The sequence below is a fragment of the Microbulbifer pacificus genome (assembly GCF_033723955.1).
Lineage (GTDB): Bacteria > Pseudomonadota > Gammaproteobacteria > Pseudomonadales > Cellvibrionaceae > Microbulbifer > Microbulbifer pacificus.
Window position 1 is genome coordinate 3,599,458 of the sequence record NZ_CP137555.1, and the last position, 57,671, is coordinate 3,657,128.

Below are 57,671 nucleotides of genomic sequence, written 5' to 3' on the forward strand. Positions count from 1 at the left end.
GCTCGCCTTCACTCAGGCGCTTGCCGATGCGGCCGGCAATATCCGTATCGGTAAACAGGTGACCGCTATTGCTGTTGCCCGTTTGGGCGGTGTCGAACTCGAAATTGCCCGGCAGCAAGTCGGTGACATAACCGAGCTTTTGCGGGTTGTACTCGCGATGACCGACACCGAACCGGACGGGACGTGCTTCCAGTGGCGATAGCAGGTCGTAAATACTGGGCACCGAGCCGTTGTGCAGGAATGGCGGTGTTGCCCAGACACCGTGCAGTGGACGTGCCTTGTACGCCGGTTTGTTGACGATACGGAAGGGGACATTGAGTCCGTCGTAATCGGCAATGCCATTGCCGTCACTGGAAATACCGCGGCTTTTATATAGCACCGGTACCAGCTCGTTCAGCAGCAGCTGCAAACCGTTGCCAGCGTTGACCAATCTGCTATCCGCGTCGCCTTCGCTAACTTGGGGCAACAGCGGACCCGCATCGTAGGTGTGATCCATATAATTGCGTGCCGCAGTGGGGTCCGTGCCGATCACCGCGATATCAATCCACGGAACGGACCACATCGATTCGCGCCAGTCTTCGCGCACCGGGCGATTTTCTTCATCGTAGGAAACCTGCCCGGCCATATCCCACTGCCAGTTGGTACTGCGTTGGTTTGATGGATTGTCTTCCGGGCCGCTGGCGAGTGGCCAGACATAGGGTTTCGATATATGCGGGCCGTGGCAGTGGGCACACTGGTCTGCAAACAGCCCCTTGCCCTGGCGGGCGCGGGCGATGTCGATTTCGCCCAATATGTCTTCCGGCCACTTCGGTGGCTTCAGTTTGCGCAACGTTGTTTCTATACATTGCATGCCTTCCACATCGATGGTGGATTGGCCGAATTCTCCCTCTGGCAGTAGCTGGCCATCGTCGTCCACAAGCTTTACCGGGGCCATCACACCGAGGCTCTCGCCGACATTTCGAGCCATGGCCTGATTGGTAAAGCCGGTGTACTGCACCCAGTCGAAACGCCAGATATCCCACAAAAATGGATAACTGACCGGTGCATTGGCAACCTTGTAGTTTTCCTCGATATTCAGGTTGTAGCCGAACACCACATTGCCAATGCGGCCGACGGCATCGGTGCGGCCACGGCCCTCGGTAGTTGGAAAGAGTTTCGGTTGACCGGGACCCTGGGAGAAATCCCACACTTCGCCCACATAACGTGTGAGGTCCTGCCGCAGCTGATTGCGCGCAGCGGCGTTATCCCCGGCGATGCGGTCGGCGAAGCGCGCCCATTTTTTCGGGTTGACCAGGGTTTCAATCGCAGCGGCATTCAGGGTGACGATAAATTCCCCCGGCCCACTGGTGGATATGCCCTGAATGGCCTGGCCACCGTCCACCCGCAGCGCGGTGCCTTTGTAGTGCAGTTCGCCGGTGTGACAGAGGGCGCAACCGAGGTCGAGACGCTCGCTGTTGTCCTCCGTATTGACGTGCTTGCCCATGCCCACCGGATGCAGCCCCGTACTGTTTTCCCGGGAAAGGTTTTCTCCGTCCACGATAAACCCCCAGCCGCGCAGGTTTTCCGCACTGGCCAGTGTCTCTTCGGAAAACGGCAGTTCCAGTGCGGACAACCACTGGTAGTGAAGGCCCTGAAGTTCGGTGCCCTGGGGCGTGGAATAGAAAAGTTCGCGATCTTCCCGGGTCCAGCCCTGGTCGAGATAGCGCACCTCGGTGATGTGTTCGCTGGTGATGTTAGGGGCGAAATATTGCCGGGCGATGGAACAGCCGGTAAGCACGGCGCCGGTGGTGATGGCGAGCACCGCAACCCCACGGCGAATGCGGCGAACAGCAAAATTTCGCCGCAAAGACTTTTGAAAATCCATTTTGAGTCTTTCGTCGGTTAGCTAGTTTGTGGCGGGATTGTAAATGGCGGGGGCGAAAAAACAAAAGCCGGGCATGGTTGGCTATTATGCGTTTCCATGCCCGGCCTGTGATCGTAATCAGGGAATGTCCGGAAAATCAGTTACCGCTTTTGGTTTCCTCGATCCATTCATTCACCAGTTCTTCCAGCACGTCCAGCGGTACAGCCCCGTTCGCCAGTACCACATCGTGGAATTGGCGAATGTCGAACTTGTCCCCCAGTTCTTTTTTCGCATGTTCACGCAGCTCGACGATTTTCATCATGCCGATCTTGTAGGCGGTTGCTTGGCCGGGCATGACGATATAGCGCTCAATGGCCTTCTGCACATCGCCGGGCGGGTTCGGAGTGTTTTCCGCCAACCACTCGATGGCTTGCTCGCGGGTCCACTTCTTGCTGTGAATACCGGTGTCCACCACCAGGCGCCCCGCGCGCCACAGTTCCATGGCCAGGCGGCCAAAGTCGGAATAGGGATCTTGATAGAAACCGATTTCCTTCGGAACCAGCTCGCTATAGAGGCCCCAGCCTTCGGTGTAGGCGGTGTAGCCGCCGAATTTGCGGAAGTTCGGAACATTTTCCAGCTCCTGCATGATCGAGAGCTGCATATGGTGCCCCGGAATGCCCTCGTGGTAAGCGAGCGCTTCCATCTGGTAGGTGGGCATACTGCTCATCTTGTACAGGTTGGCGTAGTAGATACCGGGGCGCGAGCCGTCCGGAGCAGGGCGCTGGTAAAACGCCTTGCCGGCCGATTTTTCGCGGAATGGCTCTACCGCCTTCACGGTCAGGTCCGCTTTGGGCTTGGTGATAAACAATTCGTCCAGGCGACCCTTCATGGTATCGATGATCGCGGTGGCTTCTTTCAGGTAGCGCTGTTTACCCTCTTCGGTTTCCGGGTAGTAAAACTGCGGGTCGGTGCGCATGAATTCGAAGAATTCCTGCAGGCTGCCTTCAAACTTCACCTTTTTCATGATCTCGCGCATTTCTTCGTGAATGCGCGCTACTTCTTCGAGTCCTTTCTGATGGATCTCGTCGGCAGTCATGTCGGTGGTGGTATAGACGTTCAGGCGGTGCTGATAGAACTTGTCGCCCTCTGGCAGCTTCCAGGCACCATCATCGCTGGTGGCTTTTTTCTCCAGCTCGGCCAGATAGGCGTTGAGGGTTTCGTATGCCGGTTTCACATTTTCCAGCATGGCGGTTTTGGCTTTTTCAATCAGCGCGGCCTTTTCCTCGTCGCTGATATTGAGTTTTTCCACCTTGCCCTTGAAATCGGCGTACAGCGTACTGTCTTTGCCAACGTCATAGGGGGCGCCGGTGATCAGGTTTTTGCCGTCGCTGATCACGTAGGGGAATACAAACTTGGGCACGATAACGCCGGCGTCCGCGCGTTCCTTCAGGTTTGCAGCCAGCTGCTTGAAGTGCTCCGGCAGTGCGTTCAGGCGAGAGATATAAGCCTCGGCATCGGAGGCGTCGTCGATGCGGTGCTGGTTGATGAGCAGCGAGGCGGCACTGGTGTGGGTGGCGTACATCTGGTTGACCGGGTAGGTGTGCAGCCGCCAATGGTAGCCCTCGATATCCTGTTCCAGATTGCGGATGGCCAGTTCCAGTGACAGGCGGGTGGCATCGTCCAGCTGGTTCGGGTCAATTTTTTTCAGCTCTGCCAGCTGGCGTTTGTGGATCTCATAGGTTTCCTGTTCGAACGCCGGTGAGAGGTCGTCCCACTTGTCATAGCCGTCCTTCATGCCGAGGAAGGTCTTGAACTCCGGGCTGCGCTTCAGGTGCGTCTGGAACTGATCTTCGAAGAGCTGATTGGTGCTGGCGATGACTTCCGGGTTGCCGCCCTGGCCGTTCTCGCTGGATTCCACAGCATCTGTCGCTGCTATCTCAGCACCCGCTTGCGCAGCGGTAACCTGTGATTGTTGCTCGTCGGTATTGCGGGGGTCCCGGTCGCAACCTGCCAAGGTCATTGTGCTTATGGCGGCGGCCAGCAGGGTAGTCTTCAGCTTCATGTACTTTTCTCGGCTTGGATGAATGGATCGCTATAAGCGCGATAGCAAATGGGCATTACAGGGTAAAACGTAGAAAGGCGATTATGCTAATGCAGGAAATGGATGGGGACAAATCGGGCAGATAACGCGGGGCGGGTTGCTGTTATGGTGGTGGCCAATTGGCTACTACTAGAGGCAGATCGCCAGTTGCCTGCGACCTGCCTGTCAATCCCAGGTAAAAATCAAACCATTACAGTAGTAAATGCCGGAGAATTAGCTGAAATACCTGCGGCTGGGTGATAACACCATTCAGCGCGTTGCCGGGCTGTTGGTTCATCAATAGTGGGACCTGTGTACCCGAGTGCTCTTCGATCAGTGCATCGTTGGTGGCGTAATTGACTCCGAGCAGGCTGCCTTCGGGAGTCTCGATAGCGGCTAGGCGGCCGATACTGTGAGCACCGGGGAAACCCTCAAACATACTTGGATAAGGCACCAACTGTGCGGCCTGGCCGTGATCAGCGGTGACCAAGATTAAGGTGCCCGGGTGTTTGGCGGCAAACTCAAGGGAGGCCTGTAGAGCTTCTTCTAGCTGCTGGACTTCACCGATGCTACCGCAGGGGCGACGCTCATGGGATTCCTTGTCTATGGAGGCGGACTCGACCATCAGGAAAAAGCCCTTGTCGCTTCTCGCTCGCAAATGTCCGAGGGCGGCTTCGGTCATGCTTTTCAGCGAGGGGGCCTGTGTGGAGCTCGGATTTACTACACAGGTCACTGGTTGCGGCTCTGCAGTTTCGCCTTCAGCCACAGTGAGAAACGCCGCTGGCTGTTGGTTGCTGCTGTGCAGGCGCACAGGCAAGTCCTTGGGGGCGAATAACCCCAAAACTTTGTTCTGATTGAACGGGCGTTGCAACGCGCTCGGGCTGTCAATGATCTGAAATCCGTTGGCCGCCGCTTCCGCGAGAGGGTGGGTGTCGCCCTGATTTGATTTGGCGAAATATTGCCCGCCGCCACCGAGAACGATATTGACGTTGCCTCCTGCGATCTGCTCGGCAATGGAGCCGGGGCCGCCATTTGCCCGAATATCCCGCTCACAGCTTTTGAAAAAGCCGGCGTAGGGTCCTTGTGCAATCATTGTGTCCGGACTCTGGCAGCCGCGATTGCTGACATGGGCCAGAAAGGACGCGGGTGTAGCATCGGTTACGCTGGCCGTGGTGACAATTCCCGTCGCCAGCTGATTGGCCGCGGCGAGCTCGACGATGGTTTGCAGATCGCGATCGTCTTTGGCACTTGTGGCGATGCGACCGCGGCTGGTGGTCACCCCGGTGGCAATGGCGGTGGCGCTGTTGGCGGAATCAGCCACATACACCGGTCGCTCCGGTTGCTGCTCATCGATGGTCAAAACCTGTACCGCACTGCGAACCGGAAGATTGTCCATAGTCAATCTGCCGTTGGCTCCCTGAAGATAATTGCGTGCAATGGTGATCTGATGATCGTCCATGCCATCGCCGATCAGCAGGATGACGTTGCGTGTGGATTGCTCGGCCATACCGGAAAGCGGTGCCGCCGCGAGCAAAAGTAAGAGAAGTCCTTTCACAGCCTGTGAGCCGCGATTGCAGGACTTGAGATTACGAAACATAAAAATCTCCTAAAAAAAATCCGGCGATGGGCACGTGCCCATCGCCGGGTCCCGCGATCCAGCCGCAGCTGCTTACTAGCGGGAAAGTGCGATGACGAGACGAGAATCCGGAAATCAGGTTTCTACCAGTGATATTGGAAATTGACACCGTAGCTGCGTGGGAAGTTATAGCTATGTGCAATCTGGGTCAGGGTACTGCGGTAGTTGGTCGCAAAGCGTTCATCTGCCAGGTTGCGCCCCCACAACGCCGCAGACCAGGTCTCATCCGTGGAGGAAAGTTGCAGTCTCGCGCCGACCAGGTCGTAGTCATCGATCTGATAATCAGGATCATTCTCCAGTGTCAGGAAGGTCGTGTCGCTGTAGGTGTAATCGACAACCGCCGCCATGCTCAGGCCAGCGGAAAGATCCCATTCATAGCGGGCCAACACGTTGAACGACGTCTCCGGCGCATTGGGTACGGAATTGCCTACCATCATCGCGACTTCATCCGGATCGGGCGAGTTCCACTGCTCGATACTTCCATCCAGCATGGAAAGCCCGGTTTTGATGTCGAGGCCTTCCAGCGGCGCCCACACAAGCTCCAGCTCGCCACCGGTAATTTCCACCTTGCCGGCATTTGAGCGGATGGTTTCCGTCAGGCCGCCGGGCAGCTCGATCAGAATTTCCGCCTGCATATCATCAAAGTCGTAGTAATACAGAGCGCCGGTCAGTTGTAGAGTGCTTTCGACCAGGGTGGACTTAAATCCGGTCTCGTAGGACCACAGGATTTCCTCACTGAACGGCAGGGTTGCGATATCGTCCAGAATGGTTGAGCCATCGAAGCCACCGGATTTGAATCCTTTACTGATGGACGCGTAGATCAGGGTGCTGTCTGTCGGCATCCAATCAAGTGCGATTTTTCCAGAAATATCGTCCGCCTGGTAACTGCGATCATAGCGAATTGGTAGTGGGTCGGCGGCGACGGCCTGGGCCCGGCTGATGCCATAGGGGTCGTTGTCGCGGGTCTCGCCCTTAAGTCGTTTGTCTTCTTCGGTGTAACGCAGGCCAGCCGTCAATTTCACCGCATCGCTGACATGCCACTCCGCTTGCCCGAACACAGCCCAAGAGTCTCCAGTCTGAACATAATCAATGGTGGCAGTGGAAAGCAGCAGGTCTGTCAGATTCAGTGTCTTGTCGAAATCCACCTCTTCCGTCATCCAGAAAATACCGCCAATCCACTGAACCGCGCTGTCGTCTGCTGAAGTTAACCGAAGTTCCTGGGTCATCTGATGAAGGTCGTCATTGAAACTGACGTCGAGAATGCGCAGCGGACTGCCGTCGCTGTCCAGCATCTGACGGTCCAGGGATTCGTAACCGGTCAGTGAGGTCAGCGTCGTTCCGCCAAGATCCCAATCAACTTTGACAAAGCCACCGAGTTGATCCGCGTCGATGTTCGGTGTATCGCTCAGGAATATTTCATCTTCACTGCTGGACTGGAATCCCATCAGAGGTTCGCCATCAGGAATGGCGTAGCCCCACTGTTCTGATTTATCACGACTACCGTGGAGGTTCATCGATACGTCGACCGTATCTCCCGCCTGCCAGTCGACACTACCGCGCCAGGCCAGGACATCGCTGCCACCCCAATCGTCATCCGGTGCGATGGTTGCGTTGGGGGGGATCACGCCGGGAACGCGGGTGAAACCACTGGCTGCGCCGGTGCCCATATTCTTTTGGTGGCCGTCTGAGGTCATGCTTTTCACGGCAAACCGGCCGTTGATATTGTCGGCCATCGCACCACCGACCGCGGCTTCCATTTCCAGGGTATTGAAATTTCCGTAATCGATTTCAGCGTAGGCCTCGAAATCTGAGGTCGGCTTGTTGGTGATAAAGTTGACACTGCCAGCAGTGGTGTTGCGACCAAACAGGGTACCCTGCGGTCCTTTCAGCACCTCGACACGCTCCATATCAAACATCTGAAAGCTGAGGTAGCCGTTGGAGCCCAGGTACACTTCGTCGATGTGTACTGCGGCGGAAGGTGCGTTATTGGTGTGGTAATCATTCAACCCGATACCGCGGATCGCAATGACCGGGTTACTGTTGCCTACCGTGTTGCGGATTTCCAGGCCCGGGGTGTGTTGTGCCAGGTCAACGGCCTGTTCGATCCCCAGTTCTTCAAGCTGGTTACCGGTAAATGCGGTGACTGCAATACCGACATCCTGCAGATTCTGCTCGCGTTTCTGCGCGGTGACCGTGACCTCTTCCAGTAATAGATCTGCGCTAGCAGGCAGGGCAGCGCCTGCAGTCAGCAGGGCGATGGCAAGGGCGGTGCGTTGTGGGCGAAACGTGTGTGACGATTTCATTGGCTGCTCCGAGATTTATTATTTTATGAAGCGGGCTATATCCACCACGGTCGGTTGAGCAATTTTCTTGTTCATACCGGACGCAGGGTGGGGCCCAATCGACTCTCTCAACCTATTACAATGTAATAGGGTTGCTAATAGATCATAACGATAGGAGGGCGTCAATGGGTCGCATTGTGGCCGCAAGGTGGAGGGCTCCGGCCCCGTCAGGAGTGCTGGAACGATTGGTCAGTATGGTTGGCCGTTAGTGGCCTGAGGGCATGTGGGAAAGATCCACGTACCACCTCGGGTCCAGGCGGATTCCGTGGTAGATTATTTCGAAGTGCAGGTGTGGATCCGGGTTGATGGCAGAGCGGGATTTACCCAGCATGCCAATCGACGCACCCTGTCTAACAGACTGCCCAGCTTCGAGATCGGAGTCGGCAATTGGTGTATATGCACTTTTAAGTCCGTTGGCGTGGCGCAGTACGATATAACCACCGGATACTGTATTGATTCCATCAACACCGGCGATATTTACCGCATCGACGACACCATCCGCAACGGCGAATACCGGACTGCCGACAGGGGCCAGGATGTCCACTGCCGCATGCATTTCCTCACTGCTGGCAATGCCCAGATCTACGGGGCGTACACCGTAAACGTCGCCGATTGCGCCCGTTTTCAATGGCGATGAAAATAGCTCCTGTTGCCATGGGGCATGGTCGTAGCTGAGTGCCAACATATGGCGTCGCTCTGCCTCAAGACTTTCCCGAGTAGGCGCCATTGGTAGAACCACAGCAATTGCCAGGACGATAAATAGCAACTCAAGAGGCTGCCAAAATTTCGGCTTGGCGGGTGCCTCGATCAGGTGGCGGAAGCGAATGCTGTAGTACGTACGGGCACTGATAAATTCCGCCAGAGGCTGGGACAGCTGTGCTTGCTGCAATTTGAGTACCGCCAGCATCGCGCGGCCGTAGTTTTTGGGGTCGACATGGGTGCTGGTGAGCACCGAGCGATCGACCACCAGCTCGCGGAGGCGATTTATCTGTGTATTGCAGAGCCACACCGCCGGGACAAAAAAGAAAATTCTCTGTAGTAACTGCTGAACGTGAATCCAAATATCGTCAAAGCGACGGACATGACAGAGTTCATGCCCGATGATGGCATCCAGCTGTTCAAACGGAAGGGTTTCCTGTAACGAGCGAGGGATTACCACAACCGGGTGCAATGTCCCGATTGTGAAAGGCGATACCGGCATATCAATGGTGCGCAATTGCACCTGACGGCGGATGCCATAGTGCAACCGCCAACGTTCTACGCAGTCGAGCAGTGCGCGATACGATTGATACTTCGTTGCATCCATTTGCCGCCGCAGCAAATAACGCTGTAAGCAGAACTGCAGAAGCAAACCGGCGGCAATGGTCAGCCATAACAGCACAATGAGCGTGTTCCAGGTAAGCGTCACGGGAAACAGTGAAATGGCGGGGTCACTGCCGGCCCTGATCGAGTACTCGTGCAGTTCGCTGAAGTCTTCAAGACTTTTGCTGGCGGGTAACCAGAGGTCATGAAAGAACTCCCGTATACTGATCGGACTGGAAAAACCGGGAGGCAGAACCAACCTGAACAATACCAGCGTCCACATGCACAGCAACAGCAGCGGCGATCTGTGGCGAAGCGCATAAGTGATGACGAGTGTGGGAATAAACAGCAGTGTGAAGTAATAAGCCTGCTGTTGCAGCAGAGAGATAATCACCGAACACAGGCTGTTGAGATAGGAGGCGATCATCGCAAAATGGCGGGCTTTTCTGGGTTACCGTGGGTTGTTATCGCCTTCCACCAGCTTGCTCAACTCCTCAAGTTCCTTTTTGGATAGTGACTGGTTTTTGGCGAACATCGCGACCACGGAATCCGTATCCTGTTCAAGTACGCGGTTGGCAAAAAAACTCACCAGACGCGCCAGGCCAGCGGGACGGCTGATCAGTGGTCTGTAAACAAAAACCCCGTGAATGCTCTCCCGGCTGAGTAGCTCTTTTTTGACCATACGATCCATCACCGTCTTGGTGGTCGTATAAGCCCAGCCATTGCTCAGTTGGTCGTGCAGTTCCCTAACGCTCGCGGCCTTTGCTTTCCAAAGGACATGCAGAACTTCGTATTCGGCTTTGGAGAGATCGGGTAGTTGCTGAGTTGACATTGAGCGTCCGCGTGACAGTGTAAATTGTTGCGACAATGTAGCAGCGGTTTTATGGGAAATAAAGCCGGGAATGCTCAATTGCACAGAGGGAGGCTCATGTTAGACGCATCACCTGCGTGATCGCACCGCCAGAGCCCCCCCCAAAAAAAAGCGGGCCGAAGCCCGCTTTTGGTTGCGCTCGAAAGCGCGGATCTGCTGGCAGATCAGGCGAAGTTCTGGTTCGCAAAGTCCCAGTTCACCAGTGCCCAGAAAGCTTCCATGTACTTCGGACGCGCATTGCGGTAGTCGATGTAGTAGGCGTGCTCCCATACGTCGCAGGTCAGCAGCGGGGTAACACTGCTGTCGGTCAGCGGGGTTTCGGCGTTGGAGGTGTTGACGATGGCTACGGAGCCGTCGGCTTTCTTCACCAGCCAGGTCCAGCCGGAACCGAAGTTGTTCACTGCGCTGTTGGTGAACTCTTCCTTGAACTTGTCGAAAGAACCGAACGCAGCATTGATCGCGTCGGCAACCGCACCGGTGGCTGCGCCGCCGCCATTCGGGCTCAGGCAGTTCCAGTAGAAGGTGTGGTTCCAGATCTGGGCAGCGTTGTTGAACACGCCACCGGAAGAAGACTTGATCACGTCTTCCAGGGATTTGTCGGCGTCCGGGGTGCCATCCAGCAGGCCGTTCAGCTTGTCGACGTAGGTTTTGTGGTGCTTGCCGTAGTGGTACTCCAGGGTCTCCTGGGAGATGTGCGGCTGCAGCGCGTCCATAGCATAGGGGAGTTCGGGGAGAACGTGTGCCATGAGGTATTCCTTCCTTTGTCTGGGACCTGTACCGACCCAAGAACGGTAACAGGTCTGTTATTGGTGAAGCGCATTCTACACGCGCTTGGTTGCATAATTAAGCCGTTGGACAGGCCAAAAGCCGTTGCGGGATAAGTTGCACGTGAAGTTGTAGACCATCTGGGCAGTTTTGGGCGCTGACGCACTGGTCACGTGTCGTATGGTTTGTCAGTAGTGACCTATTCTGATAACTGTCCCGGTTACTTTTTCGTCAGTTTTTGGTATAACTGCCGCAGTTTTCAACCTCCTTTTTTACCAAAGTTCCCTGGCCCCAAGGCCGTCAGTCAACGCAGGACAACAGCATGCAACGCAGAGAGCCCACATTCGATGGCAGCAGCTCATCTTCTATGGACCCTCAGATCCCCAATGGCCCCATCGGTGGCCGGCGCTATGCCGCGCCTGAGCCTTCGGCACCGGAGCCTGTGCGCGAATCTACTTCTTCCGGTGGCGGCTCGTCCTTCCTCGCGGTACTGGCCCTGTTGCTGGCACTGGCGGGGCTGGGGGCGGCAGGCTTCCTTTACAACCAGTGGCAGGTGACCCGAGTGCAGCTGAACGACGCGGAAGCGCGTATTGTGCAGCTGGAGAAGCGCTTCGAGATGTCTGGCGAAGAATCCGCGGCATCCGTGGAAGTGCTGAACGCCAAGGTTAAGGAGAATGCCTCCGAGATCCGCAAGCTGTGGGGCGTATCCTACGACACCAACCGCAAGGACATCGCTGCCAACAAGGAAGCGAATGCCGCCCAGCAGAAGTCCATCGCGGCCCTGACCAGCAAGGTCAGCAGTGTTGAGTCCGGCCTGAAGAAGGTCGCGGCGCTGGAAAGCGAAATGGCGAAGCTGAAAGAGTCCACCGCCAGCGCGTCTAGCGAGACCAAGGACAAGGTGGCGAGCCTTGAGCGTCAGCTGTCATCCGTACGTGCAGACCTGACCGCGCGCGTCGGTGCCAACGAAGAAGCGGTGCAGTCCATCGACAGCTACCGTCGCAGTGTGAACAAGGATCTGGTACAGCTGCGCGACGCGATTCGCAGCCTGCAGTCCAGCTCCAGCACCGCGTCTGCTCCCTGATTTCGGACGGTAATTTCCGCTGAATCCGGTTAGCGGCGAAGTAATTCGCCGCTAACCATTCTCATTTTCATTTGTGCACCAAATTTTTTTCCTTTCCCGATACCCCGCCTTCGCGGAATCCAACACCCGCAAACAATTCGTGTAAAATCGCCGCCTTCGAGACGAGACCACACACGGAGCCGGTAATGACCATCATCCGCCAGGACGACCTGATCGACAGCGTGGCCGACGCGCTGCAGTTCATCTCTTACTACCATCCCCAGGACTTCATCAAGGCGCTGAACACCGCCTATGAGAAAGAGGCCAACCCGGCGGCGAAAGACGCCATGGCCCAGATCCTGATCAACTCCCGCATGTGCGCCCAGGGCCACCGACCCATCTGTCAGGACACCGGCATTGTGACCGTGAAACTGAAAGTGGGTATGAATGTGCAGTGGGACGCCGAGATGGGCGTCTCCGACATGGTCAACGAAGGTGTGCGCCGCGCCTACAACAACCCGGACAACGTGCTGCGTGCCTCCATCCTTGCGGACCCGGACGGTGCCCGCAAGAACACCGGTGACAACACCCCGGCGGTCATCCACTACGAAATCGTGCCCGGCGACACTGTAGAGGTGTACGTGGCGGCCAAGGGCGGCGGCAGTGAAGCCAAGAGCAAGTTCGCCATGCTGAACCCGTCCGACTCTGTGGTCGACTGGGTACTGGAAATGGTGCCGAAGATGGGTGCCGGCTGGTGTCCGCCCGGCATGCTGGGTATCGGCGTCGGCGGTACCGCCGAGAAAGCCATGCTGCTGGCAAAAGAATCTCTGCTTGACCCGATCGACATCCAGGAGTTGCAGGAGCGCGGTGCGTCCAATCGCGCCGAGGAACTGCGTCTGGAACTGTATGACAGGGTCAACAAGCTGGGCATCGGCGCCCAGGGCCTGGGCGGCCTCACCACTGTGCTGGATGTGAAGGTCAAGGACTACCCGACCCACGCCGCCAACAAGGCCGTAGCCATCATCCCCAACTGCGCTGCGACCCGTCACACCCACTTCACCCTCGACGGTACCGGCCCCGCGCGCCAGACCCCGCCGAAGCTGGAAGATTGGCCGGAGATCACCCGCGAAGCCGGTGCCAACACCCGTCGTGTGAACCTGGATGAAGTGACCCGTGAAGACGTGCTGAGCTGGCAGCCGGGTGAAACCCTGTTGCTGAATGGCAAGATGCTGACCGGCCGCGATGCGGCGCACAAGAAAATGGTCGACATCCTCGCCACTGGCGAGAAGCTGCCGGTAGACCTGACCGGTCGCTTTATCTACTACGTGGGCCCGGTTGATCCGGTGCGCGATGAAGTGGTTGGACCTGCTGGCCCCACCACCGCGACCCGTATGGACAAGTTCACCCGCACCATGCTGGAACAGACCGGCCTTCTGGGCATGATCGGCAAGGCCGAGCGCGGCCCCACCGCGATCGACGCGATCCGCGACAACAAAGCGGTTTACCTGATGGCCGTGGGCGGTGCCGCCTACCTGGTGGCGCAGGCGATCAAGGACGCCAAGGTCATCGCCTTCCCGGAGCTGGGTATGGAAGCCATCTACGAATTCGAGGTGGAAGACATGCCGGTAACCGTGGCGGTGGATAGCAACGGCGAATCCGTGCACAACACCGGTCCACTGATCTGGAAGCACAAGATCGAAGAGGGCGCGGTGTAAACCTGTCTGCTCGGTTTAAAGCGAAAAAAACGGCTGCCATTGGCAGCCGTTTTTTATTTACGACCTGTTCAGTTCTTCTTTTTGATGTCCGCCAGCATCAACTCACGGATTACCGGCACCGGTGCATTACCGTAGCTGAGGAATTGCTCGTGAAACTGCTTCAGGTTGAATTGGTCACCGAGTAGCTGCTTGATTTCCTCGCGCAGGGCCATGATGTCCATATAGCCCGCGAAATAGCTGGTGAGTTGAACCTGACTCAGTGTGGCGCGGCGCCACTTGCCCATGGCCTCCGCCTGCTGCTGGAAGCCCTGCTTCATCAGCAGCTCCAGAGCGGCGCTTTCCTCCATGCCTTTTACCTGAACCGAGTAATCCAGGATGGTATTGACCACGGTGCGCAGGTTCCACTTGTAGTACATCATCCAAAGTTCCGGTGAAAAATCACCGTAGCCTGCCTCCAGCATCATACGTTCCGCATAGACTGCCCAGCCTTCGATCATGGCGCCGTTGCCGAGAATATTCTTGATCAGGCTAGGGGACTGGTTCGCGTACACCAGCTGGGTGTAGTGCCCGGGAATGGCCTCGTGAATGTTGAGGATCTGCATGAGGTAGGTGTTGTACTCACGCAGAAAACTCTCCGCGCGATTGTCCGGCATCTCTGCTACCGGCATCACGTTGTAGTAGGTGTTGGCGCCCTTGTCGTAGGGGCCGGGGGCATTGATGGAGGCCACCGCAAAGCCCTGCATGTAAGGTGGGGTGGTGCGGACCACCAGCGGCTTTTCCTCGTCCAGCGACAACAGGTCTTTTTCCTTGACGAAGGCCACCAGCTGCGGAATCTGCTTTTCCACCTCGGCCTTGAAGCTCTCCTTGGTAGCGTGGTGTTCGGAAAGTTTCTCCAGCACCTTGGATATCTTGACCAGGACATCCTTTGGACGAGGTTCATCGGCGAAGTATTTTGGCCACAGCCTGTTCGCGAGTTCATCCATTTTCAGATGCAGGCGATCTTTTTCCCGCAGCGCCCGCCGGTATAGTTCCTCGCCGCTCATGCCAATCTGTATGTCGTAGTGGAACTTCTCTTCATAGCGTTTCTCGCCGATACGGAAATCGCTGAAACTGTCCGCATTGTCCATCTGCGCTTGCAGGGTCTGCAGCAGCACAATGTACTCTTCAATGGCCTTGCGACTGGCGTCCAGTCGAATATTAAACAATTCTTTTTCCTGGTCGGATAAGCCGCTGGCCGCCAGTTTTTGTTCCAGATCCTCACCGAATACCGACTTCGCACCTTCATTTTGCTGGATCGCAAGCACCAGCTGTGGTGCGGCGGGATTGCGCAGGGATTTTTCTGCAGCCACGTAGTAGGCCGGCACATTTTGCATACGGTTGCTGAAGGTGCGCAGGCGGTCATCCAGCGGTGCATAGTCCGTATTGAGGATCAGGGCAAAACCGTGGGAAACGTTGTATTGGCTCGGGTCCCATTCAAACGACTTGAATTGGGTGAGATTCCAGATCGTTTCGTCGAGGAAATTATTGATCAGAGCCAGGTCGGTGCGCTCATTGACGTCCAGCTCGTCCTGCTTGATACGGGAAAAATGGTTGCGATATTCGCGGGCAAATCCAAGCACCTGCTGGCGGTAGTGCTTGTCGGGAACCTCAAGCATTTCCGCGACCTTGTAATAACCGTTGCTGATGGCCCAGGACGGAAACAGGTGCCACATGCGCTCGATCATCTGGTTGCTGAGGGCCTGCAACGATTGATCGGCGTTGCTGTGGGGATGAACGTCCGCGGTGGTTTGCGAGGCTTCAGATGACAGCGTGCTGATATCGCTGCCGCCGTTTTCATCAATTGCGTCGTTCGTTTGCCCGCTTTTTTCGCCACAAGCGCAGAGCAGCGTGGCCAGGGTAAAGACAGTCATCAATTGTTTCATGGGCAGCTCGAACTTATGGCGGAATCTGCTCAAAAACTAGCACAGACGACTTATAGTTATCGCTTACTCCGGCAATTATTTTGTGTGAACCAGGTCGCCTTGTTTCACATTGGGGCGGCGGCTAAAGTGGCAATACTCGAAATTGTGGCCGAGTGCCGCGATTCACTTCGTTCATTTTTGTATTTTCACTGAGGAGTCAGGTATGACAGAACTCGCAGCACAGGCATGCGAAGCCTGCAGGGCGGATGCGCCGCTGGTATCCGATGAAGAACTGGCGCAGCTGATCCGGGAAATTCCCGACTGGACGCCGGTTGTGCGGGATGGCGTGATGCAGCTTGAGCGGGTATTCAAATTCCGCAATTTCAAACAGGCGTTGGCATTTACTAACCGTGTAGGTGCCATTGCCGAAGAGGTTGGCCATCATCCGGCGCTGCTGACAGAGTGGGGCAAGGTGACGGTAACCTGGTGGAGCCATGAAGCCGGCGGTCTGCACAAGAACGATTTCATCATGGCGGCCCGCACCGACAAGCAGCTTGACGCCGAGTAAGTACAGGAACGGATACCTTGCTTGCGCCGTATTCGTGCGGTTTACGAATGCGGTGCGCACTTCCGGAACTGGGCAGCGGTGCTCGGTTCAGCACGGAATATTCAGTAACACAGCAAGCAAGTGGTAGACAAAATGCTGAAGATGAAAGCCAGCTGCGAACGCTGCAGCATGAAATTGGGCCTTTCCGACCAAGCCTTTATCTGTTCTTACGAATGTACTTTCTGCCCCGACTGCAGTGAGACACTGCGACACGTCTGCCCCAATTGCCAGGGCAATCTGGTGATGCGCCCACTGCGTCGTACTTCCCCGACGGAAGTGCCGAGAACCAGATTCAAGGCCAAGCTGGAAACGATTCTTTCGTGAGTGACACGCCTCGCTCGCTTCCCCGATCCATCCCTACGGGTTTTTCTGCGCCCAGAGTAAGAATTCCCGGTTGCCATCACCGCCGGTAATAGGGCTGTCAATGTAGCTTTTTACTTCCAGCCCCAGGGAATTACACAGCGCACTGATCTTTTCCTGTACTCCCTGGTACAGCGCGGGATCGCGCACCAGACCACCCTTGCCAATGCCTTCGGGGCCCACTTCAAACTGGGGTTTCACCAGACTCAACAGGTGGCCGCCGGTTTTCATTAGTGGCGGCAGTTGCGGCAGGATCAGGGTCTGGGAAATAAACGAAACGTCCATCACCACCGCGTCAAAGCCCTCGTCGGCCAGCGGGGCCAGTTGCTCCGCCGTCAGGTAGCGTGCATTGATACCCTCGAACAGGTGCATACGCGGATTGTTGCGCAGGGATTCGGCCAGTTGGTCACGCCCTACATCCACGCCGACCACCAGTTCGGCACCGCGCTGCAGAAGGCAGTCGCTGAAACCACCGGTTGAGCAGCCCACGTCCAGCGCCCGCCAGCCCGCCGGGTCGAGACCGGTGTGATCGAGAATTCCCGCCAGTTTCAGCCCTGCACGGGATACATAGCGGTCTTCCGGCAGGGATTCCACCTTGATGCGGATATCCTCGCTCACGCTCTGGCTGGGCTTGGTGGCTGGGCGCCAGTTGGGGCCGTCGCCAAGCAGTACGCAACCGGCGTCAATCAGTTTGCGCGCATGCGTACGGGAGCTGGCGAGTTTTTGGTCCACCAATAACAGGTCGAGACGAATCATGAACGGCACTATAGTTTCGAAATTGGGCGGGGAGATGGCGGCAATGCTACCCTGTGGGCTATTTCCTGAGAAGTATTAGCAGTTAGCGAAAAGGCTTTCATTGCAGATCGGAATATTTAGATTGAGCCTGCCAGGGCAACAAGGAGTCAGCAGTCGATGGCGAAAAATGTGTTGAGCAAATTCACCGTACGCAAGGGCCGGGTATTCGAGGCCCCACTGGAAAATGCGTTCGGCCGACTCGTCACGCCATTCGAAGAGTTTATCCATCGCCAGAGCAGCAGTGGCCTGTTGTTGATGGCGTGCGCGGTGATCGCCCTGGTCATTGCCAATTCCCCGTGGCAGGAGGCCTACAAGCACCTGCTGCACCTGCCGGTCAGTTACAATTTTGGCGACTGGTCGCTGTCCATGAGCTTTCACCACTGGATCAACGATGGGCTGATGGCCATCTTCTTCCTGTTGGTGGGACTCGAGCTCAAGCGTGAATTTCTTGTCGGTGAATTGTCTGAACTGAAGCACGCGGTGTTGCCGGTATTGGCGGCGATTGGCGGCATGCTGGTGCCAGCACTGATTTTTTACGCCTTTAACGGCGGCACGCCCACCGAGCGTGGCTGGGGGATTCCCATGGCCACGGATATCGCGTTTGCGGTGGGCTGTATTGCGATACTCGGCAACCGGGTACCGCGGGCGGTGGTGACATTTCTGGTGGCGCTGGCCATCGTGGATGACCTCGGGGCCATTCTGGTCATCGCTGTCTGGTATACGGAGAGCGTGAATACCCATGCACTGATCGCCGCCTGTGTGCTGGTGGGAGTGCTGTGGTTGCTGCAGTTTGTCGGCGTGCGCCGCTCCGCTGGCTATATTTTTGTCGGCATATTGCTGTGGTATGCGCTTTACCGGACCGGTGTACATGCGACGCTGGCAGGGGTGATCACTGCCATGGCGATTCCAGCGGGCCCCAAATACGATCCGGTTGCCTTCAGTACCTTCGTCAAAGACATTATCCGCAGCTTCGACCGCTGTTTCCGCCCCGGTGACAAGATCATTGCCAATGATGCGCTGCGCGCGCGGGTTACCGCGCTGGATAATGGGATTCATCTGGTGCAGTCGCCGCTGCAGCGTATGGAAACACGCTTGCACACGCCGGTTGCCTTCATTGTGGTGCCGATTTTCGCCCTCGCCAACGCGGGCATTCCTATCGACAGTTTCACCAGCTACTCCGCGGTGTTTAACCCCCTGACCCTCGGCGTGATCTGTGGTCTTGTGTTCGGCAAGCTGATCGGCATCGTCGGCGCGACCTGGATCGGCTGGAAGCTCGGGTTGGGGGAGCTTCCCAAGTCGGCAACGTTCCATCACATCATCGGTGTGGCGCTGTTGGGCGGGATCGGTTTTACCATGTCGATCTTTATTTCCGAGCTGGCGTTTGCCGGGGAAGCCAAAATGCTGATCCAGGCCAAGGCCGGTGTGCTACTGGCTTCCGTCATCTCCGGGGTGGCCGGGTTCCTGGTGTTGCGGCAGGCGCCGATTGAAGAGTCCACGCAGAAGAGCGACGCGGAGCAACAGGGCGGTATCGAGGAAGGGGAGGGGCGAAAGCTCCCGTGAACTGGAGCAGGCTTTAACGTGTTTGCAGAAAAGCGCTCATCCGGGCCACGCGAGCCATCCGATAACCAGTAGCGAAGCCCACGCCACCAGCGCGCAACCGAGTTGCCAGTTGCGCGGCACGTTCTGGAGGATGCCCGATCCGAAGACCACGCCCGCGCACAGTCCCAGCAACAGCAGGCTTGTCGGTCCGGTCGCCGGCGCTTCACCATTCCTATACAAAAACATCGGCCAGAAGGTGATGGCGAGGCTCACCAGCAGGCAGGTGACGAAGGTGATAATCCGCAGTGCGTTCATCGGTGCCGCCGCATAGTCCCCACCGTGTTCCGCCGGGTTATTCGTCAAACTCGGTCTCATTGCGATCCATATTCTCGGTTACTTCCAGCCACAGCGCGTTGACGATGGCAAAAAAACAGGCCAGCAGCACGCCGAGAATCCAGGTGAAATACCACATAAAAGGCGTTCCTCAATAGCTGCTGTGGGAGTTGTCTTCAATATATTCCCTGGTCACGCGACCGTACATTTTGCGGTAGCACCACAGGGTGTAGAGCAGAATGATCGGCACAAAAATGACCGCAGCGGCGAACATCAAGCCCAGTGTCAACTCGCTGGACGTGGCATCCCACATGGTGAGGCTGATATCCGGATTGCGCGACGAGGGCATGACGAAGGGAAACAGGGCTACACCCGCGGTCAGGATGACGCAGGTCACTGCGAGGGCACTGGTGAGAAATACCAGCGCACTTTCGCCGCGGGAGAGCAGCCAGGTGGCGGCGGCCATCAGGATGCCCAAAAGCGGGATGGCCCATAACAGTGGATATGCCTGGTAGTTGGCCTGCCAGCCGCTGTTGCCATAAGCCACGGATTTCATCAGCGGGTTGATCTTGTCCCCCAGCGGTTTGATATCGACGATGCGCATGCCGTCAATGCCGATAAGCAGCCATATCCCGGCGAATACAAACAGTATGATCACCATGATGGCGGTAAGCTGCGTGACCTGTTGCGCGCGGGTGTGCAGTAACCCACGGGTTTTGAGTTGTAGCCAGGCGCCCCCGTGCATCGCCAGCATGGTGACCGAGAGCAGGCCGCAGACCAGTGCAAACGGGTGTAGCAATTGCCAGAAACTGCCGTGATAGCTGGGCCGCAGCAGGTCATCCAGTTCAAACGGCAGGCCCAGCATCAGGTTGCCGAACGCCACGCCGAAGATCAGGGGCGGAACCAGGCCGCCGATGGTCAGCCCCCAGTCCCACATATTGCGCCAGCGCGGGTGGTCGATCTTGGAGCGATAGTCGAAACCGACCGGGCGGAAGAACAGTGCGCACAGGGTAATGATCAGTGCGGTATAGAGCCCGGAAAAGGCCGCCGCATACACCATCGGCCAAGCTGCGAAAATGGCGCCACCGGCGGTGACAAACCACACCTGGTTGCCCTCCCAGTGCGGCCCCACGGTGTTGATCATTATCCGGCGATCCATATCGGTCCTGCCGATCACCCGCAGCAGCATGCCCACGCCCATATCGAAGCCGTCGGTGAGGGCAAAGCCGATCAGCAGTACCCCGATCAGTGCCCACCAGATCAGCTTTAGCGTTTCGTAATCCATAGCGCGTCTCCTGTTCCATCAGGTCTGTGAGGGCGATTTCACCGGTATCAGTTCGAAGTGATATCTGCCGGTGCCGAGGCTCGACGGCCCGAGTCGGGTGAAACGCAGCATCAGATAGATTTCCACCACGGCCAGCGCCGTGTAAAACGCGATGATTGCGCTGAGGCTGCCGATGACCTCGCCGCGGCTGATGGATGAGGCGGACATATAGGTGGGCAACACCTCGGCGATGGACCAGGGTTGGCGGCCATACTCCGCCACGATCCAGCCGCATTCTGCGGCAATCCACGGCAGCGGCAGGGACCAGAGACAGGCGTAGAGCACCGCGTGATTAGCGGCGCTGCGGTGGCGCGCGGACTGGATAAACGCCGCAATGAAAACCAGCAGCATCAAAAATCCAGCGCCCACCATAATGCGGAAACTCCAGAACATCGGCGCCACCCGGGGAATGGAATGCGCTGCCGCCTGTTTGATCTGTTCGTCGGTGGCGTCGGTGACATTTTCCGTATAACGCTTCAATAACAACCCATAGCCGAGATCGTGGCGCAGGTCGGAAAAGGCATTTCTGGTTTCCTGGCTGGTGTCGCCGCCGCGCAGTTGCTGCAGTAGCGAAAACGCCTGTATGCCCCGGCGGATACGCTGTTCGTTCTCCGGAATGATGCGATCAAATCCGATGACTTCCTCGTCAATGGAACGGGTGGCGATGATGCCGAGCGCCCAGGGTATTTTTACTTCAAAGTGGTTTTTCTTTTGTTCCTGATCCGGGATGGCAAACAGGGTGAAGCCCGCCGGTGGCTTCTGGGTTTCCCACTCCGCTTCTACCGCGGCGAGTTTTACTTTCTGCACATCGCCCACGGTGTAACCGCTTTCGTCGCCGAGCACGATGACCGAGAGAATCGAGGCCAGTCCGAAGCTCGCGGCAATGGCAAAGGAGCGGCGGGCAAAGGGGATATCGCGTCTTTTCAACAGGTAGTAGGAGGACACGCTCAGGACAAACATGGCGCCGGTGACATAGCCCGCGGCCACGGTGTGCACAAACTTGACCTGCGCCACCGGGTTGAACAGCACATCGCTGAAGCTCGCGAGCTCCATACGCATGGATTGGAAATTGAATTCAGCGCCGGTGGGATACTGCATCCAGCCGTTGGCGATCAGGATCCACAGTGCAGAGAGATTGGAACCGATGGCCACCAGCCAGGTGCACACCAGGTGCTGCACTTTGCTCAGGCGGTCCCAGCCGAAAAAGAACAGGCCGATAAACGTGGACTCAAGAAAAAATGCCATCAGTCCCTCGATGGCCAGCGGCACCCCGAAAATGTCCCCTACATAGTGGGAGTAGTAACTCCAATTCGTACCGAACTGGAATTCCATCGTCAGCCCGGTGGTCACACCGAGGGCAAAGTTGATTCCAAACAGCTTGCCCCAGAATTTCGTCATGTCCCGGTAGATCGTTTTACCGGTCAGGACATAGCAGGACTCCATGATTGCCAGCAGGAACGACAGGCCAAGGGTCAGCGGCACAAACAAAAAGTGGTACAGGGCCGTGAGGCCGAACTGCAGCCGGGACAGGTCGACAACGGTTTCATCGATCACTTAAGGCTCCTTGCCGATGATCTCTGTGGGTGAAGCGGGTTCGGTGGTACGGGCTTCCCGAGGGTTCTGCAGGAAATATTGGTCCACCGGTGCCTGTTCCACTTGCGGGCGGAAATACACGAACTTGATCAGCATGATGATGGCGACCTTGATGACCAGAACTGCACCCAGTTCGACCAGCAGGCGGCGGTCAGACAATGACATGGAGATTCCAGCCCGGCGGCACAGGGAGAACAGGCGGAAATTGGCCGCGTAATCAGGGTAGCAATCGCCGCTGCCAGTCAGGGACGCGGGGACCGAAACCGGCGCGGATTTCACGTTGCAGGCGCGGTCTGGCGCGAAGTTACTCCTGTGTTAGTATCGGAAACCATATTGTTTTGGTCAGTCCGGTTTATGCGCTGACCGAAAATTGGCTAGTCACTCAATAATCAAAATCAGGAGTGCGTGCAATGGTGACGATAACCCTGCAAAAACTGGAACAGTCGCTGCTGAACCTGCGCGAGGCGAACGACTGGCGCGGTGTCCTGTGCTGGAGCCTGCTACCGGTACTGGCACTGGTAACCGGTCTGGGGCTGGTGGTTGGCAAGGGCATACCCTCCGCAGATATCTCGCTGGACAATTCCTTCAATGTGGAATCGGCGTTTGCCAAAGAGCGCCAGAAGTATCCGGACATCAGCATTGCCCGGGTCGCACCTGTCGCGGGTGTGGCGGTGGAGCGGGGGCAGGTATACCGCCGTGTCGGCGCGCGCGCACTGCACCTGGACCTGTTCCGCCCCGACAGTGGCGGGCCGCGTCCCGCGGTGCTGCTGGTGCACGGCGGTGGCTGGAAGTCCGGCAATCGCACGCTGCAGGAGCCCATGGCCACCTACCTGGCCAACCGCGGCTTTGTCACCGCCACGGTAGAGCACCGTCTGTCTCCGGAAGCCCGCTACCCGGCGGCCGTGCAGGACATCAAGGCCGCGGTGTGCTGGCTGCACCAGAACGCCACGCGCCTGGGGGTGGACCGCAACCACATCGCGATTCTCGGCGCCTCTTCCGGCGCGCAACTGGCAACACTTGTTGGGGTGACCCCGGGATTGCCCGCGTTCCGTGAGGGGCGCGATGCAAGGTGTGAATCCGTGGCCGCCATCGTCAATCTGGACGGTATTGTGAGCTTCATTACCCCCATGGCGCTGGAGCACGAGAACGACCCGCGCAAGAATCCATCCGCAGCCGGTGCCTGGTTTGGCGGTCGCTATGAGGAAGTGCCGGATCTCTGGCGCGAGGCCTCGCCGCTGGAATACGCCGGTACGGGCTCGCCGCCCACCCTGTTCATCAATAGCAGTCGGCCGCGTTTTCACGCCGGGCGGGATGAATATATCGCCCGGCTGGCGGCGGCGAACGTTCACACCGAGGTGATGACCCACGGCGATACACCGCACCCCTTCTGGCTGTTCCAGCCGTGGTTTGACCCCACCGCACAGCGGGTGGGGGACTTTCTTCAGGACGTGTTGAAATAACAGTCGCATCCGTCGCTTTTGGCTGGCTATACTCGCGCCGATTGACCGGGTAATGGGGCAGTGAGGTCCGCGAAAATGCAACAGCCAGAACAATTTATCGACCTGCTCAAACTGCTGGTGCGCAGCCCCAGTATTGTCGGTGCGGAGCACTCGTTTTTCCGTGTACTGCAGCGCGAGCTGGAGGAGCGTGGCGCCCATGTCACCTGGTATGAGGGGCTGCTGGTGGCCCAGGGGCAGCGCCCCCACAGCGCCAAGTTTTCCGCGCACATAGACCGCCACGGGCTGATCTGCACCGGGCCCAACGAATTCCAGTACGCCGCCTTTGTCTCCGGCCGCCGTTCCGACCTGCTCGGCAACTCCGTGTCGGAAAAGCTGATGACGAAAATCGTCGATCGCTTCCAGGGGGTTGCGGTCACCGCCTACGAACCCTGGTCCGGTTCCTATTTTGGCTCCGGTGTCATCCGCCGGGCCTATGTGTGTGGTTACCGCAACAACCTGATTTTCGAGGTGGCGGGGCTCGAACATGTGGTGGCGGGTACCCCGGTGGCGTTCACCGACCGCCTCAAGGTCTGCGATGGCATTCTCAGTGCCCAGCTGGACAATGTGCTCACCGCGGCGCACCTGGTACACCTGTATTCCCTCGGCTTTCAGGGCACGGCATTTTTTACCGCCCAGGAGGAGTCCGGCAGTAGCTGGCGCTACCTGTTGGAGTGGTTCCGCCGCTTCAACGGCGGTACCGAAAGGCTGATCGTGGTGGATACCAGTCCCTACCCGGACCGCGCCAGCGCGGATGCCCAGCAGGTGGTCCTGCGGCGGAGGGACGCGAACGCGGAATTCCATCCCGGTACCACTGCGCGCCTGGCCGACCTGTGTGATGCCCAGGGAATCAGCTACAGCTACAAGGACACCTATATCGAGGCGCAGAACCAGAAGGCGATTGCCGAGGGGCTGGAGCCTCAGTCTCTGGGGAGTACCGAGCTGGGGCGTATCGTTTCCGCATCCTCCGGGTTTGTGCAGGGCACCACGCTGCAGATTCCCACCACCGGTTATCACACCATGCAGGAGTCCGCGTCCATCGAGGCCAACAGCGCCTTCAGCGACCTGCTGTGCGCAATCGCCGCAGACGGTTAACAGGTCTCAGCACTGGTCACTTTGTCGTTGTCGCGCTGTACATCAGGCTGTCTTCAATGGATTGGCGCGAGGCCTGTGATGACATTCACGTTCGTTGTGTGTGCAAAGCTGCAGCGCTTCAAAAAAGCCCATTTTGGTAATGATGGTGCCAGGTTACGCGTGAGATGATGCCTTGCCGGTCTCCGTCGGGCTGGATGCGGTCAAAATAAAAATAGACATTTGGTGACAATGGGCGCGGTCCGGGTTTTGAGCCATCCGGCGATGTAGCAAAGCCGGGTTGTGAGCGATTGTTGTCGAGTATAGTGGTCCAAACTTCGGTAAGCGGCATGTCGATAGTAACCTTGACCGATATTGTTTCCGATCCACATTCGCGGCGAGACAAAAAAGATGTTCGCCAAATGCATGCCGGACTGATGGAAATTGACAGCGATCTGGTGATTTCCAAAGTTCACGACAAATTTATCGGGACAATTTTCGGCGACCCCGATATCCAGGGCAAGAAACTGCATTCGGTCCTGCGACCCCACTTGTCGCAGGAGCAGTATCGCGAAGTTGTCTCGGTGCTGAAAACACTGGTCCTGAACCGGAATATTATCTCCAGCACCAGCCAGAAAAATCCTTTCGATTGCCTCAGGCTGAACATCGACAGTGCGCAGGGGCGCCGCGTTACCAAATACGTTCGCTGCGAATTCAGCAAGGGCAAGAATTTTGACCAGACCGGCCGCTGGCAGATCGTTGTCCTTGATATCTCCAAGTCGGTCAGAACTTCTCTTCAGGTCCGCCGGTCCAGTGAAAAGGCCGAAGTAAAAGTCAATACGATAATGAGTCTGCTGAGATTCGAACGCGATCTGGTCGATGAGTTTCTGGAAGCGACCACCTCCTCACTGCGCAATATTATTGAAAATATTTCCTCCAGATCCGATAAGGCGCAACCGGTCAGGCGCAGGATGGAAAAGGTTTACTGCATCGTTCATCAGATCAAAGGCGATGCGGCAATTCTCAATCTCAATGTCGTCAGCGACCAGGCACACAACCTGGAAAATTCCCTGTCGGACTTGAATCAGAAAAAAGAGCTTTTTCAGCAGGATCTGCTCGGGCTGATTCCCTCGGTCAGGGAAATGATCGCTTCGGTAAAGGAAATCAGGCAGATCTTCGAGGAAATTGTCGAGGGTGGCTGGGGGCGAGAGCAGCGGCAGAATGACGACAGCATGATGCGCCGCCTGAAGTATCTGGTCGACCGCCTGGCCAAGGACAACAATAAAAAAATTATTCTTGTGGACGACGGCTATGTGGATACATCGATACCGCTGCATTTGCGTCGTGTAGTCAATACCGTGGTGACACAGCTTGCGCGCAACGCCGTTGTGCACGGTATTGAGGACAGGGAAAAACGCCTTGCGCTGAACAAGACTCCATACGGATGTCTGCATGTGAGCGTGCAGCACGTTCGCGGCAAGATTTCCATCGGCGTGCGCGATGACGGGTGCGGCCTGAATCTCGGCGCCATCAAGCAGGCCGCGCTGAAAAGCCCGCTGTTTCGCGGGGCTGAAGTCGAGAAGTGGGGTGCCCTTCAGGTGCTGAATGCACTGTTCAAGCCCGGGTTTTCCACCGCGAAGCAATTGACCCAACACGCGGGTCGGGGCGTGGGGCTGGACGTGATCAAGTCCACGGTGGAAAAACACAAGGGTACTGTCACGGTAAAAAGTATTGCCGGTTCCTTTACGGAATTCACCATGGTATTCCCGAGCACCTGAACCGGTGCGATGGGCTGGCGCCGCCGTCTCTGGGTAGTACCAAGGGATGTACGCCGCGGGCAGTAACGAGGCTTAAAACTCCTCGCCCTGCTGATAGTTATTGCAGCGGTTGTTGCAGTAGGGCTTGTCCGAGCGAATCCTGCCGCTTTCGGGGTGTACGGTCAGCTGGCGCTTCTGCTTGCCGTGATAGGCAACCACCTGCCAGTAGCCGTGGCGAAACTGCATACTGGATACAGAGTGGAAACCCAGGCCGCGCAAGCGGGCGCGCACGGCCCCGGCGCTGAGGGCTATCTCCGAGGGGGTGTTGCCGTCCAGGTCCGGCCCATACAGCTGGGGAGGGATCTGGCTCTGGGGCGATGGGCTGGAAAACTGGAAGTCCTGCGCGGTGAACGGACCCGGCTGCTGGGCACTGGCAGCGGGGGGCAGTAACAGGCACACACCGACGATCACCCAGCAGGCCGTTTCACGATACCGTTGCGGGCGTTCACGGCGCAGGTGTTCACAGATGGCAAACTGCATGGTTTTCCCCCAAATCGCCTTTATCCGTGGATTGATAGGGTGATCCGGCCGCAACTCCAATGGATATCTGCTCTCCGCGGGCAGATGCGGTGAAGTGACTCGTTGGCAGGTTGGTTCCACCACAGATGAATTGCCGGTCACCACCGGCTGGCGAAAAGGCTGCTAGAATGGCGCGCTATTTATCATTCAATGTGAGAAATGGCGCCAAACATGACTCTCTCGACCGTATTCCGCCGCTTCGGCGCAGTTTTGCTGGGCTTTGCCGGCAGCACCGGGGCACTCGCCGCCGATCCTCTCAATGTTACCGGGGACAAGTTCCGTCAGCTGGAAGAGCTGCTGCCGACCCCGAACATCTACCGCGCCGCATCCGGTGCCCCTGGCCACGCCTACTGGCAGCAGCAGGCAGACTACGACATCAAGGTCTCGCTGGACGACGACCGCCAGCGCATCAGCGCGTCAGAAACCATTACCTACCAGAACAACTCCCCGGACACCCTGCGCTACCTGTGGCTGCAGTTGGACCAGAACCGCTTCAAGCCCGGTTCCGCGGGCAACCTGGCGGCGCCGGTGGATGTGGAGTCCATTGCGCCGGACACCATTCCCTTCGGCAGCTTCCGTCGCGCAGTGGTCTCCGCGGAATTCGACGGCGGCTACAAGATCACCAAGGTGGCGGATGCCAGTGGCCGCGACCTGCGCCATACCATCGTCGATACCGGCATGCGTATCGACCTGCCGCAACCGCTGAAACCCGGTGCCAAGGTCAGCTTCCGCGTGGACTGGGAATACAACGTCATTGAGCAGAAGGCGCTGGGTGGTCGCTCCGGCTACGAATACTTCGAGCGCGACGACAATTACCTGTACGAAATCGCCCAGTGGTTCCCGCGCATGGCCGCCTACAACGACGTCAGTGGCTGGCAGAACAAGCAGTTCCTCGGCAGCGGTGAGTTCGCGCTGGAGTTCGGTAACTACCGTGTGGCCATCGACGTACCGGCGGATCATGTGGTCGCCTCCACCGGTGTCCTGCAAAACGCCGACGATGTACTCAGCCGCGAGCAGCGCGCGCGCCTGAAACAGGCCCGCACCGCAGACAAGCCGGTGATGATCATCACCAAAGATGAAGCGCTGAAAAACGAAAAGAGCCGTGCGAAGAATCGCAAGACCTGGGTGTTTGCAGCGGAAAACGTACGCGACTTCTCCTGGGCGTCCTCGCGCAAGTTCCTGTGGGATGCACAGGGTTACAAGAAGGGCGGCACCGACACCATGGCCATGTCCTTCTACCCGGAAGAGGGCACACCGCTGTGGGACAAGTACTCCACCGCGTCGATCATCCACACCATGGATGTCTACAACCGCTACAGCTTTGACTATCCGTATCCGGTTTCCATTTCCGTCAACGGTCCCGTGGGCGGCATGGAATACCCGATGATTACCTTCAACGGCCCGCGCCCGGAAATTGACGAGGAGGATCGCAGCAAGCGTACCTACTCCCGTCGCACCAAGTACGGCCTGATCTCGGTCATCATTCACGAGGTGGGCCACAACTACTACCCGATGATCATCAACTCCGACGAGCGCCAGTGGACCTGGATGGACGAGGGTTTGAACACCTACGTGCAGTTCCTGGCTGAACAGGAGTGGGAAGAGAAATATCCCTCTCGCCGCGGCGATGCGCGCAAGATCATCGAGTACATGAAGAGCGAAAACCAGGTTCCGATCATGACCAACTCGGAATCCATCCTGCAGTTCGGCAACAACGCCTATGGCAAGCCGGCGACCGCACTGAACATCCTGCGTGAATCCATCATGGGCCGCGAGCTGTTCGACTTCGCCTTCCGCGAATACGCCGAGCGCTGGAAGTTCAAGCGCCCGATGCCGGCGGATTTCTTCCGCACCATAGAAGATGCGTCCGGCATGGATCTGGACTGGTTCTGGCGCGGCTGGTTCTACACCACCGACCACGTGGATATCAGTATCGATCAGGTGAAACACTACACCGTCGGTACCAAGAACCCGGAAATCGAGAATCCCTGGAAGCGTAAGAAATTCCAGGAGGAACCGGAGACCGTCACCGAGCGCCAGAATCGCGCAAACAAGATGACCCGCATCGTGGATGGCAAGCCGGAGCTCGTGGACTTCTACAACGAACACGACGAATTCGATGTGTCCAACGCGGACCGCAACAGCTATCGCGGCATGCTGGACGGCCTGGAAGACTGGGAAAAAGACCTGCTGAAAGTCGAAAGCAATGCCTACGTGCTGAGTTTCAGCAACGTTGGTGGCTTGGTAATGCCGCTGATCCTGCAGCTGGAATACACCGACGGCAGCAGCGAGGAAGTGCGTATCCCGGCGGAAATCTGGGCGCGCAACGCACAGAAGACCTCGAAGATGCTGGTGCGCGGCAAAGACAAGCTGCTGAAGTCCGTGGTGCTCGACCCGCACTGGGAAACCGCCGATACCGACGTGGAGAACAACTATTTCCCGCGCCGGATCATCAAATCCCGTCTTGAGCTGTTCAAGGACGAGGAGTCCCGCAACCTGATGAGAGACTGGGAAGTCGAGCTCAAGGAAGACTGATCGGTACTCTCAAGTACCAGAGTCTCTAATACCGGGGCGGCTGTTCTTGCCGCCCCGGTCCCGCCTTACACTCGACAAATTCACCGAGTATCCCCGCACATTGCTACCGAGGTTCACTGCAATGCATGTTGGCAAACTGCGTATTATTTCTTTCTTTGCCGCGGTAATGACTCTGCTGCTGGCATTCAACGCCGAGGCTCACCGCTACCATTTCGGTCTCACCGAGCTGGAAGTCAATCCCCGCACTCAGTCGCTGGAAATTACCCACCGCTTTTTCGTGGCGGATATCGAACGGGCACTGCAGCTGAGCGCCAGCAAGGAAATGAAGGACGCCCAGGGGCAAATGGCGTCCTACATCAACGAGCGCTTCCAGATCCGTGCGGCTGATGGAACGGTGATCGAGCCAAAATGGGTCGGCATGGAATCCGATGTGCACGATGTCTGGGTTTACCAGGAAATTCCCCTGAGCGAGGTCGAGGGTAAAAAGCTGCAGGTACAGCAGTCCATGCTGATGGAAGTCGAGCGGGACCAGGTCAACACCGTAAACCTGACCCGCGGTGGCAATACCGAAAGCTTTACCCTGAAGCCGGGGGCGAGCCGGGTAGAGATTCAGTTCTGAATTGGTACTGAGTCTGTTCAGCCGCAGGTGCAGCAACGGCGAGTTTTATCCGTCTTGCCGATACCGGGATTGAACGAGTTGGTGGGGTCCAGTCGCTCGAAAAATTTCAGCTGGGCCTCCGGCGCCTGATACAGGTGACCGACATTGTGCTCTGCTGGATAACAGGCCCCGCGCCGTTCGAGCAGTTCCAGCATCGCCTTTTTCACCTGCTTTACGTCCGCACCTTTTTTCAGGATGTAATCCTGATGAAAAACGTTGCACAGGAAATGGCCGTAATAAAGCCGGTATTCCAGCTGATCCGCTATTTCCGCAGGTAACTCTTCCTGCCATTCCTGATCGTTGCGCCGCAGGGCGATATCCAGAGGCAACAACTCTCCCACTTCTTTGTTGTGTACCGCCTGGTAACGCATGGCCGCGCCCGCGGACACGAAGCGGTGCAGCATGGCCTTGGATGCCTCTGTGGGTGTACAGGCAAAGAACTCGCCGTTGTTTTCCGATGCATTGAAAAATGCCGTGAGCCAACTGCGTGCTGGCTCAATGGCGTCGTCCGCCACTTTTACGATCAGGTGATGATCGTATTTTTTCCGGTAATCGAGCATGCGCTGCGGCAAATGTTGCGGGAGCAGTTTGCTGAACTGTTGCAGCAGGCGATCGCTCAGAAAACGGGGCAGAAAGCTTCGTTTTGCCAGCCACGCATCCACCCGGCCCTTGAGTGCAAAAAACTTCGGCATTCTGCGGGTGCCGAGCTTTTCAATGGTGTAAAAGCTGTCCCTGCCGTAATCCGCCGCCAGGTCGAACATGTCCCTGTGCAGGTATTCACCGAGTATCGGGATTTGTGGCAATTCGCTCAAAAGACCGCGGCGCAGTCGCGAGAATACCCGGGCATCGTTGCTGCCGATATAAAACGTCTGGGTGCGCTCGGGAACCGGGAAGGTATCGAGGCGTACCGCGAAAACCGCCACCTTGCCGGCACAGCCACTGGTTTCGAACAGTCGCCGCGGATCGGCATTGAAGCGCGCCGGTGTATCCGCATCAACATCGCGCAGGCGCGCCACATAGTCGCGGTCGGACGCCGTGCGGGGGCGGCGATCGTTGTCGGAATAGGGGAGTTGGCCCACGCGGATAAAGGTACCGTGTTCCAGGTTGGTGAGGATTTCCTCAGGGGATTCTCCCAGTTCGATACCGAGGTTATTGATCAGCTGTAGCTCGCCGCGCTCATTCACCCGCGCAAACAGTGCCAGCTCGGTATAGGCGGGGCCGCGCTGGCACAGCGCGCCGCCGGAGTTGTTGGCGATACCGCCGACAATCGATGCACCCAGGCAGGACGAGCCGATTTCGGAGTGCGGCGCGCGTCTTATGGGGGTGAGTAGCTTTTCCAGGCGATGCAGGGTGGCGCCCGGCAGCGCTACCACCTGTTTACCGCCTTCCAGCAAATGAATAGTTTCCATTTGCAGGGTGTTGATGATCACCAGCGGGCGGTCGTAATCGGAACCGCTGGGGGTGGAACCCTCGGTGAGGCCGGTATTGGCGGCCTGCAGGATGATGATGGCTCCGGCATCGACACAGGCCTGCAGTGCTCGCCACATATGCAGCAGATGCTGGGGAAATATCACCGCGAGGGCATCGCCCCCACCGGAGCGAAACCCTTTGCGGTAGTGCTCGTTGCGCTTGGGATCTGAAACGACCCTGTCTGCACCGAGCAACTGCTCAAGCTGTAGGAGCAGTTGCCGGCTGTCTTCGCTGTGTATCCTGTTCAGTCCCTGTTTTCCTTCATCAAATCCGTAATTCAGTCATTCTTGCCTAGGCGTTGCTGCATCATAAAACACCACTCGTCACTTCCGCCATCCGGACCGTGAGCGCCGTCGCCGCCGGTGAGCCTGTCCATCGCGTTGTACCACTCGTCACTGCCCACTTCGGGAAGGCCGTTGGGAAACTGCTCGGCGATGGCCTCGCCCTGGTCGTTCATTACCTGTTCGTTGACCCAGTTGAACCACTCCGGGGTACAGATCAGTTCGCCCTCTCCATTCGGGTTTTCCGTTGTGTCAGCGGTGGATGGTGGGGCGGAATCCTCTGTTGCACTGGAGCCCGCGGCAGAGCTGTCCGGCGCTGACGACTCTGGCATGGCAGTATCGCCACTGCCGCTGTCGTCAGGTTTGGTGACGATGATTTCCTCCATCACCTCGGTCTCTGTTTTAGGCACATTGTCAGGATCATGGGTTTCGGTCTTGCGGCTGCAGCCGTAGATGGTGAGGGAGGTGGCGAGAGTTGCGGCGACGGCAATGTAGAGTAACTTGCGGATCATGGTTTCTCCTCAGGGGTTCAATCGCTGGCGCGGTATGGGGCGACCATCTGAAGTAAGCATAAGCATAGGTGGAATTTCGTGCCTTGTACGGGGTGCCCTGAAACAAAACAGGCGGCCAATGGCCGCCTGTTTTGGATGATGCAGTTGTCCGCATTCAAAGTGCCGACTGTGCCGCGGCGGTCTCTGAAGGTGGTAGGTCAGCCAATGTTTCACCATTGTCATTGGCGGCGGCAGCGGCCAGGCGCTGTTCTTCGATACGGCTGGTCCAGGTCAGCAGCGTCTGGTAGTGACGGATGTTCTTAACGTAGGTGACCGGTTCCCAGCCGCGGGCATAGCCGTGTTTCAGGGTCGTGTAGTGCTGGCGCTTGGCCAGCAGCGGCAGGTGTTCGCGCACGTCGGACCAGCGGTCCGGGCTGCCGCCCATACGCTCGGTCAATACGCGGGCGTCTTCCAGGTGGCCGTAGCCGATGTTATAGGCAGCCAGCGCCATCCAGGTGCGATCCGGCTCGCGGATGCGCTCGGGAATCTTGTCGCGCACCTGCACAAAATAGCGCGCGCCACCCTCAATGCTCTCTGTCGGGTCCAGGCGGTTGACGCCCATCTCGCGCGCGGTGGCGCGGGTCAACATCATCAGTCCGCGCACCCCGGTGGGGGATTTAGCGCTGGGGTTCCAGTGGGATTCCTGATAGCTGAGTGCCGCCAGCAGCTCCCAGTCCAGGTTGTATTCCTTCGCCACCCGCTGCATCTCGCTGCGCCACTGGGGCAGGCGCTCGCGGGTGAGCTGGGCAAAGGTCTGAGCACCGCCGGCGTTCATCTTGCTGACGTGGCCGAAATACAGTTCGCGCAGCTCCGTTACCAGTCCGCTGGTGTTGGCTCGCAGCATGAAATTGCGCGCAGCCCGGTAAAGGGTGTCGTCATCGCCCCGTGGAAAGGCCCAGGAGACCGGCTGGAACTGGGTCAGGTTGAAGGCGATATGGGTGTTGGGGTAGAGGCCGCGGTGCACCGCATAGGCATTGGAGTCCACCACCGCATAGGAGTATTTGCCCTCGTTCACCATATCCACCAGCTCCATGGCGTCGACATCGGAGACTTCCTCCCAGGTCAGCTCGGGGTGGAGTTGGGCGAGCTTGCGCAGTTGCTCCGCGTGGGCACTGCCGGCAATCACGGCAATATTCTTGCCGGCGAGCTCCGCCACACTGCGTGGGCGGTTTTCACCCAGGCGGTAAATGACCTGCTGGCGGATTTCGAAATAGGAAGGGGCAAAGCGCACCTGCTCACGGCGTTCCGGGGTCACGGTGAGACCGGCGGCCGCCAGGTGGGCGTTGGAGTCCGGGTTATCCAGCTCGCGGAACAGGTGGCCCAGATCGTGTACATCGCGGATCTCGAGGGTGACACCCAGTTCGCGGGCAAACGCCTGCAGCATGCCGTATTCAAAACCGGTGTGATTGCCGTTGGCATCTTCGTAATAGGTAGTGGGCCCGTTCTGCGACAGGACCACCAGCTTGCCGGATGCCTTGACCTGCTCCAGCAGGCTCGGTGCCTTGCTGGCCACCAGCAGAGATGCGCAACAGGCCAACGCCGCACACTTCAACAGGCGGCGGCTGTATCGCAACAGTCGGCTTTTCATGATCATAGGTTGTTCCCTCGAGTCCGTTCTTTGCTTTATTTTCAGCGTGTCCGACTCGAGGAAAGCTGGGTCGGAGGCGCCATTTCCTGCGGGCGGCGGCTCCATTGCCACCCGCGCGTAAAGCCTGCTGTCTATAAATTGCACAGGCTTGGGTCAAAAGCGCGGCAATTCTACCCCAAACCCCATCGCGCTGACCAATCGGTTGATGGTCTCATCTGGACCTTTGTGACCGGTTGGCTTGTTTTGACGACTTAAGTGTAGTACTTGGCGCCGGCATAAAAGGCCCTGAAGCGACATCGGGGGGGAAATGCCGCCAGAGATTGCGCGTTTGCTTCTTCCAAGTGGTGTTGCCCACGCCCTTCATCTTTACTGCTCTAACACCTTGGCAGTTATGTGCCGGAGATGTGTCTACGGCAGTGTTGGAGCGGAGTAGCTTCGGGTACAATGCGCGCGCTCACGATACCCCTCGTTCCTGTGCGGCACTCTCTAAGCTGATCCCGTAGCCGATTGCTTATGTCCACAGGCGCTCAATTCCAGACAAGAGGCTAACTCCCGCGATGCTAGTTCTGCGTGGTGCTCCCGCACTGTCGAAATTTCGCCATCAAAAACTTCTGACCCAACTCCGCGCCCTGCAGCCCGCCATTGCGGATGTCTACGCCGAGTTTGTGCACTTTGCCGACAGCAAAAAGCTCGGCAAGAAAGAGCAGGCGCTGCTGGAGCGCCTGCTGCAGTACGGACCCACCGAAGAGAAGCATCAGCCCGAAGGCGAACTGCTGCTGGTAGTCCCGCGCCCGGGCACCATCTCGCCCTGGGCCTCCAAGGCCACCGATATTGCCCACAATGCGGGCCTGACCCAGATCCACCGCCTGGAGCGGGGAGTTGCCTACTACATTAGCGGGGTCAAATTAACCGAGGCTGAACGTCACGTGCTGGCGGCGGAATTGCACGACCGTATGGTCGAGTGCGTGTTCACCGAGCTGGCGCAGGCCGAGCAGTTGTTCCAGGTAGAAAAACCCCGCCCTATGGGCCGTGTCGACGTGCTGAACGGCGGCCGCGAGGCGCTGGAACAGGCCAACGTAAATCTGGGCCTGGCGCTGGCGGAAGACGAGATCGATTACCTGCTCACCAGCTTCGAAGAGCTGGAGCGCAACCCCACCGATGTAGAGCTGATGATGTTCGCGCAGGCGAACTCCGAGCACTGCCGCCACAAGATCTTCAACGCCAGCTGGACCATCGACGGCGAGGAGATGCCGAACTCCCTGTTTGGCATGATCAAGAACACCTACCGCCTGGGCGGTGAGGATGTGCTTTCTGCCTACGCGGACAACGCCGCGGTGGTGGTTGGCCACAACGCCGGCCGCTTCTACCCGGACCCCGAGACCAAGGAATACGGTTTCAGCCAAGAAGCCATCCATCTATTAATGAAGGTGGAAACCCACAACCACCCGACCGCGATCGCGCCGTTCTCCGGTGCCGGCACCGGCGCCGGTGGTGAGATCCGCGACGAGGGCGCCGTGGGCCGCGGCTCCAAGCCCAAGGTGGGCCTGACCGGTTTCACCGTGTCCAACCTGCAGATCCCGGGTCACCTGCAGCCGTGGGAAGCGAACTACGGCAAGCCCGAGCGCATCGTGACCGCGCTCGACATCATGATCGAAGGCCCCATCGGCGGCGCCGCGTTCAACAACGAATTCGGCCGCCCGAACATCTGCGGTTACTTCCGTACATTTGAAGAAGACTTCGACGGCGAGCGCCGCGGCTACCACAAGCCAATCATGCTGGCGGGTGGCTACGGCAACATCCGCGAAGAGCATATCGAGAAGCCGGAATTCCAGCCCGGGGCCAAACTGATCGTGCTCGGCGGCCCGGCGATGCTGATCGGTCTCGGCGGCGGTGCGGCCTCCAGTATGGCCAGCGGCACCAGCTCCGCGGACCTCGACTTCGCCTCCGTACAGCGCCAGAACCCGGAAATCGAGCGCCGCTGCCAGGAAGTCATCGACCAGTGCTGGCAGCTGGGCGACAAGAACCCGATCGCGTTTATCCACGACGTGGGTGCCGGCGGCCTGTCCAATGCCTTCCCGGAGCTGGTAAAAGACGGTGGTACCGGCGGCAAGTTCGAACTGCGCAATGTGCCGTCCGATGAGCCGGGCATGAGCCCGCTGGAAATCTGGTGTAACGAATCCCAGGAACGCTACGTGATGGCGGTGATGCCGCAGGACCTGGAGCGTTTCCAGAAGATCTGTGAGCGCGAGCGCGCGCCCTTCGCGGTGGTTGGCGAGGCCACCAGCGAGAAGCACCTGACCCTGAACGACACGCAGTTCGACGCCAAGCCGGTAGACCTGCCCATGTCCGTGCTGTTCGGCAAGCCGCCGAAGATGCACCGCGTAGCGGAGAAGCGCGAGGCCAACGCCACCGCGTTCGATACCAGCAACATTGACCTTGCTGAGGCCGCCGAGCGGGTACTGCGCCTGCCGACCGTCGCCAGCAAGAACTTCCTGATCACCATTGGCGACCGCACCGTAACTGGCCAGGTTTCCCGCGATCAGATGGTCGGCCCCTGGCAGGTGCCGGTGGCGGACTGTGGCGTGACCACCGTGGCTTACGACAGCTACGCCGGTGAAGCCATGTCCATGGGCGAGCGCACCCCGGTGGCACTGCTGGACGCGCCAGCTTCCGGACGCCTGGCCGTAGGTGAGGCCATCACCAACATCGCCTGTGCGCCGATCAAGCAGCTGTCCGACATCAAACTCTCTGCCAACTGGATGTGTGCCGCCGGCCACCCGGGCGAAGAGGAAAAGCTGTACCGCACCGTGGAAGCCATCGGCATGGACCTGTGCCCGGCGCTCGGCATCACTATCCCGGTGGGCAAGGACTCCATGTCCATGCGCACCGCCTGGAACGACGGCGGTGAAGACAAGGCGGTTACCGCGCCCCTGTCCCTGGTGATCTCCGCGTTCAGCCCGGTGACCGACGTGCGCAAAGTGGCAACCCCGCAACTGCGCCGCACCAAGAAAGGGGAAACCGAGTTGATGCTGGTAGACCTGGGTGCCGGCAAAAACCGTCTCGGCGGTTCCTGTCTGGCGCAGGTGTATAACCAGCTGGGCGACAAGCCCGCGGACCTGGACGACGCCAAGCGTCTCAAGGGCTTCTTCGAGGTGATGCAGGAACTGCTCGCCGAAGACAAAGTGATTGCCTACCACGACCGCGCCGATGGCGGCCTGTTCGCCACCCTGGCGGAAATGAGCTTTGCCGGTCGCGTCGGTATCGATGTGGAAATCTACGACCTGGGTGAAGATGCCATCTCCACGCTGTTCTCTGAAGAGCTCGGCGCGGTGCTGCAGGTTCCTGCCGCAGATGCGGACATGATTGCCATGCGTTTCGCCTCTGTCGGTGTTCCCGCCCACCAGATCGGTGGCCTGAACGACAAAGAGCTGCTGCGCATTACCCGCAATGGCGAGGAAATTTTCAATCGCAGCCGTGCCGATCTGCAGCAGATCTGGTCAGAGACCAGCTACCGCATCCAGGCGCTGCGCGACAACGCCGACTGCGCCAAGCAGGAGTTCGATGCGCTGACAAAAACCGCGCAGCAGGACCCGGGCCTGTCCGTGAAACTGAGCTACGACGTCAACGAAGACATCGCCGCGCCCTACATCAAGAAAGGTGTGCGTCCGAAAGTGGCGATCCTGCGCGAGCAGGGCGTCAACAGCCAGGTGGAAATGGCGCACTCCTTCCACCGCGCTGGCTTCAACGCGATCGACGTTCACATGAGTGACATCCTGGCCGGCCGCGTTGAACTGGATCAGTTCAAGGGCCTGGTGGGCTGTGGTGGCTTCTCCTACGGTGACGTACTCGGCGCCGGTGAGGGCTGGGCCAAGACCATCCTGTTCAATGACCGCGCCCGCGACCAGTTCGAGGCTTTCTTCAACCGCAAGGACACCTTCGGCCTGGGCGTGTGTAACGGTTGCCAGATGTTCTCCGTGATCAAGGAGCTGATCCCCGGTGCCAGCCACTGGCCGCGCTTTGTGCGCAACCTGTCCGAACAGTACGAAGCGCGCTTTGCGCTGGTGGGCGTGGAAGATTCCCCGTCCGTGCTGTTCAAGGGCATGGCCGGTTCCTACATGCCGGTGGCAGTGGCCCACGGTGAAGGTCGCGTTGAGTTTGCCAGCCAGCAAGCACTGGAAGCCTGTGAGCAATCTGGCACCATCGCCATGCGCTTCCTCAACAACAACCAGCAGATTACCGAGACTTACCCGGCCAACCCCAACGGCTCGGTCAACGGTATCACCTCGCTGTGTTCCGAAGACGGTCGCGTCACCATCATGATGCCGCACCCGGAGCGCGTCGCCCGTGCCGTCAGCAACAGCTGGCGCCCGGATGAGTGGAAAGAGGACTCCGGCTGGATGCGCCTGTTCCGCAATGCGCGCGTGTTTGTCGACTGATCTTGTTCCTGCTTTGTAGGAGCTTGCCTGCAGGCGACCCAGAAAGCCCCGGATTTTCCGGGGCTTTTTGCATTCTGGCATGTCGCAAAATTCGTCTAGACTGAAGTTAACCCGTGAAAAATGGCGGTAGCGTATACGTTCGTCTACCGACCTCACTGATTCTGCGGTACCACTCAGCGGACCTGAATATGTGCAACGAACCCGAACGTCAGCACCATCAATCCGATCCTGCCTGCTCGCGTCGCAATGATGACGACCGCAAGAAGTCTTTGGTACATCCGGGCTTGCGACAGGACTACAGCCGTCGCCAGGTAATCAAAAGCGCGCTTACCGCTGGAATTGCCGGCATGGCAGCAGGCGCGGGGTTGATGAGTTTTTCCGGTGTCAGCTTCGCCGCGGCACTGACGAAAGAGCAGCGGGATGCCCTGAGTCCGGATGACATCATCGCCATGATGGTGCAGGGCAACGAGCGCTTCCGCTCCGGCAAGATGCAGCAGCACGATTACCTGGCCCAGAAGCGTGCCAGTGCCAGCGGCCAGTTTCCCGCCGCAGCCATCCTGAGCTGTATCGATTCGCGCACCCCGGCGGAAATCCTGCTGGATATGGGGCTCGGCGAATCGTTCAATGCGCGGATTGCGGGGAATATCTGCAACGACCACATCCTCGGCAGCCTGGAATTTGCCTGCGCTGCGGCAGGAGCCAAGGTGATCCTGGTCATGGGGCACTCCGCCTGCGGCGCGGTAAAAGGCGCGATCGATGGCGTGAAACTAGGCAACCTGACCGGCCTGCTGGATGAAATAAAGCCCGCGGTGGCCGCGACCAGCTACGACGGCGATCGCACCAGTGAGAATGCCGAGTTTGTGGATCTGGTCGCGACCACCAACGTACGCCGGGCGATGGATGAAATTCGCGACAACAGCGAAGTTCTGGCGAATCTTGAGAAGGAAGGCAAAATCAAAATCGTCGGAGCCATGTATCACCTCAATGGCGGCCGCCTCGAACTGCTGGATTGATAATCCACTGCGTCGCACCCTCGAAAAAATGGTAACTCCCTGATTCCCGAGCATAGTGAGCGAATTCACGCGCTGCATCGGTTTACTGTTGCGGATTGCCCCGTCGCACTGCGCCTGTTTTCGCACAAAATGTGCTCATGGTAAGCTTCCCCTCACTGGCGACGTTAGCCGAATAATCGAGGGAATAATGTGTCACATTGGATCTATCTTTCTATAGCAATAGTCGCAGAAGTTGTGGGCACGTCTTTCCTGAAGAGCTCAGATGGGTTTTCCAAGCTAATTCCATCTGCAATAGTTGCCGTGTCGTATGCGGTCGCATTTTATTTTCTCTCCATTTCTTTGAAGTCTATTTCGGTTGGCATTGCATATGCGGTTTGGTCCGGAGTGGGTGTCGCTTTGATATCTCTGGTTGGATTTGCCTTCTTTGGGCAAAAACTCGATTTGGGAGCAATTCTTGGGATCGCTCTAATCGTTGCAGGGGTTGTGGTAATTAATCTGTTTTCCGCTAGTGCTGAGGGTTCCGGGGGCTAACAATCCAGCTACTCCTGACTCCGCTGGATAGTTTGCTTTGCCCAGTTTTTGCACTGATCACTGCGCTCCCGTTTTATTGCAGAACGGGCACTATAAAAACGACCCCGGTTGCGGGTGCTAGAAAGCAAAGGGAATACACTTCATGAAATTATTCGCTTCGAACTTGCCTGTAGCTTTTTTTCTTATTGCACTTGGTATAGCCATCGGTGGTATCGGGATTTATATTGGGGAGACCGATGATGCGCCGGGCGCAGCCGTAATCGGTATCATCCTGATGGTTGGCGCGATTTGGTTAGGTATAAAAAACGTCCGAAGGAATTCGCAGCCTTCGAGTAGGGATTAATGTGCATGCTGCCTGGAAATCGCGGGCAGTTCGTCGTGGGTTATCGGTCGCCTGCACAAAAATGGGCACAGGAACAATCACTCACCAACGGACAAGCCGGAGCATTCCGCCCCCCGAATGGGGCGAGCGCAATGACGGAAGTGTGGTTTGTATTGAATGGACGCACCTTGGATAGCCTGAGGAAGCTGCTCCTGGCATTGGGCGCAGTCGAACGTATTGAGACCGTCATGGCGCCAGTCAGCACATCTACGCATTGAGTTTTGCGTCGTGTTAACACTGTAAGTGATTTTTATGTCTAATTTAAACTGAGGATTGTTTGGTGAAAAAAGTACTTTGTTTGATTGCAGGCTCCGTTCTTTGTGTTTCGTGTGCCACGGTAAAGACTGTGAACCCGGCGGATAATCAAGTCGATATCAGTCATAGGGGATATAAAAGTAACTGTGAAAGCATCCCAAGAGTATATAGTGGTACTTCATACTCTTTCTGCTTGCTCAACAGTGAGCCAAGTGAAAATGTCAACAAGGGGGCTTCGGTTAACGGTGTCCCTCTGGTGGCTTTTGATGCGGTTTTCTCCGTGGCTGCCGACACCGTGGTTTTACCCTACACAATATATTCACAGGCCAAAAACGGTAATATCAAAGTAAATTGAACGAGCACAGAGAAAGAAATTGTTTCGTTATAGCTGACTAGCTTGGGATGCTAAGCACATGGCGCTCCTTGGTCGCTAGTGTGAAGAATTCCTAAAATTTACTTTGTGCGGATATGGAAAATTGATAATTATTGTTGTCAGGGGCCGCATCCAAAGGTGTCGCCAGATCTAGATGTATGACTTCGCCACTTGAGGATCGATTGTTCGATATCCGCAAGCCAACACCCAGAGATCGGTAAATCCCATTTTCCTGTTGCTCAAATTCTGTGCCGCCGGATACACGGGAAACATCCATAAATACTGCCGCGCCAAAATTAAACATGCCAAATAGCGTTAAATTTGAATAGTAGCGTTCCTCAAATGACAGGTTATGGATCCGATCGCCACTTAGGAAATTTCTTGGGTAGCCTCTAAGTCCATTGTCTTCATCTACAAGCAGTTGAGAGTAGTAGTTCCAGTTGTATGCCTCTAACCCAGTAAAACTCGAGTGAAACCTGAATGAGTTTGTCTGGTAGATGTCGAGTGTGGAATAGTACTTGAATGTCGAATCAGTGAAGGATCCCGTTTCAATACTGTAATATCCATCTAGCAAGAATCCGGATCTCAGAAATATTTTCCTGGATATTGCGTCATTTCGGTTAGCGAAGCCACTTATTCGCATGAAGTTCTCGCTGGATCCGAGCGCTGAACCTCCAGCTCCAATTTGAAACCCCAGTTCAGTTCCCAGGTAGCGATCTTCCGTTCTGCCAATTTTGTCGAAATTTATGGTCTTGTCATATTTGTTTTCGAGAAAATTTACTGCGTAGTATGGGTATATTTCCCGTTTTTCATATTCAGGCTGCAGGCTGTCGACATAGCTTGTTATGGCGGTATCGGTCAGGTCCGGTTGCACAGAAGAAAGTGTTGCTCTGGCTTTTCGAGACTGGAGGCCAACGCTATGTCGCCAGACACCGTCATCGGATATACCGTCGGACCAACCCCAATTCAACTCCAGTTCCTCATCCGTCCTGTCGAAAGAGACATATTTTTCCCCGAGGTGATAGCGGGATTCCATGCGGCTGTATTCATTTACATTCAAGCGATAGCTGGATCGTGAATCCAGAGATATGAATGGTTTTTCTATCAGCAGTGAATTAAATGTCCCATCGCTAAGATTTGAACGCTGTAACTCAATTTTATGGTTAGAGTTAAAAACATAATTATCCGCCAAGCGAAAATTAGTCGCGCTTCTATCCGCATCCTGTTTATAGGAGATGGATAGGCTGAGGCCAAGGCCAAGCAGGTTGTCTTCTTCGATTCCCGCTTCATTTTTCGATGCCCCGCCTGTGTGACCGAACGAAAGGGCCGGTTTCGTTGACCATGTATCTGAGGTGATTACCTGGATTTCAACGCCTTGAGGAACCTTCGTCGCGTATATTTTTGCGTCGCATATATATTTATTTCTGCGCAAAATACGCTCGGTTTCCTCTGCTTTCTGTTCGGAAAATTGATCTCCAACTTTAAATAGAAGTTGTTTCTCGATGATCTCTTTCTGGGTCTTGATATGAAGTAGATTTACTCCCTTCGAGAGCAGGCTTGTGTAGTCGTCGGAATTTTCATCAAAAATATTGTTATTGACGATTTTTATGCTTTTGATTTCAGCGCCTTCCAGTTCGTTGGCGGCTAATGCAGAGTAAGGGATAAGGCCGGACAGTGCCGCTACCAGAATAGCGTTTGAATAAATGGTTGCGCCCCTTGCCCTTATTTTCCCCATTTTAAGCGGCGATGGTGCGCGAAATGACTTCAAGTCTTTGTGTTCCATGTAAAAAGCTCTTCACGATTACTGGAGGATGCAAGGGGTTTTTGCATCTTTCACCGTTAGAGCTTTCTTGGTGGGAGAATCAATCGCGCCTTTTTAAAAAATTTTAAAATTAGAATCGAAGTGTAAATCCAAGAGATGGGATTATGGGTAAAAGTGGCTTTTCCAAAGCGGAAATTTCAAAACTATTGTTGTCGGAACTTGGCGTTGAGCGCAGCTCGTATGCTCCGATATTGGCCCGGTTGGTCAAGTTGGTGACTTCCAGGTAGGCTTCCAGCTCACCTATCGGCTTCTCCCAAAGATAGGAAATTTTCATGTCAAATGAAAAATAAGCTGGCAGATTGGTGTTATAGATTTGAAAAGGTTCCGATTCTTCGAGGGTAGTGATCTGATCAGGCACTGCTGTTGTTTTCCAGCCACTGTGCCAGTGACCTCTGCCACTAAATGTCCAATTGTCGTTGATCCATGTTAACCCACCTTGGAAGGCGTTATTTTGGTTCCAGCGTCGGGGTATGGTGTTATTGCTTTCAAGTAAGTCTCTTGCATGGCTTCTCGAGTAACTTAACCAAGCTCGAAAGTTGTTCGAAGGCGTATATTCGATCAGTGTCTCATGCCCCAGGATTTCGGATCTAGCGGGTTTGATCAATATCCGATCTGCTGCCAATTCTGGAAGGTATCCATATGGCTGGAACGCGTTCTCATATCTCGGTCTTGGAGAATTTACATCCTTTCGGTAGGCTTCGATCGTGATCGTCAAGTCTTTTGGACCTTCAAACGCGGCACCTAAGATGAAATGGTCGGATCTTTGCGGTTCAAAAAAAGTTGGCTCGCCACTTTCAACATCAAGATCAGTGATACCTGGTGCCTGGTAGAAGCGACCGATATTCATTTTTGCTTGAATTGAATCGGTAAGGCGTACTTTGACAGCCGTTCTTGGGCTCACTTGTTTTTGATAGTCTGAATAGTAGTTCTGCGCGTCGAAGCGAAGTCCACCCTCGAAACTCCAGCTTTCAGATGGCAGATACCGATAGGTAAAGTATGCGGATCCGGCAGTACCTTCCGGGCTTGCTTCAACATGGCTATCGATTTTTTGCGCTGACCCCAAGAGGGCGGACAGCAGGCCCCGTTCAACCGATAATCCGTAATCATAATATCCTTTGAGATGCTCCAGGCGAAGGCCACCGTTTAATACCTGCTCTTCGGAAATTTCGTAATTTACATGGTTTTCGAAGCGAGCGATTTTGAATCTTCTACGGTCGGACAGGCTGCCAATACTTTTGCTGAACACATCGGGCTCATTGATGTATCCATTTCGCCTGTTGTAAATGTCGCCAATGGTTAAAATGTGTTTACTTGAAAAGTTCGGTGTGTGTTGGATAGACGTTTTTATCCATCCGTATTTACTGTCGTATATGGAGTGCATGGATTCGCCTTCATCCCCATGCAAACCCAGAAGTTCGATGTCATCCCGCATAGATAGATAGGCCGCTTCTGCATCAATTTCTGGCGAAATTTTCCAGCGGGCACTTGCATAAATATCCGAAAATTGTGGCGTCCCGATTTCTTCATTTACCTGCTCTAGGGACTCATCCAATATTCCCTGCCGTGCAACGATATTCCAGTGAGTTTCATTTTGGGGTACATTTCCTTGCCACTGCACGGTGGTGGAAAACGGGTTGACGCTGACACTATGGCGAAATTCGTCGATTTCTTCAGGTGAGCGAATGTCCATTACGCCGCTCATTTTCCCCCCGAACCTGGCCGGATAGCCTCCCGTGTAGATTGACAAGCTATCGACAATTTCCGGGCTGATTCCCGATAACAGACTTTGATAATCTTTCAGATGAAAAGGATCGATCAGTTCAATGTCGTCAAACAGGACGAGCATTTCATCATCAGCGCCGCCACGAATATTAGGCTTCGCAGAGAATCCCTGGCTGGCCACGCCCGGTACGGAATGTATCACTTGCAGGGAGTCCCCACCTAAAGTTGGCGCTGCGTGTAGCTCTGGCGACTCAAATGTCTGGGGCGAATTCGATCGTGTTGAGTTTTCAAAATGAAAATTACTCGTCACCACGACTTCTTCAATACTGGCATTACGTTTTTTCAGGTTTACATAAACCTCGCCGGAAGGTTCGGCGGCGGGTAAGCAGCGGTCTCTATAATCCTGATGATGAAACTGCAAGCACAATATATCTTCTATATTCAGTGTTACTTGTATTGCGCCATCTTTATCTGACTTGCTGCCACTGTTGCCGCTGAAGTAAAGGTCGCTTTGTACTGATTCTTTTAGATAGGTAGCGTTAACTTCGACGCCTTTAATCGGAGCATTGGTCTCAATATCTCGGGTAATAACCTTGATACTTCTGAAGTTTGTCTTTCCTGCGACTACGTACCAGGTGTCAATATTGTCCTGGTGTTTGAGCGTCAGGTTGTGAGGTAGCAGTGCTTTTCTGAGCCTGGCAATGGGTTCACCCGGCTCGGGGTTGGAGAGCACCAACAATGAATCTGGAACGAGATTATCGCTAAAAATTATTTTATAACCGGATTCCTGAAACCTGTGTAGAAGTCGCACCAGCGTTTTATCTGATAATTTATCGTTCTCCAAATCCTGGGGATTTGCCATCGTCGATAGCGAACAGCTTGCTATACAAGCTCCCAGGAAAACTGCGGACGGTAAACGCATTTTAGATTATGGCTATAGGTTCGAATTGTTATTTGATTCTATCTCAATGCGGTCTTGTTTCAAGGTGATAGAAAGTGTAGTGGTTTCCATTATCAATGGCAGTGTTGTTTCAATGAGTTCAGGGTCAAGTGTTCCGCCGGACAAACGGGTGGTTTCCGCTATCCGTTGGACTTCAGGTGTGTTAAAAATAACCTTTCGTCCGGTTAGCCTGCCGGCCAAGAGCAGTATTTCGCTCAAATTTTTTCCTTCAAGTGCGATATCTTCCGAAGCGTCCAGTACCCAACCCCAATATGGATCACTTGAAGAAATCGTTGTACGTTCTACAGATCCATCGCGATCAATCACGATTACATCACCGGAGCCGTCTCCCGCAATAGTTGTGTGCTTTACGCCATCAGCTAGCGATACCAATGTCTCTCCTTCGCGCATCGCTACTTTTAAAGATTCATTTCTCACATGGACTTCGTACTGTGTTCCTATATCTTCAATATTTCCTATTGCGGTCTTTATAATCATGTTGGAGTTGCTATTTCCGGAATCGAAGTATAGGCGTCCGCTATTTAGCGAGATAACGCGTTCTGAAGTGAATTCCAATTCGGTGAATTCATCAATGATAAGGGAAACGCCATTATTCAAAACCAATGACATGCGGCTCGCACCGTCCGTGGCCAAATAGTCGCCCACGGAAAGTACTTTTTGTCCGGAATGTTTTCCGTTTATGTGCATTGAACCTGAAATGCTGGCGATATGGCCCATGGGCTGAATATCACTTCCTTCCATTGTGGGCAGGAAAGCAATTACGATCGCAACCAACAAAGATGCTGCGATTGCTGATGTTGTGACAAAACGCCGAATGCGAGCACGCCTGTGGTTGGCGACTGCGTCGTACCATGCCTGTTTTGTGGCCGCCATTATGTCGTTTGATACATCCGATTCTGGTGAGGGGCGTTTTCCCGCCTTTCTCAAAAGACTTTCCAGGGAATCTTCGCTGTGCATCATTTTCATCTCTATATAGTGACCTGTGCTCAAACGGTCCTGAATTCTCGTTCAAGATCTGAGAACGCGGTTTTGAATGCCTTTCTTGCCCTGGCGAGTAATGACTGCACGGCAATTTCACCAATATCAAGTCGGTGAGCAATTTCAGATACGCTTAAGCCCTCGATATATTTCAGTTCAAGTGCGGCACCGTAACTGTTTGGCAATAAATCCAGAGAGGTCTGGACCAGAGTCCTGAGATCGTCGTCATGCAGGGACTGAAATTCACCACCGATGCCAGCCGGCATACTCTCGATGGCGGTACGCAGATTGGTATTTTCATCGATGCTGCTGGTCAATTCTTGCTTGTGTCCAAGTTTCTTATACCAGTGTGATATTTCATTGCGCGCAATCTGGCACAGCCATGTGAACAATGACGCTTCGCCGCGATATCGTGACAGTCCATGCATGGCGTTCACCAACACTTGCTGGACGATGTCTTTGCACGTTTCTTCATCGCCGATCCGGAGCCGGCAGAAACGAAATATCCTGGGGAAATAGGTGTCATAAAAGCGTGTGAATGCTGGTTCACTACCGCTAAGTAAGCTGGTGACCAGGGCGAGGTCTTCTTTATGTTCTGGCACGACAATACCTATAGGGCTTACTTGCTTTTGTCATGAGAGTGCGCTGAAGGGCAAAATCAATCGCGGACGGGCAAATATTTACTGCTGATCACCTGTCACGGCGGTAATCAGGTCTTTTTTGGCTGTTTATTGATCAATTTGGGGCTATGCAAACTGCCCGATTCAGTCAGGTGTTAGTGTTGGGACATGTCGAGTTGATCTTTTTAGCACCGCTTTCGCCCAAAAGATACCTTCCGTTCAAGTAGCGTACGTGGCATGAAAATACCCCCGAGCGACACCTGGAGCGGTAATAATTTGTTCTGGATTGGGTGCTTTTTATACTCTTTGCTACACTCTTATCAATAATCGCAATAATTTTTTACGTATGGCAGCCATTCCGAAATTACCGGCTGAGTACATCAGTCAGAAAATCCCACCGCTCGGTGCAAGTCTTCAGGCACTGCCTCCTTATTTTGTTGCGAAATACATCCGATGCAGTCGTTTCCATAAAGAATATGTGTCCCTTAGGGGAATTGCCCGCTTACAACACGGTTGCAGACAGGATGGCAATTAGCGATTAGTGTCTTCCTCTGCACCTTTTGGTTGGCGGGAGAATATTGCGACGAATTTGATATCCAGGGATGAATGTAAAAGGAGAACGCTATGAGTTACAGCGAAGATCTCGTTGAAAGAGTTCGCGATCTGCTGCACGAAAATGAGGGGCTCACCGAAAAGCAGATGTTTGGTGGTCTCGCATTTATGCTCAATGGCAACATGGCCTGTGGTGTGGTGGGCCAGGAACTGATGGTGAGAGTGGGGCCGGAAAACTATGACGAGGCGCTCAGTGAGCGTTATACCCGCCCGATGGATTACACCGGCCGGCCACTTAAAGGTATGGTGTATGTAGAAGAGGATGCCATTGCGGCCGACCTTGATGGCTGGGTAAACCGAGGTGTCGAATTTGCGGGCAATTTGCCACCCAAATGAGCTTTACCAGAAAATGCGCCGGAAAACCCGGCGCCAGGCACTTTCCAGCCACTTAGCTTAAAGGCCAGTTTCGAATTGGCCCGGATCATCCAGTTTTGAGGATGGGGTGAGGCCGTCAATTTCAATGGTGAGGTGGAATACCTGCGGGCATCGTTGCTTTAACTCTGCTTCCAGTTCATCAATCAACTCTTCCGTCGCTTCCAGTGTGGCCTGAACGGTGGCCCTGGTTTCCGCATACTCCAGTACCGATTCTGTGCGGCGTTGCTCCGGAACTCGCTCCAGCAGTTCGCGCTCGTGCTTGGCAATACGTTGCTGCAAGTTGCGCATTAATACCTCTTCACGCAATTCGATTTCCGCCACCACCACGGTGTGGGTGTCGTCCACGATGACCGAACGCAGGTCATGATAGCGCTCGATTTCCCGGTGATTCTTGATGATGTCGTGAAATGCGCGCTCAGCGCTCTGGTCGCGCACACTGGTGAGATAGCGCATATTGATCTTGCCGAGGAAGATGGCGGTGAGCCCCAGCATCAGCGCAATCAACACCGAGAAGCCGATATCCCACTGGGGATTGCCGGTGGAATAGGTCATGCCGATACCGGTAGCCGCCAGAATCACGCCGGTGACAGCGATGGAGTCCTCCAGTAGCACCGCAAGCAGCGTCGGATCGTCCGCCTTCATCAGATACGCAAAGGGGTTGCGCCGGCCCGCTGCGCGCATGCGTGTCAGGAACTCCTTGCCCGCCACCAGTAATACGTAGCCTTCCAGCACAAAGGCGATCAGCAACACCACCGCGGATATCCAAACCGGCGCTATTTCCAGCCCCAGGAAGGATACAGATTCGGGGGGGAGGGTATGTGACAGGTTATGCCATGCGTGCCAGGCGTGGGCGAGGCCGAGGCCACAACCGATGGAGAACAGGCCAATGGCGCTCCACAGGTTCCACAGGTATTTCTTCTGGCCATGGCCGAAGGCGTACTCCCGGTCTGCCGGGAGCCCGCCGCGTTTGAGGCCGATGAGCAGGAATACCTGATTGAGGGTATCCATTAAGCTGTGTACTGCTTCGTTCATCATCGCGGCGGAGTGGGTCACCAGTGCCGCGATACCTTTTAACACCGTAATGATGGCATTGACACAGATTGCATAAACAACGGCTTTCTTTGAGCCTTGGGCCATGGTTTCCCCCAATTACTGGAAACAGCTAAGTCGTAATTCCGATTTGAACATTTTTGCGTCATCCCGGATGAGTGTTGCGCGGGGACAGAAGAGTATAGAAAACGAAGTCTGTTTCCAGCCCCTTGAATAAATAAATCCTACTGCGCCATACCGGTCTGCATCCGTTACTGCATGCCTATACTTTTCGAGGCTTGGTGTTCGTGCCTGTCATTGTTTACTTTTTTTCCAGCGGTAGATGTATCTGATGTCCCAAATATGTCGCGTTTTTTTATGGATAGCACTGCTGTTTTCCGCGTCATTCGCCAATGCGGCGGACAAGCCAAACATCCTCATCATATGGGGGGATGACATTGGCATGTGGAACGTCAGTGCCTATCACCGCGGCATGATGGGTGGATCGACGCCCAACATTGACCGTATTGCCAAAGACGGCATGATTTTCATGGACCACTATGCCCAGGCGTCCTGTACCGCCGGTAGGGCGGCCTTTATTACCGGGCAATATCCGATGCGTACCGGGTTAAGCACCGTGGGATTACCTGGTGCGGAACAAGGAATCAAGGAAGTAACGCCGACCTTGGCGGAAATGCTTAAAGCCCAAGGCTATGTTACCGGCCAGTTCGGCAAGAATCACTTGGGTGACCGCGATGAACACCTACCTACCAATCACGGCTTTGACGAGTTCTTCGGCATTCTCTACCACCTGAATGCCGGGGAATATCCGGAACAGTACGACTACCCCCAGGATCCGGCCATTCAGAAAAAATTCGGCCTGAAAATGCGCGGGGTGATTCACTCCAAAGCACTCGCCGATGGCAAGCAACAAATCGAAGATATGGGTGCCTGGGGTAAGGAACGTCAGCGAAACCTCGACTGGGAAGTGCTGGAGCAATCCAAGCGCTTTATTACCGAGTCGGTCAAGTCGGGAAAGCCGTTTTTCGTTTGGCATAACACCACGCGGATGCACTACCGCACCAATTTAAATAAAAAATATGCGGGAAAAACCGGCTATGGCATCTATGCCGACGGTATGGCGGAACTGGATGATATCGTCGGTGAGTTACTGAATCTGCTGGATCAGCTCGGCGTCGCGGACAATACGCTGGTTATGTTCTCCACCGATAACGGTGCAGCATCCAATTCCTGGCCGGATGGCGGCAACCAGCCGTTCCATGGGGAGAAGGGCGTTGGCGGCTGGGAAGGCGGGTTCCGTGTACCCATGATGGTCAAATGGAAAGGCCATATCCCGGCAGGCTCTTCCACCGGGGAGTTTATGACGATGGAGGACTGGATCCCCACCATCATGTCTCTGGTCGGGGTAACAGACATTAAAGAGAATCTGCTCGCGGGTACCAAGATTGGTAGCAGGAATTTCAAGGTACACCTGGATGGCTATGACCAGAGTGATCTGGTTCTGAATCAGGGCAAGACAAAACGCAAAGAGTTCTACTACTTCACCGAGACTACCTTCCATGGTATGCGTTATGGCGACTGGAAATTTCTGTTTATCGATCAGGAAGAGTGGTTCCGTGCCGCCCAGATTCCACTGACGACCCCCTATATCATTAATCTGAAGCTGGATCCGTTTGAGCGCTTTATTGATGCACGCGGATACGATGAATGGGCGGAAAACCGCAGTTGGACTCTCGGGCCGGCAGCGGGGCAGATTCAGCAATTCATCCAAACCTTTAAGGAGTTTCCACCGGTTCAAAAGAGTATGTCCGTGCAGGTGGACGAAGTGAGCAAATTGATCAATTCACTCGCCGCGCAGTAGTTTGCCAATACACGCCGGGCTGCATACAGGATGTGTAGTTACTGCCCCGTTACTTTTCATCGTCACTCCGCAAAGGTAGAGACGCTGAAAGTCGGGGCAGAGCCGTTTCAATACATGGTCACCAGGGAAGGAAGACATGAATAGGCAAGGGTTCGCTTTTTCGGTTCTCGCAGCGGTAATTGCGCTGTCGGCCTGCGATGGAGAAAAGGAAAGCAAAGTCGCGGCGGAAGTCGAGATAGAGCAGGAGGTCACCAGGGCCGAAGGCAAGCCCCAGGTAGAGCAGGGGGATAAGCCCGTTGCGGAAAGCACCGCGCAGAATGAGCAAATCATCGGCGAGGAGTTTGGCGCCGATACCGCCCTCGTTACCCCTCCCGCCCATCCCGCCCGAGCCTATTTCGGCGATACCCATGTGCACACCGGCTGGTCCGCGGATGCGGGCATGGACGGGGCTATCCTCACACCGGAGGATGCCTACCGCTTTGCACTGGGTGAAGAGGTGAAATCCAACACCGGGCTCAAGGCCAAGCTCAGCCGGCCTTACGACTGGTTCATGATCACTGACCACTCCGACGGTATGGGCGTAATCAATGAGATTATCGCCGCCAATCCGGAGATGATGGCAGACGAGACGCTCAAACGCTGGCACGACGCGCTGACGTCGGGAGACGAGAAGGCTGCCTCTGCCGCCAAAAGCGAACTGATCGTCATGCAGTCCCAGGGCAAACTGCCCAAGATCGTAATGGATCCCAAGTGGATGAAATCCGCGTGGGAAAAAACCGTGGATGCGGCGGACAAGTTCTACAAGCCTGGTGATTTCTCCACCTTCATCGCCTACGAATGGACGGTGAACGCCGACGGCGGCGACAACCTGCACCGCAATGTCATCTTCCGTGACGATGGCAGTAAGATCCGCAGCCTGTTGCCCCTCACCACCTTCCAGACTCAGGACCCGGAAAAGCTCTGGGCCTGGATGAAGGCGTACGAGGACAAGACCGGTGGCCGGGTACTGGCGATTCCGCACAACGGCAATATGTCCAACGGGCGCATGTTCGAGGAGAAGCGTTTCGACGGTTCACCGATGACCAAGGAGTGGGCCGAAATGCGTGCCCGTTACGAGCCCCTGTACGAACTCACCCAGATCAAGGGGCAGAGCGAGTCCCACCCGAGCCTGTCACCGGAAGACGAATTCGCAGATTGGGATCTGTGGGACCGGGGTAACCTGATCTTGAAGCCGAAACCGCCGGGCTCCTTCCCCTACGAGTACTGGCGCCCGGCACTGAAGGCGGGGATGCGCCTCGAAGACCAGCTGGGCGTCAACCCATTCCAGTACGGTGCCAATGCCGGTACCGATACGCATACCGGACTGTCCACCGCGGACGACGACAATTTCTTCGGAAAATTCAAAACCCTTGAACCCAGCAACAAGACCCGTTGGGACTATCCACTGCTCACCGGTCCTACCGACGCTTATGTGGGGTGGGAGCAGGCGGCCTCCGGTATCACCGGGGTGTGGGCCACAGAAAATACCCGCGAAGCCATCTGGGACGCGATGATGCGCAAGGAAACCTTTGCCACCACCGGCCCGCGCATGACGGTGCGTTTCTTTGGCAGCTTTGATTTTGAGAAGGCCGATGCAGAAGGGGACCTGGCTGCGGCGGGATACGCAAAAGGCGTCCCCATGGGCGGCAAACTTAAAGGGAAAACAGGCGGCAAGCACATCAAGTTTCTGGTTGCCGCGATGAAAGACCCGGAAGGGGCCAACCTGGATCGGGTGCAGATCATCAAGGGCTGGGTGGATGGCAATGGTGATACCCACGAAAAGGTATACAACGTCAAATGGTCCGGCAACCGCAAGATGGATGGGCAGGGGCATATCCCGCATGTGGGCAACACCGTGAATCTCAAAAATGCCACCTACAGCGAAGACATTGGCGATGCGCAGCTGTATGGCTATTTCGAAGACAAGGAATTCAACCCGGCGCACAAGGCGGTGTACTACGTACGCGTGCTGCAAATTCCGACGCCGCGCTGGACGCTTTACGACAAGGTGAGAAACAAGATCGATATGGACAAGAAAGTGCCGATGGTTCAGCAGGAGCGCGCTTTCTCCAGTCCCATCTGGTACACCCCGTGAATTCGTTTATTCATTAAAAATCGCCGACCGAGGAATTTCCCATGCGATACCTGAGCTGTTTGCTGATGGCGGTGTTGCTAGCTGCTTGCAGCGGCAAAAATGAGCCCAAGAAGGTGGAATCCGATGAGCCTCTGGGACTGGATGCCACCGCTGAGGTGGAAGAGCCGGAAGTCACTGAGAAGGCGAACGCTACCAGCGAGGCCGGCGCCACAACGTCAAGCGCGGATAACGACAGTGATATCCCCAAAAACCCACTGCGTGATGCCTACTTCGGTGAACTGCATATCCACACCGCCTATTCACTGGATGCCTATATCTTCGGCAACGCACTGAATGACCCTTTCAGTGCGTACCGGTTTGCCAAGGGCGAGACGGTGAAGTTGCCCACCGGTGTGGAGAAAAAAATCGTTGCGCCATTGGACTTCGTTGCGATTACCGATCACGCGGAGGCCTTGGGCGAGTACGAGATCTGCACCAACCCGGATATGAAGGGCTATAACACAGAAACTTGTAAGGGGATGCGTGCCAACGAGATCAAGTATTTCCAGGAAGTGTTTGCCGGTGTTTCCAAGGTGCCGGCGAAGCGCCTGGTGGAAATCTGCGGTGAGGACGGCAAAACCTGTGTGGATGCCGTGTCCGGCCCCTGGAGTCGCATCCAGCAGGCGGCCGCAGAAAATTACGAGCCCGGGAAATTCACTTCCCTGGTGGCATTTGAATATTCCGCCGGTGCCCCGGAAGGCGGCGGCGGCATGATGCACCGCAATGTGATTTTCCGCAGTGACAAGGTGCCGCAGACGGTGTTCTCCGCGTTTGAAGGCAAACCGGAAGACCTGTTGCGCTGGCTCGAGACCACCTGCACCGGCGATTGCCAGGTGCTGACCATTCCCCACAATCCCAATTTCTACTGGGGGCGTCTCTATTGGGGCAAGAACTCCGATGGCAGTGAGTGGACCCAGGATATGGTCGAACTGCGCGAGCGCATGGACCGCCTGGTGGAGGTCATGCAGGTCAAGGGCAATTCAGAGTGCCAGGACGGCATCATGACTTCGGATGAGTCCTGCAACTTTGAAATGGTGTTCCAGAAGTGTACCGGCGACAACACGGTCGGCTGTACCAATGAATATGGACTGGTGCGCAATGGCCTGAAGTTTGGCCTGCGCCACCAGGAAAACCTGGGTGTAAACCCGTTTAAGCAGGGGATTATCGGCTCCACCGACAACCACAACGGTACCCCCAGTGATACCACCGAGAGCGACTTCGAAGGCCACTACGCGAATAACGATGGCACCCCCGAAGTGCGCCTGGGCCTGAAACCCAACCCCACCGCCCTCGCCATGGGGCTCAAGGCTGAGGACGACCCCACCAAACTCTACAACCCCGGCGGTATCGCGGGAGTCTGGGCAGAGAGCAATACCCGCGAGGGCATCTGGGATGCGCTGCATCGCAAGGAAACCTTCGGTACCAGTGGCACCCGTACCAAAATCCGCCTGTTCGCTGGCTACGACTTTCCCGCTGACCTGGCCACAAAAAACAACTGGGTAGAGGTGGGCTACCAGACCGGCGTGCCCCAGGGCGGCGACCTGGGCGAGGCGCCGGACGGCAAGGCGCCGACCCTGATGGTGTGGGCGCAGCGCGACCCCAACAGTGCCCCGCTGGCGCGCCTGCAGATCATCAAGGGCTGGCGCACCGCCGATGACAAGCTGGAAGAAATGACCTACGACGTCGCCTGTTCCGATGGCGCCACACCGGATGCGAAAACCCATCAGTGCCCGGACAACGGCGCCACCGTCAATCTGGAAGACTGTTCCATCAGTACCGACAAGGGTGACGCACAACTGGCGGCGACCTGGACGGACCCGGACTTTGACCCGGAGGAACACGCGTTTTACTACGCCCGCGTACTGGAAAACCCGGTATGCCGCTGGAGCATGTACGACGCGAAAAAAGCCAAGGTCGCATATCCCAAGGAATTGCAAAAAACCATTCGCGAGCGGGCCTGGTCTTCACCGATCTGGTACACGCCGTGATCAAGGGTTAAAGAGGTAGATTGAAATGTTGCAGGCAAGGACGTCCCTAGCTACAGCCACGGGTGTCGCGGCATCGGCACTGGTGTTTTCCCTGGCGATAAGTGGTTGCTCCCGGGAGGCTGGGCCACCAGTCTCGAAAACGGAACCGCCCGCAGTCGAGGTAGTTGAAACAGCGGAACAAATTTCCCATCCGGACAAAAGCGCTGCGGCGAGAGATGCGGTTAAACCCGACGGTGGTTCCTGGCCCGACCGCAAACATCTGCCCAACGACCTGTCGCCATTTGAAGGCAAGATTGGCAAAACCTACAAGGAGTCGGAGTCCAGCTGGCAGCAGGTACCCACGGCGCCGGAGGGCGCCCCCAATGTGATCGTCATTCTGCTGGACGACGTCGGTTTCGGTCAGACCTCCACCTTTGGCGGCTTGATTCCGACGCCCAATCTGGATGAACTCGCGGCACAGGGGCTGCGCTACAACCGCTTTCATACCACCGCCATCTGCGGGCCATCGCGGGCGGCGCTGTTGACCGGACGCAATCACCATCAGGCGGGCAGCGGCTTCCTGATGGAGTGGGCCACCGGCTTCCCCAGCTATTCCTCCTACATTCCGAAAGACACCGCGACGGTGGCGGAGGTGCTGAAAGACAACGGCTACAGCACCTGGTGGTTCGGCAAGAACCACAACACGCCGGACTGGGAGGCAACGGTCTCCGGTCCGTTTGACCGCTGGCCCACGGGGCTCGGCTTCGATTACTTCTACGGCTTCAATGCGGGTGAGACCCATCAGTACTATCCGGTGCTGTTTGAAAACACCGTGCCGGTGGAGCCGGACAAGTCGCCCGAAGAGGGCTACCACTTCATGACGGATATGACCGACAGGGCCATTGAACGCATGAAGTTCGCGAAATCCGTGGCGCCGGAGAAGCCATTTTTCATGTACTTTGCCCCCGGCGCCATGCATGCGCCCCATCACGTCACCGCCGAGTGGCGTGAAAAATTCAAGGGCAAGTTCGATATGGGCTGGGACAAATACCGTGAGGAGGTGTTCCAGCGCCAGAAGGACATGGGCGTAGTGCCCGCCAATACTGAACTGACGCCGCGACCGGATTGGGTCCCAGCGTGGGATACCCTCGATGACAAACAAAAGAAGGTGTACAACGCGCTGTTTGAAAATTTCGCCGGTTATTTCGCGTTTACCGACCATGAAATCGGGCGCCTGATCGATGCGGTGGACGAATTGCCGGACGCGGACAACACCCTGGTGATCTATATCGTCGGCGATAATGGCGCGTCGGCCGAGGGCGGCCCCGATGGCACCCTGAATGAAATCAAGAGCCTGAATGGTCTGCCAACCAGCATCGATGAAATTCTGAAAAACCTGGACAAGCTGGGCGGACCGGAGTCCGAGCCGCACTATCCCGTCGGTTGGGCCTGGGCCGGCAATACCCCGTTCCAGTGGGTGAAGCAGGTGGCATCGCACCTGGGCGGCACCCGCAACCCGATGGTGATCCGCTGGCCGGCAAAAATTAAGCACGACGACCAGCCCCGCGATGCTTTCCTGCATCTGGTCGATGTAATGCCGACGATTCTCGAGGCGGCCCATGTGCCGATGCCGGACACCGTCAATGGCATCGAGCAGAAGCCACTGGTTGGGGAGTCGTTTTTTTCAAGTTTCACCGATCCAGAATTTGCCGGGCGCCCGCAGCAGTACTTCGAAGTATTCAGCAACCGCTCCATGTACGCGGATGGCTGGAAGGCCAACGCCCAGCATACACTGCCCTGGCGGCAGGACCTGGCACCGGGCAACTGGGAGAAAGACCGCTGGGAACTCTACAACCTTGACGAGGATTTTTCCGAGGCCAACGACCTGGCCGCAGACAACCCGGACAAGCTGGCAGAGTTAAAGAAAAAATTCGACGAGGCGGCGAAGCAAAACGACGTCTACCCGATGGATGACCGCGGTGCGGGCCGGCTGGCCATTCCCAAGCCGCCGGTACCTGGTGCTAACACCAAATCCAAAACCTACACCTACTATCCCGGCGCCATCCGTATTCCGGAAGTGGCCGGGCCGTCGATGAAAAATGCCTCCTGGACCCTGACCGCTAATGTGAAAGCCGACGGCGCCAAGACCGAGGGTGTGATTCTGGCGGTGGGCGGTGTGGCCGCGGGGCTTGTGCTGTATCTCGACAAGGGCGTGCCGGTTTTCGATTACAACTTCTTCGAGGAGCACACCACGCTCAAAGGCAGCAAGCCGGTGTCCGGTGACGCCACTATCGAAGTGGACTTCGATTACCAGGGCGAAAAGCCCGGTGGCCCCGCGAAGCTGACGCTCAAGGTCAATGGTGAGTCCGTCGCTACCGGTGAAATGAAACAGACCATCGCCGGCCGTTTCGGCATCGACACCTTTGGTATCGGCGAAGACACCGGGCAACCGGTGACCCATGAATACCAGCCGCCGAATGCCTTCACC

General features: G+C 56.2%; 43 protein-coding genes (2 of these 43 only partly in view). 20 read left to right on the plus strand and 23 right to left on the minus strand.

The genetic code is table 11. The annotated features are described in order from the left end of the window. From R5R33_RS15345 to R5R33_RS15375, 7 genes are all read right to left on the minus strand, one after another. A protein-coding gene (locus R5R33_RS15345; protein WP_318953575.1) for a di-heme-cytochrome C peroxidase crosses the window boundary here: on the minus strand, positions 1 to 1,864 show its 5' portion. The gene continues 185 nt to the left of window position 1, outside the view; 1,864 of the gene's 2,049 nt are visible here — the first part of the coding sequence; the start codon lies at positions 1,862 to 1,864; the stop codon falls past the left edge of the window. A 136-nt stretch (positions 1,865 to 2,000) separates the two neighbouring features. Further along, positions 2,001 to 3,905, minus strand: a complete 1,905-nt coding sequence (locus tag R5R33_RS15350) for a DUF885 domain-containing protein (protein WP_318953576.1) — start codon at positions 3,903 to 3,905, stop codon at positions 2,001 to 2,003. A 229-nt stretch (positions 3,906 to 4,134) separates the two neighbouring features. Then, positions 4,135 to 5,520 carry an alkaline phosphatase gene (locus R5R33_RS15355; protein ID WP_318953577.1) on the minus strand — a complete coding sequence of 462 codons (1,386 nt, stop codon included), beginning with the start codon at positions 5,518 to 5,520 and terminating at the stop codon, positions 4,135 to 4,137. 122 nt (positions 5,521 to 5,642) lie between these two features. Further along, a complete protein-coding gene (locus tag R5R33_RS15360; protein ID WP_318953578.1) occupies positions 5,643 to 7,862 on the minus strand; it encodes a TonB-dependent receptor in 2,220 nt (739 codons plus the stop codon). Between the two features lie 244 nt (positions 7,863 to 8,106). Next, positions 8,107 to 9,630, minus strand: coding sequence for a M23/M56 family metallopeptidase (locus R5R33_RS15365; protein ID WP_318953579.1), 1,524 nt, complete (start codon positions 9,628 to 9,630; stop codon positions 8,107 to 8,109). Positions 9,631 to 9,654: 24 nt separating this feature from the next. Beyond that, entirely contained in the window at positions 9,655 to 10,119 is a 465-nt protein-coding gene (locus tag R5R33_RS15370; protein WP_318953580.1) for a BlaI/MecI/CopY family transcriptional regulator, read from the minus strand. A 119-nt stretch (positions 10,120 to 10,238) separates the two neighbouring features. Then, a complete protein-coding gene (locus R5R33_RS15375) occupies positions 10,239 to 10,820 on the minus strand; it encodes a superoxide dismutase (RefSeq protein ID WP_318953581.1) in 582 nt (193 codons plus the stop codon). Positions 10,821 to 11,161: 341 nt separating this feature from the next. Between R5R33_RS15375 and R5R33_RS15380 the strand changes: the two genes are divergently transcribed. Both R5R33_RS15380 and R5R33_RS15385 read left to right on the plus strand, forming a co-directional pair. Continuing rightward, entirely contained in the window at positions 11,162 to 11,920 is a 759-nt protein-coding gene (locus R5R33_RS15380; protein WP_318953582.1) for a hypothetical protein, read from the plus strand. Positions 11,921 to 12,105: 185 nt separating this feature from the next. Beyond that, positions 12,106 to 13,614 (plus strand): fumarate hydratase, encoded by a 1,509-nt coding sequence (locus tag R5R33_RS15385; RefSeq protein WP_318953583.1) that lies wholly within the window; start codon positions 12,106 to 12,108, stop codon positions 13,612 to 13,614. 68 nt (positions 13,615 to 13,682) lie between these two features. On the opposite strand, the gene R5R33_RS15390 is transcribed toward R5R33_RS15385, so the two are convergent. Then, positions 13,683 to 15,536: a DUF885 domain-containing protein gene (locus R5R33_RS15390; RefSeq protein WP_318953584.1), complete on the minus strand. Its 1,854-nt coding sequence runs from the start codon at positions 15,534 to 15,536 to the stop codon at positions 13,683 to 13,685. Positions 15,537 to 15,738: 202 nt separating this feature from the next. Between R5R33_RS15390 and R5R33_RS15395 the strand changes: the two genes are divergently transcribed. Then, positions 15,739 to 16,083: a 4a-hydroxytetrahydrobiopterin dehydratase gene (locus tag R5R33_RS15395; RefSeq protein ID WP_318953585.1), complete on the plus strand. Its 345-nt coding sequence runs from the start codon at positions 15,739 to 15,741 to the stop codon at positions 16,081 to 16,083. A gap of 141 nt (positions 16,084 to 16,224) precedes the next feature. Continuing rightward, positions 16,225 to 16,446, plus strand: coding sequence for a DUF1272 domain-containing protein (locus tag R5R33_RS15400; RefSeq protein ID WP_318955748.1), 222 nt, complete (start codon positions 16,225 to 16,227; stop codon positions 16,444 to 16,446). Between the two features lie 33 nt (positions 16,447 to 16,479). Here the strand turns inward: R5R33_RS15400 and R5R33_RS15405 are convergent, their stop codons facing one another. Further along, on the minus strand, positions 16,480 to 17,238 hold the full coding sequence (locus R5R33_RS15405; protein ID WP_318953586.1) for a TlyA family RNA methyltransferase: 759 nt from the start codon (positions 17,236 to 17,238) through the stop codon (positions 16,480 to 16,482). A 156-nt stretch (positions 17,239 to 17,394) separates the two neighbouring features. Here R5R33_RS15405 and nhaA point away from each other — a divergent pair, with 156 nt between their 5' ends. After that, entirely contained in the window at positions 17,395 to 18,837 is a 1,443-nt protein-coding gene (nhaA, locus tag R5R33_RS15410; protein WP_318953587.1) for a Na+/H+ antiporter NhaA, read from the plus strand. A 36-nt stretch (positions 18,838 to 18,873) separates the two neighbouring features. On the opposite strand, the gene R5R33_RS15415 is transcribed toward nhaA, so the two are convergent. Genes R5R33_RS15415 through cydP form a run of 5 tightly spaced genes read right to left on the minus strand, consistent with a single transcriptional unit; the run spans position 18,874 to position 22,231 of the window. Next, positions 18,874 to 19,179, minus strand: a complete 306-nt coding sequence (locus R5R33_RS15415; RefSeq protein WP_318953588.1) for a hypothetical protein — start codon at positions 19,177 to 19,179, stop codon at positions 18,874 to 18,876. Further along, positions 19,169 to 19,288 carry a cytochrome bd-I oxidase subunit CydX gene (cydX, locus tag R5R33_RS15420; protein ID WP_318953589.1) on the minus strand — a complete coding sequence of 40 codons (120 nt, stop codon included), beginning with the start codon at positions 19,286 to 19,288 and terminating at the stop codon, positions 19,169 to 19,171. Before cydX ends, R5R33_RS15415 begins: the two co-directional genes overlap by 11 nt. 12 nt (positions 19,289 to 19,300) lie before the next feature. Beyond that, entirely contained in the window at positions 19,301 to 20,434 is a 1,134-nt protein-coding gene (gene cydB, locus R5R33_RS15425; protein ID WP_318953590.1) for a cytochrome d ubiquinol oxidase subunit II, read from the minus strand. Between the two features lie 18 nt (positions 20,435 to 20,452). Continuing rightward, positions 20,453 to 22,027 (minus strand): cytochrome ubiquinol oxidase subunit I, encoded by a 1,575-nt coding sequence (locus R5R33_RS15430; protein WP_318953591.1) that lies wholly within the window; start codon positions 22,025 to 22,027, stop codon positions 20,453 to 20,455. Then, positions 22,028 to 22,231: a cytochrome oxidase putative small subunit CydP gene (gene cydP / locus R5R33_RS15435; protein WP_318953592.1), complete on the minus strand. Its 204-nt coding sequence runs from the start codon at positions 22,229 to 22,231 to the stop codon at positions 22,028 to 22,030. Positions 22,232 to 22,476: 245 nt separating this feature from the next. On the opposite strand from cydP, the gene R5R33_RS15440 reads away from it, so the two are divergent. The 3 genes from R5R33_RS15440 (at position 22,477) to R5R33_RS15450 (ending at position 26,411) form a co-directional block, all read left to right on the plus strand. Next, positions 22,477 to 23,526: an alpha/beta hydrolase gene (locus R5R33_RS15440; RefSeq protein WP_318953593.1), complete on the plus strand. Its 1,050-nt coding sequence runs from the start codon at positions 22,477 to 22,479 to the stop codon at positions 23,524 to 23,526. A 75-nt stretch (positions 23,527 to 23,601) separates the two neighbouring features. Next, positions 23,602 to 24,657: a peptidase M42 gene (locus tag R5R33_RS15445; RefSeq protein WP_318953594.1), complete on the plus strand. Its 1,056-nt coding sequence runs from the start codon at positions 23,602 to 23,604 to the stop codon at positions 24,655 to 24,657. Positions 24,658 to 25,055: 398 nt separating this feature from the next. Then, the gene (locus tag R5R33_RS15450; RefSeq protein ID WP_318953595.1) at positions 25,056 to 26,411 is read left to right on the plus strand and encodes an ATP-binding protein; all 1,356 of its coding nucleotides are present in this window, start codon (positions 25,056 to 25,058) and stop codon (positions 26,409 to 26,411) included. 72 nt (positions 26,412 to 26,483) lie between these two features. On the opposite strand, the gene R5R33_RS15455 is transcribed toward R5R33_RS15450, so the two are convergent. Then, positions 26,484 to 26,930 (minus strand): hypothetical protein, encoded by a 447-nt coding sequence (locus R5R33_RS15455; RefSeq protein WP_318953596.1) that lies wholly within the window; start codon positions 26,928 to 26,930, stop codon positions 26,484 to 26,486. 210 nt (positions 26,931 to 27,140) lie between these two features. Between R5R33_RS15455 and R5R33_RS15460 the strand changes: the two genes are divergently transcribed. Continuing rightward, complete coding sequence (locus R5R33_RS15460; protein ID WP_318953597.1) at positions 27,141 to 29,504, plus strand: M1 family metallopeptidase; 2,364 nt, start codon at positions 27,141 to 27,143, stop codon at positions 29,502 to 29,504. 121 nt (positions 29,505 to 29,625) lie between these two features. Then, entirely contained in the window at positions 29,626 to 30,123 is a 498-nt protein-coding gene (locus R5R33_RS15465) for a DUF6702 family protein (protein WP_318953598.1), read from the plus strand. 17 nt (positions 30,124 to 30,140) lie between these two features. Here the strand turns inward: R5R33_RS15465 and dld are convergent, their stop codons facing one another. The 3 genes from dld to mltF all read right to left on the minus strand — a co-directional run bounded on the left by dld (position 30,141) and on the right by mltF (position 34,058). Further along, positions 30,141 to 31,913 carry a D-lactate dehydrogenase gene (gene dld, locus R5R33_RS15470; RefSeq protein ID WP_318955749.1) on the minus strand — a complete coding sequence of 591 codons (1,773 nt, stop codon included), beginning with the start codon at positions 31,911 to 31,913 and terminating at the stop codon, positions 30,141 to 30,143. Continuing rightward, the gene (locus R5R33_RS15475) at positions 31,910 to 32,425 is read right to left on the minus strand and encodes a hypothetical protein (protein ID WP_318953599.1); all 516 of its coding nucleotides are present in this window, start codon (positions 32,423 to 32,425) and stop codon (positions 31,910 to 31,912) included. Before R5R33_RS15475 ends, dld begins: the two co-directional genes overlap by 4 nt. A gap of 154 nt (positions 32,426 to 32,579) precedes the next feature. After that, on the minus strand, positions 32,580 to 34,058 hold the full coding sequence (gene mltF, locus R5R33_RS15480) for a membrane-bound lytic murein transglycosylase MltF (protein WP_318953600.1): 1,479 nt from the start codon (positions 34,056 to 34,058) through the stop codon (positions 32,580 to 32,582). Between the two features lie 551 nt (positions 34,059 to 34,609). Between mltF and purL the strand changes: the two genes are divergently transcribed. The 5 genes from purL to R5R33_RS15505 all read left to right on the plus strand — a co-directional run bounded on the left by purL (position 34,610) and on the right by R5R33_RS15505 (position 41,024). Further along, positions 34,610 to 38,488, plus strand: a complete 3,879-nt coding sequence (gene purL / locus R5R33_RS15485; RefSeq protein ID WP_318953601.1) for a phosphoribosylformylglycinamidine synthase — start codon at positions 34,610 to 34,612, stop codon at positions 38,486 to 38,488. Between the two features lie 188 nt (positions 38,489 to 38,676). After that, positions 38,677 to 39,501, plus strand: a complete 825-nt coding sequence (locus R5R33_RS15490; RefSeq protein ID WP_318953602.1) for a carbonic anhydrase family protein — start codon at positions 38,677 to 38,679, stop codon at positions 39,499 to 39,501. Positions 39,502 to 39,690: 189 nt separating this feature from the next. Then, positions 39,691 to 40,032 carry a DMT family transporter gene (locus R5R33_RS15495; RefSeq protein WP_318953603.1) on the plus strand — a complete coding sequence of 114 codons (342 nt, stop codon included), beginning with the start codon at positions 39,691 to 39,693 and terminating at the stop codon, positions 40,030 to 40,032. Between the two features lie 142 nt (positions 40,033 to 40,174). Next, a complete protein-coding gene (locus R5R33_RS15500) occupies positions 40,175 to 40,375 on the plus strand; it encodes a hypothetical protein (protein WP_318953604.1) in 201 nt (66 codons plus the stop codon). A gap of 319 nt (positions 40,376 to 40,694) precedes the next feature. After that, positions 40,695 to 41,024 (plus strand): YceK/YidQ family lipoprotein, encoded by a 330-nt coding sequence (locus R5R33_RS15505; RefSeq protein WP_318953605.1) that lies wholly within the window; start codon positions 40,695 to 40,697, stop codon positions 41,022 to 41,024. Between the two features lie 91 nt (positions 41,025 to 41,115). Here R5R33_RS15505 and R5R33_RS15510 read toward each other — a convergent pair whose 3' ends face one another. From R5R33_RS15510 to R5R33_RS15525, 4 genes are all read right to left on the minus strand, one after another. Beyond that, positions 41,116 to 42,825 (minus strand): BamA/TamA family outer membrane protein, encoded by a 1,710-nt coding sequence (locus R5R33_RS15510; RefSeq protein ID WP_318953606.1) that lies wholly within the window; start codon positions 42,823 to 42,825, stop codon positions 41,116 to 41,118. A 109-nt stretch (positions 42,826 to 42,934) separates the two neighbouring features. Beyond that, positions 42,935 to 45,448 (minus strand): TonB-dependent receptor plug domain-containing protein, encoded by a 2,514-nt coding sequence (locus R5R33_RS15515; RefSeq protein WP_318953607.1) that lies wholly within the window; start codon positions 45,446 to 45,448, stop codon positions 42,935 to 42,937. Positions 45,449 to 45,520: 72 nt separating this feature from the next. Continuing rightward, entirely contained in the window at positions 45,521 to 46,513 is a 993-nt protein-coding gene (locus R5R33_RS15520; protein ID WP_318953608.1) for a FecR family protein, read from the minus strand. 20 nt (positions 46,514 to 46,533) lie between these two features. Continuing rightward, positions 46,534 to 47,127, minus strand: a complete 594-nt coding sequence (locus R5R33_RS15525) for an RNA polymerase sigma factor (RefSeq protein ID WP_318953609.1) — start codon at positions 47,125 to 47,127, stop codon at positions 46,534 to 46,536. A 642-nt stretch (positions 47,128 to 47,769) separates the two neighbouring features. On the opposite strand from R5R33_RS15525, the gene R5R33_RS15530 reads away from it, so the two are divergent. Next, on the plus strand, positions 47,770 to 48,093 hold the full coding sequence (locus tag R5R33_RS15530) for a TfoX/Sxy family protein (RefSeq protein WP_318953610.1): 324 nt from the start codon (positions 47,770 to 47,772) through the stop codon (positions 48,091 to 48,093). Between the two features lie 57 nt (positions 48,094 to 48,150). On the opposite strand, the gene R5R33_RS15535 is transcribed toward R5R33_RS15530, so the two are convergent. Continuing rightward, positions 48,151 to 49,269 carry a cation diffusion facilitator family transporter gene (locus R5R33_RS15535; protein WP_318953611.1) on the minus strand — a complete coding sequence of 373 codons (1,119 nt, stop codon included), beginning with the start codon at positions 49,267 to 49,269 and terminating at the stop codon, positions 48,151 to 48,153. Positions 49,270 to 49,504: 235 nt separating this feature from the next. On the opposite strand from R5R33_RS15535, the gene R5R33_RS15540 reads away from it, so the two are divergent. The 4 genes from R5R33_RS15540 to R5R33_RS15555 form a co-directional block, all read left to right on the plus strand. Continuing rightward, positions 49,505 to 51,043 (plus strand): arylsulfatase, encoded by a 1,539-nt coding sequence (locus R5R33_RS15540; protein ID WP_318953612.1) that lies wholly within the window; start codon positions 49,505 to 49,507, stop codon positions 51,041 to 51,043. A gap of 136 nt (positions 51,044 to 51,179) precedes the next feature. Continuing rightward, positions 51,180 to 53,177: a DUF3604 domain-containing protein gene (locus R5R33_RS15545; RefSeq protein ID WP_318953613.1), complete on the plus strand. Its 1,998-nt coding sequence runs from the start codon at positions 51,180 to 51,182 to the stop codon at positions 53,175 to 53,177. 41 nt (positions 53,178 to 53,218) lie between these two features. Continuing rightward, positions 53,219 to 55,204, plus strand: a complete 1,986-nt coding sequence (locus tag R5R33_RS15550) for a DUF3604 domain-containing protein (RefSeq protein WP_318953614.1) — start codon at positions 53,219 to 53,221, stop codon at positions 55,202 to 55,204. 25 nt (positions 55,205 to 55,229) lie between these two features. After that, positions 55,230 to 57,671 carry the 5' portion of an arylsulfatase gene (locus R5R33_RS15555; RefSeq protein ID WP_318953615.1) on the plus strand. It continues 36 nt past the right edge of the window, so 2,442 of the gene's 2,478 nt are visible here — the first part of the coding sequence; the start codon lies at positions 55,230 to 55,232; its stop codon lies beyond the right edge, outside the window.

Coding starts and splice junctions, on each gene's coding strand:
- R5R33_RS15350 (WP_318953576.1), bottom strand. CDS start 3,905: ATGAAGCTGAAGACTACCCTGCTGGCCGCCGCCATAAGCACAATGACC.
- R5R33_RS15355 (WP_318953577.1), bottom strand. CDS start 5,520: ATGTTTCGTAATCTCAAGTCCTGCAATCGCGGCTCACAGGCTGTGAAA.
- R5R33_RS15360 (WP_318953578.1), bottom strand. CDS start 7,862: ATGAAATCGTCACACACGTTTCGCCCACAACGCACCGCCCTTGCCATC.
- R5R33_RS15365 (WP_318953579.1), bottom strand. CDS start 9,630: ATGATCGCCTCCTATCTCAACAGCCTGTGTTCGGTGATTATCTCTCTG.
- R5R33_RS15375 (WP_318953581.1), bottom strand. CDS start 10,820: ATGGCACACGTTCTCCCCGAACTCCCCTATGCTATGGACGCGCTGCAG.
- R5R33_RS15380 (WP_318953582.1), top strand. CDS start 11,162: ATGCAACGCAGAGAGCCCACATTCGATGGCAGCAGCTCATCTTCTATG.
- R5R33_RS15385 (WP_318953583.1), top strand. CDS start 12,106: ATGACCATCATCCGCCAGGACGACCTGATCGACAGCGTGGCCGACGCG.
- R5R33_RS15390 (WP_318953584.1), bottom strand. CDS start 15,536: ATGAAACAATTGATGACTGTCTTTACCCTGGCCACGCTGCTCTGCGCT.
- R5R33_RS15395 (WP_318953585.1), top strand. CDS start 15,739: ATGACAGAACTCGCAGCACAGGCATGCGAAGCCTGCAGGGCGGATGCG.
- R5R33_RS15400 (WP_318955748.1), top strand. CDS start 16,225: ATGAAAGCCAGCTGCGAACGCTGCAGCATGAAATTGGGCCTTTCCGAC.
- R5R33_RS15405 (WP_318953586.1), bottom strand. CDS start 17,238: ATGATTCGTCTCGACCTGTTATTGGTGGACCAAAAACTCGCCAGCTCC.
- nhaA (WP_318953587.1), top strand. CDS start 17,395: ATGGCGAAAAATGTGTTGAGCAAATTCACCGTACGCAAGGGCCGGGTA.
- cydX (WP_318953589.1), bottom strand. CDS start 19,288: ATGTGGTATTTCACCTGGATTCTCGGCGTGCTGCTGGCCTGTTTTTTT.
- cydB (WP_318953590.1), bottom strand. CDS start 20,434: ATGGATTACGAAACGCTAAAGCTGATCTGGTGGGCACTGATCGGGGTA.
- cydP (WP_318953592.1), bottom strand. CDS start 22,231: ATGTCATTGTCTGACCGCCGCCTGCTGGTCGAACTGGGTGCAGTTCTG.
- R5R33_RS15440 (WP_318953593.1), top strand. CDS start 22,477: ATGGTGACGATAACCCTGCAAAAACTGGAACAGTCGCTGCTGAACCTG.
- R5R33_RS15445 (WP_318953594.1), top strand. CDS start 23,602: ATGCAACAGCCAGAACAATTTATCGACCTGCTCAAACTGCTGGTGCGC.
- R5R33_RS15450 (WP_318953595.1), top strand. CDS start 25,056: ATGCATGCCGGACTGATGGAAATTGACAGCGATCTGGTGATTTCCAAA.
- R5R33_RS15455 (WP_318953596.1), bottom strand. CDS start 26,930: ATGCAGTTTGCCATCTGTGAACACCTGCGCCGTGAACGCCCGCAACGG.
- R5R33_RS15460 (WP_318953597.1), top strand. CDS start 27,141: ATGACTCTCTCGACCGTATTCCGCCGCTTCGGCGCAGTTTTGCTGGGC.
- R5R33_RS15465 (WP_318953598.1), top strand. CDS start 29,626: ATGCATGTTGGCAAACTGCGTATTATTTCTTTCTTTGCCGCGGTAATG.
- R5R33_RS15475 (WP_318953599.1), bottom strand. CDS start 32,425: ATGATCCGCAAGTTACTCTACATTGCCGTCGCCGCAACTCTCGCCACC.
- mltF (WP_318953600.1), bottom strand. CDS start 34,058: ATGATCATGAAAAGCCGACTGTTGCGATACAGCCGCCGCCTGTTGAAG.
- purL (WP_318953601.1), top strand. CDS start 34,610: ATGCTAGTTCTGCGTGGTGCTCCCGCACTGTCGAAATTTCGCCATCAA.
- R5R33_RS15490 (WP_318953602.1), top strand. CDS start 38,677: ATGTGCAACGAACCCGAACGTCAGCACCATCAATCCGATCCTGCCTGC.
- R5R33_RS15500 (WP_318953604.1), top strand. CDS start 40,175: ATGAAATTATTCGCTTCGAACTTGCCTGTAGCTTTTTTTCTTATTGCA.
- R5R33_RS15510 (WP_318953606.1), bottom strand. CDS start 42,825: ATGGAACACAAAGACTTGAAGTCATTTCGCGCACCATCGCCGCTTAAA.
- R5R33_RS15515 (WP_318953607.1), bottom strand. CDS start 45,448: ATGGCAAATCCCCAGGATTTGGAGAACGATAAATTATCAGATAAAACG.
- R5R33_RS15520 (WP_318953608.1), bottom strand. CDS start 46,513: ATGAAAATGATGCACAGCGAAGATTCCCTGGAAAGTCTTTTGAGAAAG.
- R5R33_RS15530 (WP_318953610.1), top strand. CDS start 47,770: ATGAGTTACAGCGAAGATCTCGTTGAAAGAGTTCGCGATCTGCTGCAC.
- R5R33_RS15535 (WP_318953611.1), bottom strand. CDS start 49,269: ATGGCCCAAGGCTCAAAGAAAGCCGTTGTTTATGCAATCTGTGTCAAT.
- R5R33_RS15540 (WP_318953612.1), top strand. CDS start 49,505: ATGTATCTGATGTCCCAAATATGTCGCGTTTTTTTATGGATAGCACTG.
- R5R33_RS15545 (WP_318953613.1), top strand. CDS start 51,180: ATGAATAGGCAAGGGTTCGCTTTTTCGGTTCTCGCAGCGGTAATTGCG.
- R5R33_RS15550 (WP_318953614.1), top strand. CDS start 53,219: ATGCGATACCTGAGCTGTTTGCTGATGGCGGTGTTGCTAGCTGCTTGC.